At 70.5% G+C, this 48,910-nt stretch carries 52 protein-coding genes and 4 tRNA genes (1 of these 56 cut by a window edge); 39 read left to right on the forward strand and 17 right to left on the reverse strand.

The window, feature by feature from the left end:
* From thiL to VIL76_RS19450, 3 genes are all read left to right on the forward strand, one after another.
* Positions 1 to 578, forward strand: the 3' portion of a protein-coding gene (thiL, locus tag VIL76_RS19440; protein ID WP_414695448.1) for a thiamine-phosphate kinase. 397 nt of this gene lie to the left of the window's left edge; 578 of the gene's 975 nt are visible here — the last part of the coding sequence; its start codon lies beyond the left edge, outside the window; it ends in the stop codon at positions 576 to 578.
* Between the two features lie 64 nt (positions 579 to 642).
* Entirely contained in the window at positions 643 to 1,692 is a 1,050-nt protein-coding gene (locus VIL76_RS19445) for a type III polyketide synthase (RefSeq protein WP_332046730.1), read from the forward strand.
* Positions 1,689 to 2,192, forward strand: a complete 504-nt coding sequence (locus VIL76_RS19450) for an isoprenylcysteine carboxyl methyltransferase family protein (RefSeq protein WP_332046731.1) — start codon at positions 1,689 to 1,691, stop codon at positions 2,190 to 2,192. The genes VIL76_RS19445 and VIL76_RS19450 overlap by 4 nt, the downstream gene beginning before the upstream one ends.
* Here the strand turns inward: VIL76_RS19450 and VIL76_RS19455 are convergent.
* The gene (locus VIL76_RS19455; RefSeq protein WP_332046732.1) at positions 2,189 to 3,124 is read right to left on the reverse strand and encodes a pepsin/retropepsin-like aspartic protease family protein; all 936 of its coding nucleotides are present in this window, start codon (positions 3,122 to 3,124) and stop codon (positions 2,189 to 2,191) included. The genes VIL76_RS19450 and VIL76_RS19455 overlap by 4 nt on opposite strands.
* 136 nt (positions 3,125 to 3,260) lie before the next feature.
* Between VIL76_RS19455 and VIL76_RS19460 the strand changes: the two genes are divergently transcribed.
* Positions 3,261 to 3,707 (forward strand): hypothetical protein, encoded by a 447-nt coding sequence (locus tag VIL76_RS19460; protein ID WP_332046733.1) that lies wholly within the window; start codon positions 3,261 to 3,263, stop codon positions 3,705 to 3,707.
* Between the two features lie 191 nt (positions 3,708 to 3,898).
* Positions 3,899 to 6,040: a sodium-translocating pyrophosphatase gene (locus VIL76_RS19465; RefSeq protein ID WP_332046734.1), complete on the forward strand. Its 2,142-nt coding sequence runs from the start codon at positions 3,899 to 3,901 to the stop codon at positions 6,038 to 6,040.
* Between the two features lie 209 nt (positions 6,041 to 6,249).
* Here VIL76_RS19465 and VIL76_RS19470 read toward each other — a convergent pair whose 3' ends face one another.
* Positions 6,250 to 6,738 carry an outer membrane protein assembly factor BamE gene (locus VIL76_RS19470; protein ID WP_332046779.1) on the reverse strand — a complete coding sequence of 163 codons (489 nt, stop codon included), beginning with the start codon at positions 6,736 to 6,738 and terminating at the stop codon, positions 6,250 to 6,252.
* 105 nt (positions 6,739 to 6,843) lie between these two features.
* Between VIL76_RS19470 and VIL76_RS19475 the strand changes: the two genes are divergently transcribed.
* From VIL76_RS19475 to VIL76_RS19500, 6 genes are all read left to right on the forward strand, one after another.
* The gene (locus VIL76_RS19475; protein WP_332046735.1) at positions 6,844 to 7,368 is read left to right on the forward strand and encodes a ubiquinol-cytochrome C chaperone family protein; all 525 of its coding nucleotides are present in this window, start codon (positions 6,844 to 6,846) and stop codon (positions 7,366 to 7,368) included.
* Entirely contained in the window at positions 7,365 to 7,886 is a 522-nt protein-coding gene (locus VIL76_RS19480) for a DUF177 domain-containing protein (protein ID WP_332046736.1), read from the forward strand. The genes VIL76_RS19475 and VIL76_RS19480 overlap by 4 nt, the downstream gene beginning before the upstream one ends.
* Positions 7,887 to 7,976: 90 nt before the next feature.
* Positions 7,977 to 9,038, forward strand: coding sequence for a phosphate acyltransferase PlsX (gene plsX, locus VIL76_RS19485; RefSeq protein ID WP_332046737.1), 1,062 nt, complete (start codon positions 7,977 to 7,979; stop codon positions 9,036 to 9,038).
* Positions 9,035 to 10,006, forward strand: coding sequence for a beta-ketoacyl-ACP synthase III (locus VIL76_RS19490; RefSeq protein ID WP_332046738.1), 972 nt, complete (start codon positions 9,035 to 9,037; stop codon positions 10,004 to 10,006). Before plsX ends, VIL76_RS19490 begins: the two co-directional genes overlap by 4 nt.
* 102 nt (positions 10,007 to 10,108) lie before the next feature.
* Positions 10,109 to 10,411 carry an integration host factor subunit alpha gene (locus VIL76_RS19495; protein ID WP_332046739.1) on the forward strand — a complete coding sequence of 101 codons (303 nt, stop codon included), beginning with the start codon at positions 10,109 to 10,111 and terminating at the stop codon, positions 10,409 to 10,411.
* A gap of 16 nt (positions 10,412 to 10,427) precedes the next feature.
* On the forward strand, positions 10,428 to 10,844 hold the full coding sequence (locus VIL76_RS19500) for a MerR family transcriptional regulator (RefSeq protein WP_332046740.1): 417 nt from the start codon (positions 10,428 to 10,430) through the stop codon (positions 10,842 to 10,844).
* 23 nt (positions 10,845 to 10,867) lie between these two features.
* Here VIL76_RS19500 and VIL76_RS19505 read toward each other — a convergent pair.
* Positions 10,868 to 10,944: transfer RNA gene (locus VIL76_RS19505), tRNA-Pro, on the reverse strand.
* Positions 10,945 to 11,002: 58 nt separating this feature from the next.
* On the opposite strand from VIL76_RS19505, the gene VIL76_RS19510 reads away from it, so the two are divergent.
* A complete protein-coding gene (locus tag VIL76_RS19510) occupies positions 11,003 to 11,713 on the forward strand; it encodes an energy transducer TonB (protein ID WP_332046741.1) in 711 nt (236 codons plus the stop codon).
* Here VIL76_RS19510 and VIL76_RS19515 read toward each other — a convergent pair.
* Positions 11,710 to 11,916, reverse strand: coding sequence for a DUF2842 domain-containing protein (locus VIL76_RS19515; protein WP_332046742.1), 207 nt, complete (start codon positions 11,914 to 11,916; stop codon positions 11,710 to 11,712). The genes VIL76_RS19510 and VIL76_RS19515 overlap by 4 nt on opposite strands.
* A gap of 95 nt (positions 11,917 to 12,011) precedes the next feature.
* Here VIL76_RS19515 and VIL76_RS19520 point away from each other — a divergent pair, with 95 nt between their 5' ends.
* From VIL76_RS19520 to msrB, 7 genes are all read left to right on the forward strand, one after another.
* Entirely contained in the window at positions 12,012 to 13,043 is a 1,032-nt protein-coding gene (locus VIL76_RS19520; protein ID WP_332046743.1) for a COX15/CtaA family protein, read from the forward strand.
* A gap of 90 nt (positions 13,044 to 13,133) precedes the next feature.
* On the forward strand, positions 13,134 to 13,742 hold the full coding sequence (locus VIL76_RS19525) for a cytochrome P460 family protein (RefSeq protein WP_332046744.1): 609 nt from the start codon (positions 13,134 to 13,136) through the stop codon (positions 13,740 to 13,742).
* A 159-nt stretch (positions 13,743 to 13,901) separates the two neighbouring features.
* A complete protein-coding gene (gene rplM, locus VIL76_RS19530) occupies positions 13,902 to 14,375 on the forward strand; it encodes a 50S ribosomal protein L13 (protein WP_332046780.1) in 474 nt (157 codons plus the stop codon).
* Entirely contained in the window at positions 14,375 to 14,863 is a 489-nt protein-coding gene (rpsI, locus tag VIL76_RS19535) for a 30S ribosomal protein S9 (RefSeq protein ID WP_332046745.1), read from the forward strand. The genes rplM and rpsI overlap by 1 nt, the downstream gene beginning before the upstream one ends.
* 74 nt (positions 14,864 to 14,937) lie before the next feature.
* Positions 14,938 to 15,921, forward strand: a complete 984-nt coding sequence (gene argC, locus VIL76_RS19540; RefSeq protein ID WP_332046781.1) for an N-acetyl-gamma-glutamyl-phosphate reductase — start codon at positions 14,938 to 14,940, stop codon at positions 15,919 to 15,921.
* On the forward strand, positions 15,918 to 16,358 hold the full coding sequence (locus tag VIL76_RS19545) for a GNAT family N-acetyltransferase (protein WP_332046746.1): 441 nt from the start codon (positions 15,918 to 15,920) through the stop codon (positions 16,356 to 16,358). Before argC ends, VIL76_RS19545 begins: the two co-directional genes overlap by 4 nt.
* Before the next feature lie 43 nt (positions 16,359 to 16,401).
* Complete coding sequence (gene msrB / locus VIL76_RS19550; protein ID WP_332046747.1) at positions 16,402 to 16,878, forward strand: peptide-methionine (R)-S-oxide reductase MsrB; 477 nt, start codon at positions 16,402 to 16,404, stop codon at positions 16,876 to 16,878.
* A 60-nt stretch (positions 16,879 to 16,938) separates the two neighbouring features.
* Here msrB and VIL76_RS19555 read toward each other — a convergent pair whose 3' ends face one another.
* The 4 genes from VIL76_RS19555 to phaC form a co-directional block, all read right to left on the reverse strand.
* Positions 16,939 to 17,739 carry a GIN domain-containing protein gene (locus VIL76_RS19555; RefSeq protein WP_332046748.1) on the reverse strand — a complete coding sequence of 267 codons (801 nt, stop codon included), beginning with the start codon at positions 17,737 to 17,739 and terminating at the stop codon, positions 16,939 to 16,941.
* A complete protein-coding gene (locus VIL76_RS19560) occupies positions 17,736 to 18,317 on the reverse strand; it encodes a DUF1700 domain-containing protein (protein WP_332046749.1) in 582 nt (193 codons plus the stop codon). Before VIL76_RS19560 ends, VIL76_RS19555 begins: the two co-directional genes overlap by 4 nt.
* The gene (locus tag VIL76_RS19565; RefSeq protein WP_332046750.1) at positions 18,314 to 18,640 is read right to left on the reverse strand and encodes a PadR family transcriptional regulator; all 327 of its coding nucleotides are present in this window, start codon (positions 18,638 to 18,640) and stop codon (positions 18,314 to 18,316) included. The genes VIL76_RS19560 and VIL76_RS19565 overlap by 4 nt, the downstream gene beginning before the upstream one ends.
* Positions 18,641 to 18,894: 254 nt before the next feature.
* Complete coding sequence (gene phaC / locus VIL76_RS19570; RefSeq protein WP_414695449.1) at positions 18,895 to 20,862, reverse strand: class I poly(R)-hydroxyalkanoic acid synthase; 1,968 nt, start codon at positions 20,860 to 20,862, stop codon at positions 18,895 to 18,897.
* A 71-nt stretch (positions 20,863 to 20,933) separates the two neighbouring features.
* Between phaC and VIL76_RS19575 the strand changes: the two genes are divergently transcribed.
* The 12 genes from VIL76_RS19575 to VIL76_RS19630 all read left to right on the forward strand — a co-directional run bounded on the left by VIL76_RS19575 (position 20,934) and on the right by VIL76_RS19630 (position 29,303).
* On the forward strand, positions 20,934 to 21,392 hold the full coding sequence (locus VIL76_RS19575) for a hypothetical protein (RefSeq protein WP_332046751.1): 459 nt from the start codon (positions 20,934 to 20,936) through the stop codon (positions 21,390 to 21,392).
* Between the two features lie 127 nt (positions 21,393 to 21,519).
* Positions 21,520 to 22,740 carry an LL-diaminopimelate aminotransferase gene (locus VIL76_RS19580; RefSeq protein ID WP_332046752.1) on the forward strand — a complete coding sequence of 407 codons (1,221 nt, stop codon included), beginning with the start codon at positions 21,520 to 21,522 and terminating at the stop codon, positions 22,738 to 22,740.
* Positions 22,737 to 24,026 (forward strand): homoserine dehydrogenase, encoded by a 1,290-nt coding sequence (locus tag VIL76_RS19585; RefSeq protein WP_332046753.1) that lies wholly within the window; start codon positions 22,737 to 22,739, stop codon positions 24,024 to 24,026. Before VIL76_RS19580 ends, VIL76_RS19585 begins: the two co-directional genes overlap by 4 nt.
* A gap of 49 nt (positions 24,027 to 24,075) precedes the next feature.
* Positions 24,076 to 25,029 (forward strand): class II fructose-bisphosphatase, encoded by a 954-nt coding sequence (gene glpX, locus VIL76_RS19590; RefSeq protein WP_332046754.1) that lies wholly within the window; start codon positions 24,076 to 24,078, stop codon positions 25,027 to 25,029.
* Positions 25,030 to 25,103: 74 nt separating this feature from the next.
* The gene (gene recJ / locus VIL76_RS19595) at positions 25,104 to 26,903 is read left to right on the forward strand and encodes a single-stranded-DNA-specific exonuclease RecJ (protein WP_332046755.1); all 1,800 of its coding nucleotides are present in this window, start codon (positions 25,104 to 25,106) and stop codon (positions 26,901 to 26,903) included.
* Positions 26,904 to 26,966: 63 nt separating this feature from the next.
* Positions 26,967 to 27,041, forward strand: a tRNA-Glu gene (locus VIL76_RS19600).
* 147 nt (positions 27,042 to 27,188) lie between these two features.
* Positions 27,189 to 27,779, forward strand: a complete 591-nt coding sequence (locus tag VIL76_RS19605; RefSeq protein ID WP_332046756.1) for a cold-shock protein — start codon at positions 27,189 to 27,191, stop codon at positions 27,777 to 27,779.
* 24 nt (positions 27,780 to 27,803) lie between these two features.
* Positions 27,804 to 28,319, forward strand: a complete 516-nt coding sequence (locus VIL76_RS19610; protein WP_332046757.1) for a DUF192 domain-containing protein — start codon at positions 27,804 to 27,806, stop codon at positions 28,317 to 28,319.
* Positions 28,312 to 28,734, forward strand: coding sequence for a PaaI family thioesterase (locus VIL76_RS19615; protein ID WP_332046758.1), 423 nt, complete (start codon positions 28,312 to 28,314; stop codon positions 28,732 to 28,734). The genes VIL76_RS19610 and VIL76_RS19615 overlap by 8 nt, the downstream gene beginning before the upstream one ends.
* Positions 28,735 to 28,785: 51 nt before the next feature.
* Positions 28,786 to 28,862 (forward strand) — tRNA-Pro (locus VIL76_RS19620).
* 38 nt (positions 28,863 to 28,900) lie between these two features.
* Positions 28,901 to 29,212, forward strand: a complete 312-nt coding sequence (locus VIL76_RS19625) for an ETC complex I subunit (protein ID WP_332046759.1) — start codon at positions 28,901 to 28,903, stop codon at positions 29,210 to 29,212.
* Positions 29,213 to 29,226: 14 nt separating this feature from the next.
* Positions 29,227 to 29,303: transfer RNA gene (locus VIL76_RS19630), tRNA-Arg, on the forward strand.
* Between the two features lie 4 nt (positions 29,304 to 29,307).
* On the opposite strand, the gene VIL76_RS19635 is transcribed toward VIL76_RS19630, so the two are convergent.
* Genes VIL76_RS19635 through metC form a run of 4 tightly spaced genes read right to left on the reverse strand, consistent with a single transcriptional unit; the run spans position 29,308 to position 33,271 of the window.
* Positions 29,308 to 30,183 carry an HAD family hydrolase gene (locus VIL76_RS19635; RefSeq protein ID WP_332046760.1) on the reverse strand — a complete coding sequence of 292 codons (876 nt, stop codon included), beginning with the start codon at positions 30,181 to 30,183 and terminating at the stop codon, positions 29,308 to 29,310.
* Between the two features lie 9 nt (positions 30,184 to 30,192).
* The gene (locus tag VIL76_RS19640; RefSeq protein ID WP_332046761.1) at positions 30,193 to 31,041 is read right to left on the reverse strand and encodes a kinase; all 849 of its coding nucleotides are present in this window, start codon (positions 31,039 to 31,041) and stop codon (positions 30,193 to 30,195) included.
* Positions 31,042 to 31,054: 13 nt separating this feature from the next.
* Entirely contained in the window at positions 31,055 to 32,053 is a 999-nt protein-coding gene (locus VIL76_RS19645; protein WP_332046762.1) for an SDR family oxidoreductase, read from the reverse strand.
* Between the two features lie 48 nt (positions 32,054 to 32,101).
* Positions 32,102 to 33,271 carry a cystathionine beta-lyase gene (gene metC, locus VIL76_RS19650; protein WP_332046783.1) on the reverse strand — a complete coding sequence of 390 codons (1,170 nt, stop codon included), beginning with the start codon at positions 33,269 to 33,271 and terminating at the stop codon, positions 32,102 to 32,104.
* A gap of 84 nt (positions 33,272 to 33,355) precedes the next feature.
* Between metC and VIL76_RS19655 the strand changes: the two genes are divergently transcribed.
* Complete coding sequence (locus VIL76_RS19655) at positions 33,356 to 34,453, forward strand: amino acid ABC transporter substrate-binding protein (protein WP_332046763.1); 1,098 nt, start codon at positions 33,356 to 33,358, stop codon at positions 34,451 to 34,453.
* Between the two features lie 88 nt (positions 34,454 to 34,541).
* Complete coding sequence (locus tag VIL76_RS19660; protein WP_332046764.1) at positions 34,542 to 36,611, forward strand: PQQ-binding-like beta-propeller repeat protein; 2,070 nt, start codon at positions 34,542 to 34,544, stop codon at positions 36,609 to 36,611.
* A gap of 2 nt (positions 36,612 to 36,613) precedes the next feature.
* Here VIL76_RS19660 and VIL76_RS19665 read toward each other — a convergent pair whose 3' ends face one another.
* From VIL76_RS19665 to VIL76_RS19680, 4 genes are all read right to left on the reverse strand, one after another.
* Entirely contained in the window at positions 36,614 to 36,979 is a 366-nt protein-coding gene (locus tag VIL76_RS19665; protein WP_332046765.1) for a GNAT family N-acetyltransferase, read from the reverse strand.
* Between the two features lie 141 nt (positions 36,980 to 37,120).
* Complete coding sequence (sseA, locus tag VIL76_RS19670) at positions 37,121 to 37,954, reverse strand: 3-mercaptopyruvate sulfurtransferase (protein ID WP_332046766.1); 834 nt, start codon at positions 37,952 to 37,954, stop codon at positions 37,121 to 37,123.
* Positions 37,955 to 37,956: 2 nt separating this feature from the next.
* Complete coding sequence (locus tag VIL76_RS19675) at positions 37,957 to 38,955, reverse strand: cysteine synthase A (protein ID WP_332046767.1); 999 nt, start codon at positions 38,953 to 38,955, stop codon at positions 37,957 to 37,959.
* A 43-nt stretch (positions 38,956 to 38,998) separates the two neighbouring features.
* A complete protein-coding gene (locus VIL76_RS19680) occupies positions 38,999 to 40,216 on the reverse strand; it encodes a cyclopropane-fatty-acyl-phospholipid synthase family protein (protein WP_332046784.1) in 1,218 nt (405 codons plus the stop codon).
* Between the two features lie 199 nt (positions 40,217 to 40,415).
* On the opposite strand from VIL76_RS19680, the gene kdsA reads away from it, so the two are divergent.
* From kdsA to VIL76_RS19705, 5 genes are read left to right on the forward strand one after another with little or no spacing between them, the layout of a single operon-like run.
* Positions 40,416 to 41,273, forward strand: coding sequence for a 3-deoxy-8-phosphooctulonate synthase (kdsA, locus tag VIL76_RS19685; RefSeq protein WP_332046768.1), 858 nt, complete (start codon positions 40,416 to 40,418; stop codon positions 41,271 to 41,273).
* Between the two features lie 32 nt (positions 41,274 to 41,305).
* Positions 41,306 to 42,775, forward strand: coding sequence for a D-glycero-beta-D-manno-heptose 1-phosphate adenylyltransferase (gene rfaE2 / locus VIL76_RS19690; RefSeq protein ID WP_332046769.1), 1,470 nt, complete (start codon positions 41,306 to 41,308; stop codon positions 42,773 to 42,775).
* Positions 42,772 to 43,773, forward strand: coding sequence for an ADP-glyceromanno-heptose 6-epimerase (rfaD, locus tag VIL76_RS19695; protein ID WP_332046770.1), 1,002 nt, complete (start codon positions 42,772 to 42,774; stop codon positions 43,771 to 43,773). The genes rfaE2 and rfaD overlap by 4 nt, the downstream gene beginning before the upstream one ends.
* Positions 43,774 to 43,777: 4 nt before the next feature.
* Entirely contained in the window at positions 43,778 to 44,899 is a 1,122-nt protein-coding gene (locus tag VIL76_RS19700) for a DUF3089 domain-containing protein (RefSeq protein ID WP_332046771.1), read from the forward strand.
* A 26-nt stretch (positions 44,900 to 44,925) separates the two neighbouring features.
* On the forward strand, positions 44,926 to 45,924 hold the full coding sequence (locus VIL76_RS19705) for an NADP-dependent oxidoreductase (RefSeq protein ID WP_332046772.1): 999 nt from the start codon (positions 44,926 to 44,928) through the stop codon (positions 45,922 to 45,924).
* A 34-nt stretch (positions 45,925 to 45,958) separates the two neighbouring features.
* Here the strand turns inward: VIL76_RS19705 and recG are convergent, their stop codons facing one another.
* Entirely contained in the window at positions 45,959 to 48,034 is a 2,076-nt protein-coding gene (gene recG / locus VIL76_RS19710; protein ID WP_332046773.1) for an ATP-dependent DNA helicase RecG, read from the reverse strand.
* Positions 48,035 to 48,278: 244 nt separating this feature from the next.
* Between recG and VIL76_RS19715 the strand changes: the two genes are divergently transcribed.
* Entirely contained in the window at positions 48,279 to 48,908 is a 630-nt protein-coding gene (locus VIL76_RS19715) for a hypothetical protein (protein ID WP_332046774.1), read from the forward strand.
* Positions 48,909 to 48,910 lie beyond the last annotated feature (2 nt).

Here is a 48,910-nt window from a genome sequence, read left to right on the forward strand (position 1 = left end):
CGGTCTCCACCGAAGGCCCGTTCGTGACCAGCCTGACGGCGCTGGGCTGGGTGCCAGAGGGCCGCATGATCCGACGGCGCGGCGCCCAGCCGGGCGACCGCGTGGCAGTGAGCGGCACGATCGGCGACGGGGCGCTGGGCCTCTCCGCGGTGCTGGGCGAGATCCCGGACCCCGAGGGCCAGCTGGCCAGCCGCTACCGCCTGCCGTTCCCCAGGCTCGACCTGCGAGAGGCCCTGAGGCGGTTCGCAACGGCGTCCGCCGACGTCTCCGACGGCCTGGTGGCCGATGCGCGCCACGTCGCGGCCGCCAGCGGGGTCCGCATCACCCTGGACCTGGACCAGATCCCGCTCTCCGGCCCCGCCGCCAGCTGGCTGGAGGGCCAGCCCGACCTCATCGAGGCGCTGATCCGGCTGGCCACCGGCGGCGACGATTACGAGGTGGTCTGCACGCTGCGCGCGGACGCGCCCAAGCCCGCGGGCCTCACCATCGTGGGGCAGGTTTCCGAGGGCGAGGGCCTGGTCACCCAGATCGGCGGGCGTGTCGTCGACCCCGGCCACGGCGGCTGGCGCCACGGCTGAACACAACCTGGGGGAACCTCCGTCGCGGCTGCGGATTGGCTGCACGAGGCTTCCGGAGCTCCCCATGCCCACCCCCGTCGGGCTTATCGCGCTGGCGACGGCCTCGCCGCCGCACGAGCTGCCGCAGGCCGAGGTGGCGCAGGCCGCCCGGGAGATCTTCCGCGACCGCTTCCCCCAGTTCGAGCGGATGGCGCCGGTGTTCGACACGGCCGGCATCCGCACGCGGCAGTCGGTGATGCCCATCGAGTGGTTCTTCGAGCCCCGCGGCTGGCCGGAACGCACGCAGGCTTACCTCGCAGGGGCCGTGGACCTCTTCGAGCAGGCCGCCCGCGGCGCCCTCGACGAGGCGGGCCTGACCGGCGCCGACGTCGACGTGATCGTCACCGTCTCCTCCACCGGGATCGCCACGCCCAGCCTGGAGGCCCGCGCCATGGACCGGCTGGGCTTTCGGCCCGATGCGGCCCGCGTGCCGGTGTTCGGCCTGGGCTGCGCCGGCGGGGCCACGGGACTCGCGCTGGCCGCGCGGCTCGCCCGCGCCGAGCCCGGCTGCACGGTCCTCTTCGTCACCGTCGAGCTCTGCACGCTCGCCTTCCGCATGGACCAGCCGTCCAAGGCCGACATCGTCGCCACCGCCCTGTTCGGAGACGGCGCGGCCGCCTGCGTCCTGCGGGCCGGCGAGGACGGCTTCGCCCGCGTACAGGGGGTCGCCGAGCACACCTGGCCCGACACCCTCGACATCATGGGCTGGCGGGTCGATCCGCAGGGACTGGGGGTGATCTTCGCCCGCGCCATCCCGCCCTTCGCCCGCGAGCACCTGCGGCCGGCGATGGACGAGATGCTGTCCTCGAAGGGCCTGGGCGTGGCCGACGTGGACCGCTTCGTCTGCCATCCCGGCGGGATGAAGGTGATCGAAGCCCTGGAAGGCTCCCTGGAGCTGGGGCAGGGCGCCCTCGACCACGAGCGCCAGGTGCTGGCCGACCACGGCAACATGTCGGCGCCCACGGTGCTCTACGTGCTGGACCGCGCCCGGCGTTCGGGCCTGCCGCGCCGCTCGGTGCTGACGGCGCTCGGCCCCGGGTTCACCGCCAGCACGGTGACGCTCTCCGCGGCATGATCCTCTCCGTCGTGATCCTTGCGATCGTGACCCTCCAACGCCTGGGCGAGCTGGTCCTGGCGCGGCGCAACACCAAGCGGCTGCTGGCGCAGGGCGCGGTGGAGGCCGGCGAGGCGCACTATCCGATGATCGTGGGGCTGCACGCCGCCTGGCTGGTGGGGCTCTGGGCCCTGGCCTGGGACCGGCCGCCCGACCTCGTGCTGGTGGCGTGCTATGTCCTGCTGGAGGCCTTCCGGATCTGGACCATGGCAAGCCTCGGCCCGCGCTGGACCACCCGGATCATCATCCTGCCGGGCGCGCCCCTGGTGCGGCGCGGACCCTACCGGTTCATGCCGCATCCGAACTACGCCGTGGTGGTGGTGGAGATCGCGCTCCTGCCGCTGGTGTTCGGCCTGACGAGCTACGCCGTGGTGTTCTCGCTGCTCAACGCCTCGGCGCTGTGGGTCCGCATCCGCGCCGAGAACGCCGCCCTGCGCGGGGCGGCCCCCGAGGAGCGCTAGACGTCGGCGAAGTCGAAGCGGACCTGGCTGCGGCCGAAGTCCAGGGCCACCGACTTGAACTCGGTGAGCAGGTCCATCCCCAGCACGATGGCCGGCTTGTCCTTCAGCCCCCAGATGTCGAACACGTGCATGTCGGCGTAGAACACCGAGACGTTGCCCAGGTGCAGGCCGCCGAGCCGCAGGAACGGCAGGAACAGCATCTCGGCGGTGAACTTCTCGCCGGCCACCGTCTCGAGCCTGACCTTGCGGGGCTCGAACACCGGCTGCTTCTTACCGCGCTCGGCCTCGGCGATCAGCTGCCGGAGCGGCGTGTTGCACATGGTCACCTGCGAGCCGCTATCGATCATCGCGCTGATGTTGCGGCCGTTCAGGTCGGCGTCGACGATGGTCAGCTGCCCCAGCCGCTTGCGGGCGGGGACGACCACGCGCCCCTGGCCGGAGTGCTCGGCCCGGGTCTGGGTGATCTCGATCTTCTTCTTCTCGAAGTCGAGCACCAGGCGCTGCCCCTTCAGCCAGTCCACGCCCAGGACGCCGTCGACCCCCACGCCGCTGATCGGCAGCCCCGGCGCGCGCACCTCGCGCCGCTTGCGCGAGCCCACCACCAGGTGGTCGATGATGAAGCTGGGGCGCGTCCTGACGCCGACGACGGTGTGCACCGGCGCGGCCGGGCCCGAGGCCAGCATCAGCTTGCTGGCCAGGTCGTTGGACACGCACGAGACGTTGGCCCCGGTGTCCATGAGGAAGTTGAACGGCCCCTGCGCGTTGATGGTGACCGGCGCCACCATGTGCTCCCAGCGGCCCTTGGTGGTGTCGACCTCGGTGGGATCCTCCGCGAGGGGCGCCTCCTGCGCCCACGCGCTCTTAAGCGGCAGGGCGCCTGCGCCCGCAAGGGACATGAAGCCCGCGCCGGCCTGGCGCCGCGTGAGGAACATGGCCTGGAATCCTCCCTCCGATGGGCTCCCAGCATACCATTGTTGTCAGATATGGTCACGTTTGCGGCAGGCGGTCGGAAAGCATCTGCGAACGGTCTAAACCTTGCGGAAACCATGTCGCGGCAAAGCTTTAGCCATGCTCCGCCGCCCGCTCATCCTCGCCGCCGCCGCCCTGCTGGCGGCCACGTCCGCCGCCGCCTCCGGCGCGCCCGAGAAGCCCAGCAAGGAGGTCGGCCAGTACGTCGACGTCTCGCCCGTAGGCCTGCCGATCGTCGTGAACGGCCAGCTGGTGAACTACGTCTTCGTCTACGTGCGCATCAACCTGACCAGCGGCGCCAACCCGTCGAAGTGGCGGGAGAGGGAGCCCTACTTCCGCGACGCCCTGGTGCGGGCCGGCCACCGCACCCCCTTCACCCTCGCCGACGACTACCAGCACATCGACGCCGCCAGGCTCAGCGCCACCCTGTCGCGCGACGCCGCCGCGATCACCGGGCCGGGCGTGGTGAAGTCGGTCGTGGTCAGCTCCCAGGCGCCGCGCTGGCGCGCCCGCTCGCCCCGCCAGCAGGCCGCTGCGAAGCGCTGAAAAACCCTCGCCGCATCAGGCGTTGCGCCGACCGGCGTTCCTTGGCACTTTCCCGCCGGTCTGTTCAGGAGCGCCCGAGGGAAAGTCGCTCCATTTCATAGGGAAACCCGGGGTTGGGAGAGCACCGGCGGCCGCATTTCTGAGTCGGCGGCAGGTCCCCCTCCGCGCAATCGCAAAGGGGTGCGCTACACATGAGTACGCTTACGCTGGTGATCATCGCCGGCCTGCTCGCGGTCGTATACGCCGCGGTGCAAACCAGCTCGCTGCTCCGGCTCTCCGCCGGCTCGGCGCGCATGCAGGAGATCGCCGCCGCCATCCAGGAGGGCGCCCAGGCGTACCTGAAGCGGCAATACACCACCATCGCCATCGTCGGCGTCGTCATCTTCATCGCCCTGTGGCTGCTGCTGGGCGTCCTGCCGGCAATCGGCTTCCTGATCGGCGCGGTGCTCTCGGGCCTCGCCGGCTTCGCGGGCATGCTGATCTCGGTGCGGGCCAACGTCCGGACCGCCCAGGCGGCCTCCGAAAGCCTCGAGCGCGGTCTGTCCACGGCGTTCCGCGCCGGCGCGGTCACCGGCATGCTGGTGGCGGGCCTGGCTCTGCTGGGCGTGGCGGTCTACTTCGCCATCCTGACCAACGTGGTCACCGGGGAGGACGGCCAGCGGCTCGACCCCACCAGCCGCGAGGTGATCGACAGCCTCGTGGCGCTGGGCTTCGGCGCCTCGCTGATCTCCATCTTCGCCCGTCTCGGCGGCGGCATCTTCACCAAGGGCGCCGACGTGGGCGGCGACATGGTGGGCAAGGTCGAGGCTGGCATCCCCGAGGACGACCCCCGCAACGCGGCGACCATCGCCGACAACGTGGGCGACAACGTCGGCGACTGCGCCGGCATGGCCGCCGACCTGTTCGAGACCTATGCGGTGACCACGGTCGCCACCATGGTCCTGGCGGCGATCTTCTTCCGCGGGACGGACTACGTGGGCCCGATGATGCTCCTGCCGCTGGCCATCTGCGGCATCTGCATCCTGACCTCGATCCTGGGCACCTTCTTCGTCCGCCTGGGCAAGAGCCGCAACATCATGGGCGCCCTCTACCAGGGCCTCATCGTCACCGGCGTCACCTCGCTGATCGCCCTCTACTTCGTGATCGACGCCGTCGCGCCCGACGCGGTGGACACCGGGACCATGGCCTTCACCTCCATGGACCTCTTCTGGTGCTCGGTCGTCGGCCTCGGCGTCACCGCGGCCATCGTGGTGATCACCGAGTACTACACCGGCACGGGCTTCCGGCCGGTGAAGTCGGTGGCCAAGGCCTCCGTCTCCGGCCACGGCACCAACGTGATCCAGGGCCTGGCCATGTCGCTGGAGTCGACCGCGCTTCCGGCGCTGACGATCATCGTCGGCATCATCGCGGCCTACAACCTGGCCGGCCTGTTCGGCATCGCCATCGCCACCACCGCCATGCTCTCGCTGGCGGGCGTGATCGTGGCGCTCGACGCCTTCGGCCCGGTGACCGACAACGCGGGCGGCATCGCCGAGATGGCGGGGCTTCCGCCGGAAGTCCGCGTCTCCACCGACGCCCTCGACGCCGTCGGCAACACCACCAAGGCGGTGACCAAGGGCTATGCGATCGGTTCGGCGGGCCTCGGCGCGCTGGTGCTGTTCGCGGCCTACACCTCGGACCTGCGGTACTTCTCCGCCAACGCCGAGCCGGGCTCGTTCTTCGAGGGCCTCGGCGACGTCGCCTTCGACCTGTCGAATCCCTACGTCGTGGTCGGCCTGCTGTTCGGGGGCCTGCTGCCCTTCCTGTTCGGCGGCATGTCCATGACCGCCGTCGGCCGGGCCGCTGAAGCGGTGGTGGCCGAGGTGCGCCGACAGTTCAAGGAAAACCCCGGCATCATGACCGGCGAGGTCAAGCCGGAGTACGGCCGCGCGGTGGACATCCTCACCAAGGCCGCGATCCGCGAGATGATCGTGCCGTCCCTGCTGCCGGTGGTCACCCCGGTGCTGCTGTTCTTCGTCATCAACGCGATCTCGACCAAGAACGACGCCTTTGCGGCCCTGGGCGCCATGCTGATGGGCGTCATCGTGACCGGCCTCTTCGTGGCCATCTCGATGACCTCCGGCGGCGGCGCCTGGGACAACGCCAAGAAGCTGATCGAGGAAGGTCACTTCGGCGGCAAGGGGTCCGACGCCCACAAGGCGGCGGTCACCGGCGACACCGTCGGCGACCCCTACAAGGACACGGCGGGCCCCGCCGTGAACCCGATGATCAAGATCACCAACATCGTGGCCCTGCTGCTCCTCGCGGTCCTGGCCAACGGCGTGATCGGCTAACCTTCAGCCCCGGCTGAAAAGGAAGCCCCGGAGAGCGATCTCCGGGGCTTTTCTTTTGCGCATTTCCCTCCCCTGCAGGGGAGGGACAGCTCGCCGAAGGCGAGCCGGGTGAGGAAGTGTGGGTCAGGGGGGAGGCAGGCGCTTGAACGCGACTCCCTCACCCTGGCCGCTACGCGGCCTATCCCTCCCCGGGGGGGAGGGAAAATCGCTTACCGCCGGTCGCCCGGCCGGTTGCCGGGAATGCCCTCGTCCTGGTCGCGCGGCAGCATGCCGCCGCGGCCGACGGTGCCGAGCAGCTGCTCGAGGATGGTCAGCTCGCGGCCGCGGGTGGGCGTCTCGCGGCCGTTGAAGGCGATCACCTTGCCGTCCTTCAGCGTGTAGTTGTTCACGCTCTTCACGGCTTCCGAGTCCTTGTCGAACTCGATGGCCGTGATGTTGCGGGCCACGACCTTGGGCCGGCGGAAGGCGATCCGCTCCTTCACCTGGTTCATGTAGAACCAGACGTTGGGGTCGAACGTCGAGGTGGCCGAGGGCGAGCCCAGCTTGCCGCGCACGGTGGACTTGGTGTCGGCGCCCACCTTCACGTCCTTCGGGTCAGATTCGATGGCCTGGAAGCCCGAATAGGTGGTGATCGGCGCGCATCCCGCGGTCCCGAGGATCGCAGCGGCGAGGGCGGCATAGGCGGCGCGTCGAAGCATCATGGGATGGAGCCTGTTGGTTCTCTGGGGCTTTGACCTATCGTCCGCCGCCCCTTAGTTCAACGCGTCCTTTAGCCAGCGTCTCTGGCGAAATCGAGGCCGCAGATGCTCAACCGCCTGTTCCGACCCAGGCCCGCGCAGGTCGCCGGACGCGCGCTGTACGCCCGAGCGGTGGACCAGGCCCGCGCGCCCGCCTTCTACGAGCGCTACGCCGCTCCCGACACCACCGAGGGCCGCTTCGAGCTCTACAGCCTGCACGTCCTGCTGCTGATCGACCGGCTGCAGGGCGAGGGCGACGCGGCGGCCGAGGTGAACCAGGCGCTGTTCGACGCCTTCGTGAAGTCGCTCGACGACGCCCTGCGCGAGATGGGAGTGGGCGACCTCTCGGTAGGTAAGAAGATGCGCAAGCTGGGCGAGGCCTTCTTCGGCCGGGCGAAGAACTACCGCGCCGCCTTTGAGGCCCTGCCGGACCGCGAGCCCCTGGAGGCGCTGCTGGCGCGCACGGTCTACGCCGGCGCCGATTCGCGCGCGGCCGAGCTCGCCGACTACGTGCTGGCCCAGCGGGAGGCTCTGGCTGGCCAGCCCGCGGCCGCCATCCTGGAAGGCCATGTGGAGTGGAGGGCGCCATGAGCGGCGAATGGGCGAAACCGATCCGTCTGCACGAGATCGCCCGCGGCCCCCTGCGCCTGCAGGTCGAGGCCGACGCCGGCCAGCGTTCGAAGATCGCCGCCGACCTGGGCCTGGAGAGCCTGCCGGCGCTCACCGCCGAGGTGACCCTGAAGCCTTGGCTGGACGGGGTCGAGATGACCGGCCGCTTCCGCGCGATCGTCGAGCAGGTCTGCTCGGTCACCCTCGATCCCTTCGAGCAGCCGCTGGAGGGCGACATCGAAGTCCGTGCGGTGCCGCCCGGCAGCCCGCATGCGCCCACCCTCGACGGCCGCGAGATGGAGCTCGACCCCGACGCCCCGGATCCGCCGGACGTGCTGGAGGGCGACGCCCTCGACGTGGGGGCCTATGTGGTGGAGCACCTGGCGCTCGAGATCGACCCGTTCCCGCGCAAGCCGGGCGTCGAATTCCAGTTCACGCGCCCCGAGCCGGAGGAGGGCCCGTTCGCGGCGTTGAAGAAGCTTAAAGACCCTGAGGGCTAGCCAAGCCCTTAAGTTTGCATGTGAACGCCCGCGGGCGGTATCGTCGAGACACGGCGATTCTTGCGGGCCGAGGGACGAGAAGCGGCCGTTTTGACCCAGGCTCTGGCCATTTCCATCGACGCCATGGGCGGGGACCACGGGCCGTCCGTGGTGATCCCGGCTGTCTCGCGCGCCCTGGGCGAGCTGCCGCCGAACGTCCGCTTCCTGCTGCACGGCGACGAAGCGCAGATCCGCGCCGAGCTGGCCCGCTGCAAGACCGCCTCCGATCGCGTCGAGGTCCGCCACGCCGACAAGGTGGTGGCCATGGACGAGAAGCCGGCCCAGGCGCTTCGCCGTTCCAAGGGCAGCTCCATGTGGAACGCCGTCGAGGCGATCCGCGAGGGCGAGGCGGCCGCGGCCGTGTCCTCGGGCAACACCGGCGCCCTGATGGCGATCTCCAAGCTGATCCTGCGCATGGCAGCCGACCTCGACCGGCCGGCGCTGGTGGCGGGCATTCCGCATCCGAAGGGGATCACCACCTTCCTGGACGTGGGCGCCAACGTCGACTGCGACGCCGAGCGACTGGTCGAGTTCGCGATCATGGGCGAGGCCTTCCATCGCGCCGCCCACGGCGTGGCCCACCCCACGGTCGGCCTGCTCAACGTGGGCTCCGAGGACATGAAGGGCCACGAGGAGGTCCGCCAGGCGCACGCCGTGCTGCGCGAAGGCAAGATCGACCTGGACTACCGCGGCTTCGTCGAGGGCGACGACATCACCCGCGGCAAGGTGGACGTGATCGTCACCGATGGCTTCACCGGCAATGTGGCGCTCAAGGCCATGGAGGGCGCGGCGAAGTTCATCACCGGTGAGCTGAAGTCGGCGCTCAAGGCCAACCTCCTGACCACGTTCGGCGCGGGCCTCGCCCGCGGCGGCCTGATGAAGTTCCGCGACCGCATGAATCCGCCGCCGGCCGCGCCGCTGCTCGGCCTGAACGGCATCGTGCTGAAATGCCACGGCGGCGCCACTGATCGCGACTTCGCCCAGGCGCTCCGTGTCGCAGCCGACCTGGCGCAAAGCGGCTTCGCCGCCGAGATCGAACGCAATATGAGAAGGCTCCCGGCCGCGCTCGCAGATGCGGGTCCGGCCGCCGCCGATGTGGAGCTTCCCCAGTGACCTTGCGCAGCGTCGTGACCGGCGTCGGCGGACACCTGCCGGACCAGATCGTCACGAACCACGATCTGGCGAAGTTCGTCGACACCTCCGACGAGTGGATCACCGAGCGCACCGGCATCCGCCAGCGCCGCAAGGCGAAGGACGGCGAGTTCACCTCCGACATCGCGGTCGAGGCGGCCAGGAAGGCGCTGGCGGCCGCCGGCCGCACGCCGGACGACGTGGACCTGATCGTGGTGGCGACCACCACCGGCGATCTGACCTTCCCGGCCTGCGCCACCATCGTCCAGCGCAAGCTGGGCTGCCCCGTGGGCGTCGCCTTCGACGTCCAGGCGGTCTGCTCGGGCTTCGTCTACGCCCTGTCGGTCGCCGACGGCTTCGTGGCGCGCAACCGCTCCAAGTGCTGCCTGGTCATCGGCGCCGAGACCATGACCCGCCTGATGGACTGGGAGGACCGCGGCACCTGCGTGCTGTTCGGCGACGGCGCCGGCGCCGTGGTGCTGGAGCCCATGGAAGGGGCGGGGACCACGGCCGACCGCGGCCTGCTGGGCTTCGCCCTGCGCGCGGACGGGACCAAGCAGGACCTGCTCTACGTCGACGGCGGCGTCTCCACCGGCAAGACCGGCTACCTGCGGATGCAGGGCAACCAGGTCTTCCGCCACGCCGTGGTGAACATCTCCGAGGCCATCAACATGGCCGCCGCCGACGCTGGCATCGAAGTGTCCGAGGTGGACTGGTTCATCCCCCACCAGGCCAACCTGCGCATCCTGCAGGGCGTGGCCCACCGCTGCGGCATCGCCGAGGAGAAGGTGATCACAACCGTAGCGGAGCACGCCAACACCTCGGCCGCCTCGATCCCGCTGGCGCTCGACGCCGCGGTGCAGGACGGCCGGATCAAGAAGGGCGACCTGCTTCTGCTGGAAGCCATGGGCGGCGGACTGACCTGGGGCGCCTGCGTTGTGCGGCTTTAGGGCGACGCCTTAACCGCCTTCGCCAAACTGGCCCTTGAAGTCTTTGACGCCATAGGACAATCAGTCCAGCTTAGGTGACAGCCGCTACGGGGACGGGCGACAATGAAGGGCGCGACGGTGACGCGGGCCGATCTTTGCGAGGCGGTCCACGAGGAAGTGGGCCTCACACGCCAGGATTGCAGCGAGCTGGTCGAGCGTGTGCTCGAGCTGATGTGCGTGGCGCTGGAGCGCGGCGAGCAGGTGAAGCTGTCCGGCTTCGGCGTCTTCCAGGTGCGCGCCAAGCGGGCCCGCATGGGCCGCAATCCCAAGACCGGCGAGCCGGCCGCGATCGAGCCCCGGCGGGTGATCGGCTTCCGCGCCAGCCAGGTGATGAAGGCGCGGGTCGACCGCGCGCTGTCGCGGTGAGGACCGCTTAGGGGCCATGGCCAAGGGCCCGGAAGCCTTTCGGACGATCTCCGAGGCGGCCGAGGAGCTTCATGTGCCGCAGCACGTGCTGCGGTTCTGGGAAACCAAGTTCTCCTTCATCCGCCCCATGAAGCGGGCGGGCGGGCGCCGGTTCTACCGGCCGCAGGACATCGCCGTGCTGCGCGGGGTGCGCCGCCTGCTGCACGACGAGGGCTACACCATCAAGGGCGTCCAGCGCCTGCACCGCGAGCAGGGCGTCCGCCGCCTGGTCGCGGCCGGGGAGGGGGAGGGCGTGCCGCCGCCGGCCGCCGCCGACCTGCCGGACCTGGCCGGGGCCGAGCTCACCGCCGGCGCGCGCCACCTGCTGGTCAAGACGCTCGGCGACCTGGAGGCGGCCAAGGGACGGCTCGATGGCCTGCTCAAGCAGAAATGAAGTGAATCTCGCCGCCCGGACGCTGGTCGGAGCGACAGGATTCGAACCTGCGACCCCTTGACCCCCAGTCAAGTGCGCTACCAGGCTGCGCTACGCTCCGGCGCCCGCGCGGCGAGGGGGGTCTTCTAACGGCTTTAGGCATGAGGGCAAACGACAAAATGGCAGCTTCGAAGCTCCGCCGCCGCGCCGCATTGATCGCGGCCGCCGCAACCGCTCTTCCGATCCTGGTGGCCGCGCCCGCCGGGGCCCAGCAGGCGCTCGACTGGGTGGAGAAGCCCTCGCCGCTCGACCTGCGCGCCGCCTATCCCGCCAAGGCGCTGACCGACGGCGTCGACGCCCGCGTGACCCTGAAGTGCGACGTCCGCGGGGACGGGCGCGTCGAGGCGTGCGGCGTGGCCGGCGAGGAGCCGGCCGGCTACGGATTCGGCGCCTCGGCCCTGATGCTGGCCCCGAAGTTCAGGCTGGCGCTGAACCAGGAGGTGAAGCCCGGCGGCGAGGTGAACATCCCGATCCGCTTCGCCCGCATCGGCGATCCGCCCCTGCGCGAGGCGGTGTTCAAGAAGCCCACCGGCGACTACCGCAAGCTGGTCCCCGCCGGACCGTTCTGGCCGGAGAAGGCGCTCAGGCAAGGCAAGGGCGGCGAGGCCGTGGTGGACTGCGTCGTCGAGGCCGACGGCCGGCTCTCGGCCTGCGCCCACGTGTCCGGCGAGCCCCACTTCGGCGGCTCCACCCTGCGCATGGCCGCCGCCGGCTGGATGATGGCCGCCCCGCTGCCCGCGGGCGCCGCCGCGGCCCCGGAAAACGTCTACCGCTTCAAGGTGGTCTTCCCCGCCAGGCGCATCGCCGACACCTCGCCTCCCGGCGGCTAACGGCCGCGGTTCATCCAGCTGATCAGGGGGAGGATGGGGATTCCCCATCCGATGCCGGCAATCAGGTAGAACGCCAGCTGCGCGGCCCAGTGGCGCGGTACGCGCTCGCCGATCATGCCGGCGACGACGGCGTAGGCGGTGAGGAACGCGAGGATCGCGAACAGGCCGATCAGCTTGCGGACGCGAGCGCTTTGGAGGTCCATCGGCGGCCTCTTAGGCGCCTTGCGTGGACGTAGGAAGCGTTTCCGGCTTAAAGCGCCGCCAAAGTTCAGCCTGAAAGCGGCGCAATTCCACTTCCATGACCTCGTTCCTGCGTTCCGACCGATCGACGCCGGTGGCCATCTGGCTGCTGGTCGTGGCGGCGCTCGTGCTGGCCATGGTCGTGGTCGGCGGGGCGACGCGCCTGACCGACTCAGGGCTCTCGATCACCGAATGGAAGCCGCTGCACGGCGCGCTCCCGCCGCTGTCGCAGGCCGACTGGCAGGCCGAGTTCGCCGCCTACCGGAAGATCCCGCAGTACCAGCAGCTCAACCGGGGCATGAGCCTCGATGAATTCAAGACCATCTTCTGGTGGGAGTGGTCGCACCGCCTGCTGGGCCGCATCGTGGGCCTTGTCTTCCTGGTCCCCTTCGTCTGGTTCGCCGTGCGCCGCCAGATCCCGCAGCGGCTGTTCCTGCGGCTGGGCGGTCTCTTCATCCTTGGCGGGCTGCAGGGCGCGGTCGGCTGGTGGATGGTGGCCAGCGGCCTCTCCGAGCGGGTCTCCGTCGCGCCCGAGCGGCTGACGGTGCACCTGGGCCTGGCCTTCGCGCTGCTGGGCGCGCTGGTCTGGACGGCGCTCGACGCCTTCGCCGGGTGGGCGCGGCAGACCCTGCCCAGCCCCTGGGGCCGGCGAGCGCTTTGGCTCACCGCCCTCATCTACCTGCAGATCCTGCTGGGCGCCCTGGTGGCCGGCAACGACGCGGGCCTGATCTACAACGACTTCCCCCTGATGGGCGGCCGGCTCGTCCCGGACGACTACTGGGGCGGGAGCCTCTGGGCGACCATCGCCCACAGCCAGGGCGCCGTGCAGCTGCACCACCGCCTGGTCGCCTACCTGCTGCTGGCCGTGGCCCTGGCCATGGGCGCGGCGGCCTGGCGCTCGCGGTACCTGGCCCGCGACTCCAAGGTGCTGGCGCTGGCCGTGGCCCTGGCCGTGGTGGCGCAGGCGGGGCTGGGGATCGCCACCCTTATGGCCCGCGTGCCGATCGGGCTCGGCATCGCCCACCAGCTCATGGCGGCGCTCACCCTGGCGCTCGCCGTGGTCTTCGCTTGGCGCGTGCGGCGCATCTGAGCCGCTGGCCGGAATTGACCGGCCTTGGTCCCTGACACCTTCGCGATGACGGCGTTATCGCAACCCACGGGCGCAAGTCAGGGGGATGTCATGAACTTCAGGATCGGGATGATCGCCGCGGTCGCGGCCATTGCGGCGGCCGGCGGCCTGATGGCCGCTGCGCCCTCGGACGCCCGTGCGCCGAAGCCGGCGGCCGCCTACACGCAGGACGGCAAGCTGGAGTTCCCGAAGGATTACCGAACCTGGGTCTACCTCACCTCCGGCTTCGACATGTCGTACGCCGAAGGCGCGACGCCAACCGCCGACCGGCACGTCTTCGACAACGTCTTCGTCGACCGCGCCGCCTACGCCGCCTTCCAGCAGACTGGCCGCTGGCCCGAAGGCTCGGTGTTCGCCCTGGAGATCCGGCGCGCCGCCAACAAGGGCTCGATCAACAAGCAGGGCCAGTTCCAGACCGAGCGCGCGGCGCTGGAGCTGCACGTGAAGGACAGGCGCTTCCCCAGCGGCTGGGCCTTCTTCAACTTCCGCGGCGAGGCGCCGGCCACCGCGCTCCCGCAGACCTCGGCCTGCAACGCCTGCCACGAGAAGCACGGGGCGGTGGACACCACCTTCGTGCAGTTCTACCCCACGCTCCTGCCGCTCGCCCGCGAGAAGAAGTCGCTGTCGGAGGCGTTCCTGGCCGAGGAAAATGCGCGGTAATATGGTACCGCAACAAGAATCCTGAGCAAAATCAGCAACGTGGATGTAGAAGGCCGCATCTGCCGCCGTTGACACGGAGCGGGCTTTCCGCCATATGCCGCGGCTCACGTCGGGGCGGGTCAACGCCTCGCGCATTCTCTGACGGACCCTAACCCCATGTTGAAGACCACCACGGCTTCTCTGAAGCCGGCCGAGGTCGAGAAGAAGTGGATCGTGGTCGACGCCCAGGACGCCGTTGTCGGCCGCCTCGCGTCGTTCATCGCGATGCGCCTTCGCGGCAAGCACCGCCCTGACTACACCCCGCACGTGGACTGCGGCGACGTCGTCGTCGTCGTCAACGCCGACAAGGTGAAGTTCACCGGCAAGAAGCTCACCGATAAGGTGTTCTACTGGCACACCGGCCACCCGGGCGGCGTGAAGCAGCGCACCGCCGGCCAGATCCTCGGCGGCAAGTACCCCGAGCGCGTGCTGGAGAAGGCGGTCGAGCGCATGCTGCCGAAGGAAAGCCCGCTGGCCCGCAAGCAGCTGACGCACCTGCGCATCTACACCGGCGCGGAGCATCCGCACGAAGCCCAGAACCCTGAGACCATCGCGTTCGGCGACCTGAACGCCAAGAACGTGCGGAGCGCCTGATGAGCGAAGCTGTCACCACCGAAGCCACCGGCTTCGACGCCCTGAAGGGCATGGGCACCGCCGCGGAAGACACCGTCGTCCGCGAGCCCAAGATCGACGCCCAGGGCCGCTCCTACGCCACCGGCAAGCGCAAGAACGCCATCGCGCGCGTCTGGATCAAGCCGGGCAAGGGCCAGATCACCATCAACGACCGCGACCAGGAGGTGTACTTCGCCCGCCCGGTCCTGCGGATGATGATCGCCCAGCCGCTGCAGCTCACCGACCGGCTCGGCCAGTTCGACGTCATCGCCACGGTGGAAGGCTCCGGCCTCTCCGGCCAGGCCGGCGCGATCCGCCACGCCATCTCCAAGGCGCTGACCTACTACGAGCCCGGCCTGCGCGCCGTGCTCAAGCCGCACGGCCTGCTCACCCGCGACCCCCGCGTCGTGGAGCGCAAGAAGTACGGCAAGGCCAAGGCCCGACGCAGCTTCCAGTTCTCGAAGCGCTAAACCGCGCGCGAAAACTCGCGTTACGGACAGGGCGCTTCGGGAAACCGGAGCGCCCTTTCTCTTTGTCGGGATACCTGGCCATGGCCCACACAGTGTTCATCGACGGCGAAGCCGGCACCACCGGGCTGCAGATCCGCGACCGGCTCGCCGAGCGCAGGGACCTGGAGGTCCTCTCCATCGATCCCGCCCGCCGGAAGGACCCGGCCGCCCGGGCCGAGCTGCTCAACGCCGCCGACGCCGTGGTGCTGTGCCTGCCGGACGACGCCAGCCGCGAGGCGGTGTCGATGATCAGCTCCAACTCCACCCGCGTGGTGGACGCCTCCACCGCCTTCCGCACCGCCCCGGGCTGGGCCTACGGCTTCCCGGAGATGGACCGGGAACAGCGGCAGACGATCCGCGACGCCACCCGCGTCGCCAACCCGGGCTGCTATCCCACCGGCTTCATCGCCCTGGTGCGTCCGCTGGTGGCCGGCGGGCTGATCCCCGCCGACTTTCCGATCACCGTAAACGCGGTCTCCGGCTACTCCGGCGGCGGCAAGGGCCTGATCGCCGAGTTCGAGGCCCCGGCGCCGCAGGGCTCCAACGACGCCTTCCGCATCTACGGCCTGACGCTCGCCCACAAGCACCTGCCGGAGATGCAGATCCACTCAGGGCTCGCCCATCCGCCGGTCTTCGCCCCCTCCGTCGGCCGCTACGCCCAAGGCATGATCGTCGAGGTCCCCCTGCAGCTCTGGGCGCTGCCCGGCAAGCCGTCCCCGAACGACCTGCGCGCCGCGCTCGAGGCCTGGTACGGCGGCGAGACCTTCGTCGAGGTCGCGTCCGAAGCGGAGATCGCCGAGCTGCAGGGCCGCCGCGCCGGCGCCGCCGGCTTCGTGGCCGAGCTCGACCCCGAGGCGCTCAACGGCGCCAACCGAATGCGCCTGTTCGTCTTCGGCAGCGCCGACGGCTCGCAGGCGCGCCTCGTCGCCCTGCTGGACAACCTCGGCAAGGGCGCCTCGGGCGCCGCGGTGCAGAACCTCAACCTGATGCTCGGCCTCGACGAGGCCGCCGGCCTGTGAACCTGCGGCGCGCAGGTCCGACGGACGCCCAGGCGATCGCCGCCCTGCTGCGCCACACCTTCCGCGTCTCCCTGCCGTTCCTGCCCGAGCTGCACACGCCGGAGCAGGACCTCTGGTTCGTGCGCGAGCAGATGCTGGTGAAGGACGAGGTCTGGCTCGCCGAGGATGACGAGCAGGCGCTGCTCGGCTTCGTCGCTTTCCGGGAAGGCTGGATCGACCACCTCTACGTCCACCCCGACCACCAGGGGCAGGGGATTGGCGAGCTCCTGCTGCGCAAGCCGCTCCGCTATCGCCAGGCCCGGCGCCTGTGGACGTTCCAGAAGAACGCCCGCGCCCGGGCCTTCTACGAGAAGCACGGCTTCCAGCTCGTCGAGCTCACCGACGGTCAGTCCAACGAGGAGAAGGAGCCCGACGCCCTCTACGAGTGGCGGCCGTAGGCCACGCTTGCATCTTTGCCGGGCTCGCTACGTAATCTCCATCATGCACACCACCGACCTTTCCCGCCGCGGGTTCCTGATGGCGACGGCGTTCGGCCTCGCGGCGCCCGGCGCAGCCTTCGCGCAGGCCACCGACTGGAAGAAGCTGCCCGACGCGGAGTGGCGCAAGCGCCTGTCGCAGGCCAGCTACATGGTCCTGCGCCACGAGGCGACCGAGCCGCCCGGCTCCAGCCCGCTGAACAAGGAGAAGCGCAAGGGGGTCTTCGCCTGCGCCGGCTGCGGCCTGGAGCTCTTCAAGTCGGACTGGAAGTACGAGAGCGGCACCGGCTGGCCCAGCTTCTGGACCGTCAACAAGGGTGCGGTAGGGACCAAGACCGACTTCAAGATCGGCGTGCCGCGCAAGGAATACCACTGCGCGCGCTGCGGCGGCCACCAGGGCCACATCTTCGACGACGGGCCGAAGCCCACCGGCCTGCGCTACTGCAACAACGGCCTGGCCCTGAAGTTCATCCCGGCCTGATCCTCTCCCGCGCCAACGGGAGAGGGGGACCGCCGCCGGCTGCCCGGGCCTTCCGTGACGTCAGATCGTCTTCTTGGGCGAAGGCGAAGGCGACGGCGACGGCGACGAAGGGGAGGCGCTGGCGCTCCCCTGCCGGATGCTGCCGGACCCGGACACGTCCGACTCCAGCCGCTCCGGCCGCGTCATCAGCGTGATCTCGCCCGAGCCCGACACGTTCAGCCGCGCGCTCTTGGTGGGCGCGATCACAGCCTCGCCCGAGCCCGAGATCTCCACCTCGGCGTCCTCGGCCGACAGCTGCCCCAGCTCGGCCTCGCCGGAGCCGGAGATGTCCACGTCCAGCTCGCGCGCCTGGCCGCGGGCGGTGACCTCCGCGTTGCCGGACATGTCGAGGACCAGCCGGTCCTGCCGATAGCCCTCGATGGTCAGCCGGTCGTTGCCGTTCAGGGCGAAGGACGTGACGTTCGGCGCCGTCATGACGATCCTCAGGCGGCTGTAGGACGTGCGGCCCCGGAAGTGCACGCGGCCATCCTCGATCTCCACCCGATCGACGAGGCCCTGCGGTCCCGTCACCACCAGCTTCGCCGGCCCCGGGGCCTGGGTGTAGGTCACGTCGGCGCGCACGTCGAACTCCACGCGCTCCTCGCCGGTCCAGGCGAGCTCGCGCGTCACCTCCGGTCCGCTGGCGTAATCGCGACGATCCCGGTCCTCGTCGTGGTCCCAGTCCCAGTTGGCGCCCTGATTGCCCCAGGTCCAGGCGCTGCGGGTGAGGAGGTCGTCGCCGCCGATGGCCAGCGCCGCCGAGATCGAGGCTATGCACAGGACGAAGCCGGCCACTGCGATCATGAGCAGGGAGCGGATCATTGGACGCCTCCGGAAGCTTGCGGTTCGAGGGCGGGCTTGAGCACGCGGTAGTGCAGCCGGCCGTACCAGACGAGCGCGTTGACCAGGCCGATGGTGACGATGGTGACCAGCGCCCCCAGGGAGGCCGAGCCGCCCATGATGCCCAGGCCGAAGAAGATCGCCGCCATCGGCCCGCCGGGCGGGTCGGTGAACGGCCCGGCGGCGAACACCATGCCGCCGGCGAAGAAGCCGACGACCGCGGCGACCCCGAACCCGAAGATGGTCATGGCCACGCCCATCAGGATCGGCAGCAGGAAGAGGATGTCGATCGCCCCCAGGCCCAGGATGGCCAGCACGGCCGCCCCCGCCGACGACGGGTTCCGCTGCTCTTCCCAGCGCCGCAGCCCGTGCTCGGCGCGCAGCTCGCGGGCCAGCCGGTCGGGGTCGCCGAGCGCGGCGGTCACCTCGGCCTCGCTGCGGCCCGCCGCCTCGCCCTCGGTGAAGTGGGTCTCGTAGTCGGCCATGATCTCGGCGATGGTGTGGGCGGGCAAGCCCGCCAGCCCCTCGCGCAATCGGGCCAGGAACGCCTGCCGCGTCATCGCGCCTCTCCCAGGATGTTCTCGACGGCGCCTGAGAACGACTTCCAGGACGCCTTCTGCGAGCCGAAGCTCTTCTTCCCGGCCTCGGTGAGCCGGTAGTACTTGCGCGACGGGCCGGCGCTGGATTCGACCAGGTAGGTCTCCACCAGGCCATCGGCCTGCAGCCGGCGCATGAGCGGGTAGATGGTGCCTTCGCCCATGCCGATCGCGTCGGCCAGGCGGCTGGCGATCTCATAGGCGTAGCTGTCGTGCTGCGATAGCAGCGCGAGCACGCACAGCTCGAGGGCGCCCTTCTTCAGCTGGATCTCGATGGCTTCGGGCACGAGCGCCTCCTTGCGACTCCCAAGCTAGTGCAAGGTATTGGGCATCGCAAGGTAGCCAGCATTAAACGTTAGTAACCTGCGGCGTCACTCCGTCACCGAGGGTTGGCGCGCGCCGCAGGCCCTGTTGGATTCAACCACGGAAGACACGGAAAACACGGAAAGCGCGGACCCAGCCGCGCACGCGCGGGTCAGCGCCAGCTGTCCGTGTCTTCCGTGGTCATGTTGCGGCTTCGCCGCGGCCACAGCGGTTAGGACTAGCTCTTCACCTTCACGTACTCGCCCGGCGCGTCGCCAAGGGCCGGCAGCTTGCCGTTCGCCGGGTCGCGGGCCGGGACGAGGGGGCCGGACTTCTCCTTCAGCCACTCGATCCAGTGCGGCCACCAGGACCCCGGGGTCTCCTTCGCCGCGGCCTGCCATTCCTCCAGGCTGGCGGGCAGACCCTCCGCGGTCCAGTGCTGGTACTTGTTGGCCGCAGGCGCGTTGATCACGCCGGCGATGTGGCCGCTGCCTGCCATGGTGAAGGTGACCGGCCCGCCGAACAGCCGCGCGCCCTTGTAGACCGAGCGGGCGGGCGCAATGTGGTCCTCCTTCGAGGACTGGACGTAGACGGGGACCTTCACGATCCCAAGGTCGAGCTTCACCCCGTCCAGCTCCAGCTTGCCCTCGGCCAGGGCGTTGTCGCCGTAGAAGCGCCGCAGGTAGAACATGTGCAGCGTCTTGGGCATCCGCGTCTGGTCGGAGTTCCAGAACAGCAGGTCGAAGGGCTTCGGCTCCTTGCCCAGCAGGTAGTTGTTCACGAAGAACGACCAGATCAGGTCATTGCCGCGCAGCATGTTGAAGGTGTCGGCCATCGCCTGGCCGGAGAGGACGCCGCCGCCCTCGTCCATCTTCCGCTCGAGGTCTGCGAGCCACTCCTCGTTGGTGAAGAGCAGCAGGTCGCCGGCCTCGGAGAAGTCCTGCTGGGAGGCGAAGAAGGTCGCCGAGCTGATCGGCTGCACCCCCTTGGCCGCCATGTGCGCCAGGGTGCAGGAGAGCAGGGTGCCGCCGATGCAGTAGCCCACCGTGTTCACGTGCGGGACCTCGGCCTGCTCCATGGCCGCGGCGACGCCCGCGTAGATGCCTTCGCGCATGTAGTCTTCGAAGGTCCGGGTGGAGAGCCGCTGGTCGGGGTTCACCCAGGAGGCGAGGAACACCGTGATCCCCTGGCCCACCAGCCAGCGGATCATCGAGTTCTCGGGCCTCAGGTCCAGGATGTAGAACTTGTTGATCCACGGCGGGAAGATCACCAGCGGGATCTGGTGGACCTGCTCGGTCGCCGGCGCATACTGGATCAGCTCGATGATCTCGTTGCGGAAAACGACCTTGCCGGGGGCGGTGGCCACGTTCCGCCCGATCTCGAACATCTCGTAGTCGGTCTGGGCGATGGCCAGCTGGCCGCCGCCGCGCTCCAGGTCGGCGGCGAAGTTGTCCATGCCCTTCACCAGGCTTTCGCCGCCCGAGGCCATCAGCTCGCGCAGGGCCGTGGGGTTGGAGGCCAGGAAGTTCGACGGGGAAAACGCGTCCGTCAGCATCTTCATGAAGAACTCGGCGCGCCGCTTCTCCATCTCGTCCACGCCCTCGACCCCGGCCACCAGTTCGTTCAGCCAGTTGGAGGTCAGCAGGTAGGACTGCTTGATGGAGTCGAAGACCGGGTTCTCGGTCCATTCGGGGTCGTTGAAGCGCTTGTCGCCCTTCGGCGGCTTCACCACGGCCTCGGCGGTGCCATCCTGCAGCCGCCGGGACATGGACTGCCAGAGTTCCAGGTAGCGGCCGAGCAGGTCGGCGTGCGCGCGCATGAGCCGGTCCGGCTGGGCGGTGAGCTTGCCCATCACCTCGGTCAGGGCAGGACCCACGTGGAACGGGTCCGGCGACAGCGCGGCCGGACGGTCGGCCTGGCGCAGCGCCATCTCGGCGATCGCGCCCTGCGCCTTGATGGCCGCCCGGGCGAGGTTCATCGACAGGGTCTCGAGCTGGGCCCGCTGCTCGCTCGTCAGCTGCGCCATGGCCGCGTGCGACGACGGCGGGGGCGCGGCCGGCTTCGAGCCCGGCTCACCCTCCATATGGATCAGCGGGTCCTCGGGCAGCGGCGGCTTCTGGAAGGTCGCCGTCTCGCCGTCGGCCTTGCGCCCGTCACCGTCCGGCTTGGGGGCCGAAGGGGTGGACTCTGCGGTCTGCTCGCTCATGGCTGCGCTTCCTTGCCGGTGGAGGCCGGGCCTTCCACCTTCTCCCATCATCGCATAAGACCTTAGCGGAGATGAATCCGCTGGCCCGTCATTATCTGAACGCCCGCCCAAGCGCTGCGGCTGCGCGGACTCTTGCGGCCCTGGCTGCCGGCGCCCTGGTTTCGGGCTGCGTCAGCAATCCCTTCGAGGACGCCAAGGTCGATCCGGCCTCGCCGATCGCGGCCGAGGTGGCGAACGCCGCCCGCGTCAACACCGACTTCCCGAGCTTCGCCGAAATCCCCGCCGTGCCGCGCGACCTGCGCCCGCCGCGGATGTTCGGCGACGCGGCGCACGAGATCGAGCTCGCCCGAGCCGAGCTGGAGCGGGCCACCGCGCCCGAGACCTGGACCCTGCAGAACACCGAGGCGTTCGCCGCCCGCGCCCGCCGCGACGTCGGCCCCGAACTCGCGCCGGTCGACCCGCGGGCCACCGAGGCCTATGCCGACGAGCTGCGCAGGCGAGCTACCCCGCCTCCGCCGCCCAAGAGATAGGGCCAGCGGAGGCTGAAATTCTCCGAACCACGGCTTGGCGGACTCCGGCCCGGAGTCTATCCAGGTCCCTGACCTCAGCTCCCTGAAAGCCGCAAACCGGGCAGCCTTGGCGGCGCAAGAGCTTCAAATGACTCCCGAGTTCCACCGTATCCGTCGCCTCCCGCCCTACGTCCTCGAGGAGGTGAACCGCATCAAGGCCCGGCTTCGGGCCCAGGGCGTGGACATCATCGACTTCGGCATGGGCAACCCCGACATGCCGACCCCCAAGCACATCGTCGACAAGCTGGTCGAGACCGCCCGCGACCCGAAGGCCGGGCGCTATTCCGCCTCCAAGGGCATCCTGGGGCTGCGCAAGGCGATGGCGGGCTACTACAACCGGCGCTTCGGGGTGAAGCTGGACCCTGAGACCGAGGTGATCGCCACCCTGGGCTCCAAGGAAGGCTTCGCCAACCTCGCCCAGGCGCTCACCGCCCCCGGCGACGTCATCGTCTGCCCGAACCCCGCCTATCCCATCCACGCCTACGGCTTCATCATGGCCGGCGGCGTGATCCGTCACGTGCCGGCCCACTCGCCGGAGGAGTACCTCTCGGGCGTCTCCAAGGCGGTGAAGCACTCCGCGCCGCCGCCCACCGTGCTGATCCTGTCCTACCCGTCGAACCCGACCGCCCAGTGCGTGGACCTCGACTTCTATCGCGACGCCATCCAGCTGGCGAAGAAGCACGAGATGCTGGTGATCTCCGACATCGCCTATTCGGAGATCTACTTCGACGACAACCCGCCGCCCTCCGTGCTCCAGATCGAGGGCGCCAAGGACATCGCCGTCGAGGTGAATTCGCTGTCCAAGACCTACGCCATGGCCGGCTGGCGGGTGGGCATGGTGGTCGGCAACGCCCGCATCTGCGCGGCGCTGGCCCGGGTGAAGTCGTACCTGGACTACGGGGCCTACACTCCGATCCAGGTCGCCGCCGCCGCCGCGCTCAACGGCCCGCAGGACTGCGTCGCCGAGATCCGCGCCATCTACAAATCGCGCCGGGACTGCCTGGTGGAGTCCATGAAGCGCGCCGGCTGGGACATCCCCGCGCCGCCCGCCTCCATGTTCGCCTGGGCGCCGGTGCCGGAGAAGTTCAGGGAGGCCGGCAGCCTGGTGTTCTCCAAGCTGCTGGTGGAAGAAGCCGGCGTGGCCGTCGCGCCCGGGACGGGCTTCGGCGAATACGGGGAGGGCTATGTGCGCGTGGGCCTGGTCGAGAACGAGCACCGCATCCGGCAGGCGGCGCGCAACGTGAAGAAGTTCCTCGGCAAGTCCGACGAGATCCTCGCCCGCCACCACAACACCCTGGCGGCCCAGTGATGGCGAAGACCTGGCGCATTGGGGTCGCGGGGCTGGGCACCGTCGGGGCCGGCCTGCTGACCTTCCTGTCCGAGCATCCGCGGTTCGCGCCGGCCGGCGGCATGGTCACGGTCACCGGCGTCTCCGCGCGCTCGCGCTCGCGGCCCCGGCCGTTCGACATCTCCAACCTGCCCTGGTTCGACGATCCCGTGGCGCTCGCCACCGCGGAGACCACCGACGTCTTCGTCGAGCTGATCGGCGGCTCGGACGGCCCGGCCAAGGCCGCGGTCGAAGCCGCGCTCAACGCCGGCAAACCCGTCGTCACCGCCAACAAGGCGCTGATCGCCGAGCACGGCTCCGAGCTCGCCGCGCTCGCCGAGGCCAAGGGCGTCCCGCTGCTCTTCGAGGCCGCCGTCATGGGCGGGGTCCCGGCCGTGAAGATGGTGCGCGAGGCCCTGGTCGGCGACGACATCAAGTCCGTCGCCGGCATCCTCAACGGCACCTGCAACTACATCCTCACCGAGATGGAGGCGACGGGCCGCTCCTTCGCCGACGTGCTCGCCGAGGCCCAGCGGCTCGGCTACGCAGAGGCCGACCCGACCATGGACGTCGGCGGCTTCGACGCCGCCCACAAGATATCCATCCTGGCGGCGCTCGCCTTCGGCTGCGCGCCGAACTACGCCGCCGCCGAAGTGGAGGGCATCGATCAGGTCGACCTGCTCGACATCCGCATGGCCCGCGACCTGGGCTACCGCATCAAGCTGGTGGCCTCCGCCGACCGCTCGCCCGATGGGGTGCTGGTCCGCGTGCACCCGAGCCTGGCGCCCATCTCGCACCCGCTGGCCCAGGCGGGCGGGGCGCTCAACGCGCTCTTCATCGAAGGCGCCCGCATCGGCCGGATCTTCGTCCAGGGGCCAGGCGCGGGGGCGGGGCCCACCGCGGCCGCGGTCGCCGCAGACATCGCCGACGTCATGACGGGCGCAACCCGGCCGGTCTTCCAGGCCCCCTCGCAATCGCTGCAGCCCTTCGTGCCGGTCGACCCCTCGAAGATGATGGGCCGCGCCTACCTGCGCTTCCTGGTGAAGGACGAGCCCGGCGTCATCGCCGCCGTCTCGGAGACGCTTGCCGAGGCCGGGGTCTCCATCGAGAGCTTCCTGCAGAAGCCGGTGGAGAACGCCGACGGGGTGCCCATCGTGCTCACCACCCACGCCGTGGCCGAATCCGTCCTCACCGACGCCGTGGAGCGGATCGCCCGCCTGCCGGCCGTTCTCGACCGGCCCAGGCTGTTGCGCATCGCGCGCATCTGAGCCAGACAACCGCGCGCGCCGACGAGGCGCTGGGGAGTAGACAAAAGACATGAGTGCCGAAGTTCTGGACCGCAACCTGATCCTGGACGCGGTCCGGGTGACCGAGATCGCCGCCATCGCCGCCTGGAGCCTGGCCGGCCGGGGCGACGAAAAGGCCGCCGACCAGGCCGCCGTCGACGCGATGCGCACGGCGCTCAACGACCTCGACATCGAAGGCGAGATCGTCATCGGCGAGGGCGAGCGCGACGAGGCGCCGATGCTCTACATCGGCGAAAAGGTGGGCAAGGGCGGCAAGACCAAGATCGACATCGCCCTCGACCCCCTGGAAGGCACCACGCTCACGGCCAAGGCCATGCCGAACGCGCTGGCCGTCATGGCCTGGGCGCCCAAGGGCACCCTGCTGAACGCCCCCGACACCTACATGGACAAGATCGCCTGCGGGCCGGGCTATCCGCAGGGCGTCATCGACCTCGACCGCACCCCTGCCGACAACGTCAAGGCGCTCGCCGCCGCCAAGGGCGTCGACCCGACGGAGATCACCGTCTGCGTCCTGGACCGCCCGCGCCACGCCGAGATCATCGCCTCGATCCGCTCGGTGGGCGCACGCGTCTACCTGATCACGGACGGCGACGTGGCCGGGGTGATCAACACCTCCGATCCCGAGACCGGCGTTGACATGTACGTGGGCTCCGGCGGCGCGCCCGAGGGCGTGCTGGCGTGCGCGGCGCTGAAGTGCGTCGGCGGCCAGTTCCAGGGCCGCCTGGTGTTCCGCAACGCCGACGAGCGGGCGCGGGCCGCCCGGGTCGGCATCACCGAGCTGGACAAGAAGTACGACCTCCACGAGATGGTCCGCGCCGACGCGATCTTCGCCGCCACGGGCGTGACCAGCGGCGCGCTGCTGGACGGCGTCACCTTCAAGGACGGCTTCGTCCACACCCACACCCTGGTGATGAACTCCGCCACCCGCACCGTCCGCGAAGTCCGCCTGAAGCGGCCGGTCTAGGCGTCCGCATCTGACGTAGGGCTGCGGTCTAACGCCCGCTGGCGACTCGCGTGTCGTCGGCGGATAACAGGCGCATGGCGGACGGCAGCGGCCCTCTCGGATACCTCGGCGTCACCCGCTCGCTCTCGGGCCGGATCTGGCGCGAGCGCGCCGCCGACGCCGACCTGGTCCGCCGCCATCAGCTGTCCCTGGGCCTCGCCGAGCCGCTCGCCCGCGCCCTGGCCTCCCGCGGCATCGGCGACGGGCAGGGGCCCGACTACCTGAACCCCACCCTCAAGGCGCTATTCCCCGACCCGTCCTGCTTCACCGACATGGACAAGGCCGCCGCCATCCTGGTGGACGCGCTAGAGCGACAAAAACCGATGGTGGTGTTCGCCGACTACGACGTCGACGGCGCCAGCTCCGCCGCCCAATTGGTGAGGTGGTTCAGGGCCTGGGGCCAGGAACTTCCCATCTACGTTCCGGACCGGATGACAGAAGGTTACGGCCCGTCGCCTGCCGCCTTCCGTCGCTTGAAGGCCGAGGGCGCCGAGCTGGTGGTCACGGTCGACTGCGGCGCCGCCGCCCACGACGCGCTCGCCTGCGCCGCCGAGATCGGCCTCGAGGTCGTGGTCATCGACCACCACCTGATGCGCGGCGACGAGATTCCACCCGTCGCCGCCCTGGTGAACCCGAACCGTCCCGACTGCGTCTCCGGGCAGGGGCACCTGGCCGCCGCCGGGGTCACCTTCGTCCTCCTGGCCGCCCTCAACCGCGAGGCCCGCCGCCGCGGCCTGTTCGGCGACCGGCCCGAGCCGGACCTCCGCCAGTGGCTCGACCTCGCCGCCATGGGCGCCATCTGCGACGTCACCCACCTCGTGGGCTTCAACCGCGCCCTGGCGGCCCAGGGCCTGAAGGTGATGAGCGGCTGGAAGAACCCCGGCCTCAAGGCGCTGCTCGAGATCGCCAAGAGCCAGGGCCCGGCGTCGGTCTTCCACGTCGGCTTCATCCTGGGCCCCAGGATCAACGCCGGCGGCCGCATCGGCCGCTCCGACCTGGGCGCGCGCCTGCTCGCCACCGACGATCCGGAGGAGGCCAGCGCCCTCGCCGAGGAGCTCGACGCCCTCAACGCCTCTCGCAAGGAGGCGGAGCGCGAGGTGACCGAGGCCGCCGTGGCCGTCATCGAGCGCGAGATGAACCAGCCGGACCAGGCCTGCCTGCTGGTCGCCGCCGACGGCTGGCATCCCGGCGTGATCGGCATCGTCGCCGGCCGCCTGCGCGAGCGCTACCGCAAGCCCTGCGTGGTCGTCGGCGTCGACCGCGCCGCCAACGTGGGCAAGGGCTCCGGCCGGTCGCAGCCCGGGGTGAACCTCGGCCGCGCCGTGCAGGCCGCGTTCGAGGAGGGCCTGCTGCTGGCCGGCGGGGGACACGCCATGGCGGCGGGGCTGTCGGTGCGCCCCGACACGATCCCTGAGCTGCGCGCCTTCCTCAACGAGCGGCTGGCCGCCGAGGCCGAGGTGGCCGCGGCCGAGGACGGCCTCGACATCGACGCCCTGGTCACCACCCGCGGCTGCGACCGCGCCATGTGGAGCGACTTCCAGAGGCTCGCCCCCTTCGGCCCCGGCAATCCGGAACCCCTGTTCGCCGCCGCCGACGTCCGCGTCGAGCGGCCGATGGCGCTGCGCGGCGGCCACGTCCGCTGCACCCTGGTCGACCGGTCCGGCGGCAAGCTGAAGGCCGTCGCCTGGCGCGCCGAGGACACCGAGATGGGCCGGCGGCTGCTGCAGGAGGGCGGCGCGATCCACGTCGCCGGCCGCCTGAAGCCCGACGACTGGCAGGGCCGCGAGAGCGTCCAGTTCGAGATCGAGGATGCGGCCGATCCGCGCAGGGCTTGAGCGCTGGACGGGGGTCTTGATCCCCTGAGGGAAGGCTTATATAGAGCCCGCTCTCCGCGCCGCGGTCCCTTCGTCTATCGGTTAGGACGTCAGGTTTTCAACCTGAAAAGAGGGGTTCGACTCCCCTAGGGACTGCCACGCGCGTGAGCCTCTCCCCACATCCCTGACCCGCCGGCGCATTCATTTGCGCCGTAAATCCGTAGTTGACGCGGCGTGAGTTCCGCGAACAGTGTTACACTTGGCTCCAATCCGTGTGGATAGGGGGTAGCGGGGCCGAGGGGCGAGATGTCTAGTTTGGAATTGGATCAGGTGGAGGCGCAGGCTGCGGCCGTGCTGATCACCGGGCGCGTAAAGTGGTTCGATGCGGGCAAGGGGTACGGATTCATCGTCCCCGACGACCCCAGCCAGACGGACCTGAAGGACGTCCTGCTTCATGTGACCTCCCTGCGCAGCTCCGGGCGCGAGAACTGCCTGGAAGGCTCGGCGATCACCTGCAACGTCGTGCGCCGGCCCAAGGGGTGGCAGGTGGCCGAGGTCGTGGAGATCGACGAGACAGCGGCCGCCCCGCCGGCCGAGCGCCGCAGCCGTGAGGGTCCGCGAGACGGCTTCGTGGCCGGCAGCCTGTCACGACCGCCCAGGTCGCGTCCCGTGCAGGCCTCCGGGCCGCTGGAGCGCGCCAAGGTCAAGTGGTTCAACCGCACCAAGGGCTATGGCTTCGTGGTCCGTGAGACCGAGGCCGGAGACATCTTCGTCCACATCGAAACCCTGCGCCGCGCCGGCATGGACGACCTGCAGCCGGGCGAGGACGTCATGGTCCGCTTCGCCGAAGGGCCGAAGGGCCTTGTTGTCGCCGAGATCGAGTCCACAGTGGACTGACGAGTCGACCGGAGACTGCTTCACGTGACCACCAGCTTGATCGCCCGGCGCGGCCTGATCGCGGCGGGGATGGCGCTTGCGCTGGCCGGCCCCGCCTGCGCCCAGGACATTCCGCGCATGGACCCCAAGGCCTGCAAGGGCCAGCCGGAGATCAAGCCGCTACAGCCTCTCACCCTCCGCACCGCCCGCGGCGCCGTGCCCTTCCAGGTCGAGTACGCCGGCACGGAGCGCCAGCGCACCTACGGCCTGATGTGCCGCCGGAGCCTCGCCGCCGACCGCGGCATGCTGTTCGACTTCCACGCGCCGATGGAGGGCGTCGCCTTCTGGATGCGCAACACGCTCATCCCGCTCGACATCATCTACATCCGGCCCGAGGGCACCGTCGTCTCCATCGCCCGCAACGTGCAGCCGCTGAACGAGCGGCCGGTGCCGTCCGGCGGCACGGTGCGCTGGGTGCTGGAGCTGCGGGCCGGCCGCGCGGCCGAGCTCGGCCTGCTGCCCGGCGACCGGGTGCTGCACAGGACCATGCCGCGTGGCTGACGAGGTCCCGGCCCCGCCGGAAGGCTTCATCCGCGCCGAGGGCAGGGGGCTGTTCTCCACCCACAACGGCCCCTACTTCCACCGGCCGTCAGAAGAAGCCCTGGTGGAGCAGGCCTTCTATGCCCTCGACCGCCACTGCAACGGCGTCGGCATCGTCCACGGCGGCATGCTCTCGGCCTTCATGGACGGGGTGCTGGCCGGCGCCGTCTGGCGCGGCTGCCGGGCGCGTGCGGTGACCATCCACCTGTCCGTCGACTTCCTGCACATGGCCCGCGCCGGCGAGTGGGTGATCGGCGAGGCGCGGATGACTAGGGCCACACGCGATGTGGCCTTCGCCGAGGGCCGCGCCTATGTCGGCGGCCGCGACGTGGTTCGCGCAAGCGGCATATTCAAGCTGATGGGCAAGCCCCGCTAAGGTTTGCGGAAAGGCCGAAACACCCATATTGCTTGCGCCCGCCGGCGCCCTCGGGGCGTAGCGCAGCCTGGTAGCGCATCTGCTTTGGGAGCAGAGGGTCGTGTGTTCGAATCACACCGCCCCGACCAGCCGGCGGTGTAAGACGTCGAAGGCTTAAGAGACCTCCATGCCGCTCGCCCGCATCTTCCGTCCCTCCAAGACCGCCATGCAGTCCGGCAAGGCGAAGACCAAGGACTGGGTGCTGGAGTTCGAGCCCAGAGAGGCCAAGCGGCCGGACCCGCTGATGGGCTGGACCCAGACCGGCGACACGGCCTCCACTCAGGTTCGGCTGATGTTCGACAGCAAGGAGCAGGCGGTCCGCTATGCCGAGGAGCACGGCATCGCCTTTCAGCTGATCGACCCCAAGCCCGCCAAGAAGATCATCAAGGCCTACGCCGACAACTTCGCGTTTCAGCGCAAGGTCCCCTGGACGCACTGAGGACACCTGAGCACGCGCCCGTAGCTCAACCGGATAGAGCACCTGCCTTCTAAGCTGGTGGTTGCAGGTTCGAGTCCTGCCGGGCGCGCCAACCTCTAAAGCGGCAGCTCCGGCTGGGTGATGTCGTCGGGCCAGCGGACGAGGCCGGGGATGTGCGCCCGGGCGGAGATCTCGGCCAGGATCTTGTCCATCAGCCTGTCCAGGTGCGCGCCTTGCGAATAGTCGGCCGGGCCCGCGAACCGCGCACGGCCCTCCCGGCGCAGGTTGACGGCGGCGGCTTCGCTGGCAGGCCTGCCGGGCTCCCAGACCGCCACCGCATAGCCGCCCTGGTCGGTGACCGTGCGCATCACGGGCACATCGGTGAAGCCGTCGCCGAAGAACACGATCCTGTCGAAGGGGACGGTCCGCTCCTCCCGAGCCTGGGCGCGGTTGACGGCGACGTTGTCCCACTCGTCCAGCGTCCACTTGTTGATGCGGAACAGGTACTGGGTCTTCGAGGTGTAGTTGACCGCCAGCGAGATCCCCATGGCGTCGTTCTGCTCGTCGAACATGAAGGCCGAGGCGTAGATCCGCTCGAAGTGCTTGGCGATCGGCGAACCCTCGATCAGCTCGCGATTGCCAGACGAAATGATGAAGTGGCGCAGATCCAGGTCGAGGGCGGCAGCCCGGGCGTTCTGCCGCTCGAACCAGCCTTCGACGCCGGGAAACAGGGGCAGGGTGGCGCCGCGCTTGCGCCAGCTCTCCAGGTTGAGCTCCAGGCCCTTCTCGCGCGCCTTGGCCAGCATCATGTGCATGTAGGCCAGGATCTCGTCGCCGCGCTGCTGCTTCGCGAGCTCGTTCACCTCGGTCCAGAACGCTGCGCGGTCCATGCCCAACTCGTCCGGGATGAAGGCATGGTTCTGCATGTAGCCGGGGGCGAGCGTGCCGTCGAAATCGTAGGCGAAGACGACGCGGGGGCGTTCGGCAGTCATGCGGGCTCTCTAGCCGGGCGCACGGTCGGCCGCCAGCGGCACGACCCAGGGGGCGCGGGCCGGCATCTCAGAGAGGATCCAGCGGGTCAGGCGCTCGTAGTGGGCCACGAACCGGGCGATCTGCGCCTCGTCCATCCCCTTGCCGGTGCGCTCGCGCAGCTTCGCCTCCTGCTCGGCCCGCCAGCCCGCCACCACCTCGAAGCCCGGCGGCTGCAGCAGCACCAGGTCGTGCAACTTGCCGAACAGGGTCTGGTAGGGCCCGTCCAGCTGGTCGTTGACGTAGGTGCGCCAGGTCCCCTCTGGGTCCTCCTCCCGCTCCAGGTCGTTGACAGGCGTGGCCAGCGCCGCCGAGCCCTGGGCGCGGGCGCCGACGCACCAGCCCTCGAAGATCACCACGTCCACCGGCGAGGCCACCGTCGGCCAGCGCCCGCGCGGCAGGCGGGTGTCGGCGGCCTTCTCGAACACCGGCAGGGTCACCTTGCCGGCGGCCCGAAGCGCGTCGAGCGCGAAGCCGGCCATGGCCGGATCGTGCGTCCCCGGCGGCCCGCGGGTAGCCAGCAGAGGATGCACCTCGCGCGCCAGCCGCTGCCGCGCCTCGTGGGTCAGGTAGAAGTCGTCGAGCGACACCGCAACGGCGCTGCGGCCGCGCGCTTCCAGCAGCTTGACGGTCGCCGCCGCGATGGTCGACTTGCCCGACCCCTGCGGCCCGCACAGCCCGATCACCGCGGTGCGCCTCCGCACCTGGCGCAGCCGCCCGGCCCGGTCGGCCAACGGGCGGCACACGGACTCGAAGGTGTCCCGGAAGCTTCCCGGCAGGTCGTGCTCGGCGACGAACGCCTCGTATCCCTCGTCCGCCACCTAAACTCCGCCGTCAGTATCCGCCGATCACCGGCAGGATCTCACCGGTGATGTAGCTCGCCGTGTGCGCAGAGGCGAGGAAGACGAACGCGGGCGCGATCTCCTCCGGCTGGGCCGGGCGCTTCATCGGCGTCTGCTTGCCGAATTCCACGATCTCCTCGGCGGTCTTGTCGGCGGGGTTCAGAGGCGTCCAGACCGGGCCCGGCGCCACCGCGTTCACCCGGATCCCTTTCGGGACAAGGCTGCCGGCCAGGGCGCGGGTGAAGGCGTGGATGCCGCCCTTGGTCATCGAATAGTCGAGCAGCTGCTTCGACCCGTCGATCCCGGTGATCGAGCCGCAGTTCACGATGGCGCCGCCCTTCGGCATGTGCGGGATCGCCGCCTTGGCCATGAGGAAATAGCCGTAGAGGTTGGTCTTCAGCGTCCGGTCGAAGTGCTCCAGCGTCAGGTCGGCGATGTCGTGGACGTGCTGCTGGAACGCGGCGTTGTTGACCAGGATGTCCAGCTTGCCGAGCTGGCCCACCGTCTCGCCCACCGCGTGCTCGGCATAGGCCGGATTGGCCACGTCGCCGGGCAGCAGGATGGCGCGCCGGCCCTCCTTCTCCACGGCCTGCTTGGTCAGCTCGGCATCCTCGTGCTCGTCGAGATAGGCGATGGCGACGTCCGCGCCCTCGCGGGCGAACAGCACCGCCACGGCCCGGCCGATGCCCGAGTCGGCGCCGGTGATCAGGGCCACCTTGTCCTTCAGCTTCTCGGAGCCCTTGTAGTAGGGCGCGTCCCAGAGCGGCTTCAGCTCCAGGTCGGCCTCCAGGCCCGGCTTGTCGAGCCGCTGCTTGGGGATCTCGGTCGGGTATTCTCGGGCGCCGGCCTGCATGGCCTCGTCCTCGCCGCCGCCGCCACCTCCGTCGAAGGACCGCTCCTCCTTGGCGATGAGGGGCTGCTGGATGTCGCGCTCTTCCTGCGCCGCGCGCTCGGCCTGCTGCTCGAAGCGGCCTTCCTCGGACGTGCTCATGCTCATCCCTCGTGCTGGTGGGGTCAGCGCGCCAATCCGCGGGAGGAGCTAGGGTTCCCCTGCGAGCTTTCGATAGGCGGCCAGCCCCTGCTCGAGGTCGGCGATCAGGTCGTCCGGACACTCCAGCCCGATGTGCAGGCGCATCATCGGCCCACCGTAGTCGCGCTTCACGCTGCGCTGGCGCAGTTGCCGGTCGGACGGGATCGCCAGGCTCTCGAACCCGCCCCACGAGAACCCCAGCCCGAATAGGGTCAGGGTGTCGAGGAAGGCGTTCACCGCCGCATCCGGCGCAGGCCTGAAGGCAAAGGCGAACAGGCCGCACGCGCCACGGTAGTCGCGCTTCCACAGCTCATGGTCCGGCGCGTCGGGCAGGGCAGGGTGGTAGACCCGCGCCACCTCCGGACGCCCCGCGAGCCAGGCGGCGACCTTGATCCCGCTCGCGCCGTGCCGCGCCAGCCGGGTGGGCAAGGTCCGCAGGCCGCGGAGCATCTGGTAGGCGTCCTCGCCGGAGACCGAGGAGCCTACGTCCTTCACCGCCTCGTCGAGCAGCCTGACGAGCGCCGGGTCCCGCGCCGCCGCCGAGCCCATGAATACGTCGGAGTGGCCACCGACGTACTTGGTGAGCGCCTGGATCGAGATGTCGACCCCGTGCTCCAGCGGGCGGTAAAGGAACCCAGCGCCCCAGGTGTTGTCGAGGGCCGTCAGGATCCCGCGTGCCCGCGCCAGCTCGGCCACCCTGGACACGTCCTGCATCTCGAAGGTCAGGGACCCGGGGCTCTCCATGAGGATCAACCGGGTCTTCTCCGAGGCTCCTGCCACCAGGGCCTCCGGCGCCTCGTAGGGATCGTAGTAGCGGACGCCCACGCCGAAGCGCTTCAGCACCCGGTCGCAGAACCGCCGCGTCGGCTTATAGGCGGCGTCGGCGACCAGCACCTCGTCGCCGGTCCTCAGCACCGCCAGCAGCACCCCGCACACCGCCGCCAGGCCCGACGGATAGAGCGAGACGCCGACCGCGGCCTCCATCTCCGCCAGCGCCTCCTTCAGCGCCTCGTGCGCGGCCAGGCCCTGGCGGCCATAGGTAACCTGCCGGTCGTCGTCGTAGAGCGCCTCGGCGGACGGCAGGAGGACGGTCGAGCCCTTCTGGATCGGCGGCCCCACCGTCTTCACCAGCGCCTTCGGCGAGTTGCCGGCGCGGATCAGGCGGGTCTCGTCGTCCATGCGGGGGTTGCGGGTCTGGGTCACGCTGGCGAAAGTGCCTGCCGCACTTAGAGCCTTCGGGCTGGCCCTAATCAAGGAGCAGGGATGATCCGGCGCGTCCTGGCGATGGCGGCGCTCGGCCTGTGCCTGGCGGCGTGCGACCGTCCCGAGCGACCCGCCGCGGCCCCGAGCCGGCCCGCCGCCAAGGCCCCGGCGGCGCCGATCGCCTACACGCCCGCCGACAGCCCGACCCTGAAGGCGGTGCGCCAGCGCGGCTACGTCAGCTGCGGCGTCCACCCCGGCCTGCCCGGCTTCGGCTTCCCGGATGTGCGGGGCGAGTGGCAGGGCCTCGACGCCGACGTCTGCCGCGCTGTCGCCGCCGCCACGCTGGGCGACGCCAAGAAGGTGCGGTTCGTTCCCGTCCCGGCGCAGGACCGCTTCGGCCCGCTGCAGAGCGGCCGGGTCGACCTCCTGGCGCGCAACACCTCCTGGACCTTCGCCCGCGACGCGGGGCTGGGCCTCGAATTCACCGCCGTCACCTACTACGACGGCCAGGGCTTCCTGGCGCCACGGGCGCTCGGCCTCACCAGCGCCGAAGAGCTCTCCGGCGCCCGCGTCTGCGTGCAGGCCGACACCGCCAGCGAAGGCAATCTCGCCGACTTCTTCAACGCCCGCGGCCTCCGCTACCGCGCCGTCACGGCGGCCTCCGAGGAGGAGGCGCGCCGCCTCTACGAGGACGAAGCCTGCGACGTCTTCACCGCCGACATCTCCGCGCTGGCCGCGTCGCGCTCGCTGATGCGCGCCCCCAACGCCCACGTGATCCTGCCCAACGTAATCTCCAAGGAGCCGCTCGGACCCGTCGTGCGCCAGGGCGACCCCGCCTGGACCGACATCGTCCGCTGGGCGATCTACGCCCTGGTCCTGGGCGAGGAACTGGGGCTCACCTCCCGGACCGTGGAGCAGGCGCGCGAGACGGCCGTCGATCCCGAGACCCGCCGGCTGCTGGGGCTGGAGGGCGACCTCGGCCCGCTCCTGGGGCTGCAGAAGGATTGGGCCTACCAGGTGATCCGCCAGGTCGGCGCCTATCACGAAATCTTCCGGCGCGACGTCGGCGCCGACTCCGCCCTCAAGCTCGACCGTGGCCTCAACGCGCTGTGGAACGCCCCCAAGCCCGGCCTGATGTACGCCCCGCCGATGCGGTAGGGGGCGCCGTAGCGGCGCCCTTGCAATCCGCGGCCAACATTCCACTGTTCGGTTGAGCTAAGGGCGGGGGCGGCCTGGGGGACTGACAATGGATTTGCGCAACCGGGCTGTCTGCGGCCTCGCGGGCCTTCTGCTGGCGTGCGGGATCCCCGCCGCCGCCCTGTCACAGCCGGCCGCGGGCGCCAGCGAGGCGCTGTTCGCGGCGCGCTGCAGGACCTGCCATGAGCCGCCCATCCCCCGCGCGCCGGGCCGGGAGCAGTTCCGGGCCATGCCCAACGAACGGATCGTCGAGGCCCTGACAGTCGGCACGATGAAGCCGATGGCCGAGGGCCTGAGCGGGACGCAGATCTCAGGCTTGGCCGCCTACCTCACGGGCCGGGCGGCGCCGGCGGAGCAGCGCGGCCCGCGCACGGCCACGGCCGCGCCTGCGCCTGCGGACCTGAAGCCGGACGCGGCGGCGGCCGCCATCCTCGGCAAGGTTCGTCCGGTGTCGTCCGCCATGCTGAAGGCGCCGGCGCCCGGCGACTGGCTGCAGTGGGGCCGCACCTACGACGGGCAGAACTTCAGCCCGCTGACGCGCATCGACCGGCGCAACGTGACGTCCCTGAAACCGGCCTGGCGCCACGCGATCCAGCCCGGTCCGAGCATGCCGACGCCGCTGGTCCACGACGGCGTGATGTTCCTGCAGACGACGCCCGACACAGTCCTGGCTCTGGACGCGACGAGCGGGAAGGTCCTTTGGCGGCGCAGCTACAAGCCGCGGGGCCCGTCGAGCCAGAAGATGGGGCTTTCGCTGTCCGGCGGCCGGGTCTTCGTGCCCACCTCGGACCTGCACGTGATCGCGCTCGACGCGCGGACCGGCGAGACGCTCTGGGACCAGGACATCAAGCCCAGCCCGCCGGCGATGGGCAAGATGGCCTTTAACCTGCGCAGCGCGCCCCTGGTGGTCGGCGACAAGGTGATCCAGGCGGTCACCGGCAGCGCCGCGCCCGGCGGCAACTTCATCGTCGGCCTCGATGCGGCGACGGGCCGGGAGCTGTGGCGGTTCCACACCATCGCCCGGCCGGGCGAGCCCGGCGGCGACAGCTGGAACGGCCTGCCGCTGGAGAAGCGCAGCGGCGGCTCGGTCTGGCACCAGGGCACCTACGAGCCCGCTCTGAACCTGGTCTACTACGGCGTCGGCCAGACCTACGACACCGGCCCGCTCCTGAAGCCTTCGGGCGTGGCGGGAACGACGAGCGAGGCGCTCTACACCGACTCCACAATCGCCCTGGACCCGGACACCGGAAAGCTTGTCTGGCACTACCAGCACCTGCCCAACGACCAGTGGGACCTGGACTGGGCGTTCGAGCGCTCGCTGGCGACGGTCGAGGTCGGCGGCCGGCCGCGCCGCGTCGTGATGAACATCGGCAAGATGGGCATCCTCGACGCCCTGGACGCGCGGACCGGCGCCTATCTCTTTTCCATCGACGCGGGGACGCAGAACGTCATCTCCGCCATCGATCCGAAGACCGGCGCCAAGACGATCGACCTGGCGCGCTGGCCGGACAAGACCAAGTCCACCCTGATCTGCCCGAGCGCGTCGGGCGCGCGGTCCTGGCCGTGGACCAGCATCAATCCCCGCAGTGGACAGCTCTATGTGCCGCTGACGGATTGGTGCCTGACGTTCGGGCCGCCCGCGGGGCCGGGCTTCCAGCTCCTGAGCTCCGGGGTGGGGATGGGCCCGGGCGAGCACCCGCGCGCCGCGGCGAGCGGGAAGATGGGCGTCCTGCAGGCGATGGACCTGAAGGGCCGCAAGCTCGGCTGGCGTCAGGACCTGGTGGCGCCGATCTCCACCTCGGTGCTGGCGACCGCCGGCGGCGTGCTCTTCGCCGGCGACGTCGAGCCGGCGCTGACCGCGATTGACGACCGCGACGGGAAGGTCTTGTGGCGCGCGCCGCTCGACAACTATCCGAGCTCCAGCGTCATCACCTACAGCGTTGGCGGCGCCCAGTACGTGGCGGTCGTCACCGGCATGCGGAACTACCACATCGACGCGCTGGCGCGGGGCTACCGGGACTTCCGGCGGGCGCGGGGCGCCACGCTCGAGGCGCCGAAGGGCGAGCCCTCAGTGACGGTGTTCTCGCTGGGCGCGGGAGCCCGTTCCGCGCGGCGGTGATCCTAGAGCGGCAGGCGCATGGCGCAGCGGGCGTTCATGTCGAGGCCGAGGCGGCGCTCGCGCATCAGGATGGCCGTCAGGCGGCCATTGAGCTCCTCGGGCTTCAGCGCCCGAAAGCCCAGGCTCGCGTAGAACGGGCCGTTCCAGGGCAGGTCGCGGAAGGTGGTCAGGGTCACGGCGCCGGCCTTGCGGGCGCGCGCCTCGTCGGTCACCGCGGCCATAAGCGCGCGGCCCGCGCCCTTGCCTTGTCGGTCGTGGCGGACGGCGATCTCCCACAGGTGCAGCGCGTCCATGAAGTGCTGGCAGGCGGCAAACCCGATCAGCTCGCCCGCGTCCTCGGCCACCCAGACCAGGCCCTCGGCCAGCATCGGCGGGTAGAAATCGGCCGGAGAGGGCGGGTCGTCCGCGATGGCCGCCTGGCTGGAGCCCCGGAACGCCTCCGCCGCCGACCGCTCGATGTCGGGCAGACGTTCCAGCTCCGGATGCTCGGCGAGGCGGATCTCGATGGGTCAGGCTCCGGTGACGACCTCGGTGTCGGCGCGTCCGCCCCACTCCGCCCACGAGCCGTCGTAGATGGCGACGTCCTCGCGGCCGAGTCGGGCCAGCGCCAGCGCCAGGATGGCCGCCGTCACCCCGGACCCGCAAGTCGTCACGATCGGGGCCGTGATGTCGACATCGGCCGCCGCGAACGCCGCCCGCAGCTCGTCCGCGCTCTTCAGCGTTCCGTCGGGGTTCACCAGCCCGCCGGCCGGCACGTTGCAAGCCCCCGGCATATGTCCCGCCCGCAGGCCGGGCCGCGGTTCCGGCGCCTCGCCGCGGAAGCGGGCGGCGGGGCGGGCGTCCACCAGTTGCGCCTCGCGCCGCGCCAGCAGGTTCCTCACCGCGTCGAGGTCGCGCACCAGGAACGGGTCGAATACCGTCTCCAGCAGGGTCGAGGCGGGCGTCGCGCCGCCGGTCTCCACCGGCCGGCCCTCCGCGCGCCACTTCTTCAGGCCGCCGTCCAGCACGAACACCTGCGGGAACCCCATGGTCCGCAGCGTCCACCAGACCCGCGGCGCCGAAAAGATGCCGTGCGCGTCATAGACGAGAACCGTCCGACCCCGGTCGAGGCCGAGCTTCCCGGCGGCTTGTGCGAAGGCCTGCGGGGAGGGGAGCATGTGCGGCAGGCCGGTCGACCTGTCGGCGACCTCGTCGATGTCGAAGAACACCGCGCCCGGGATGTGGCCCGCCTCGTAGGTCTCGCGTCCAACGCCCTCGCCCGGCATGTGCCAGGTCGCGTCCACCAGCTGGACCTCGTCGAGGCGCCCGGCCAGCCATTCCGTCGAGACGAGGGGGTCCGCCATCGCTAGAGCCAGGCGGGGGCGGGCAGCCCCTTCTCCTCCAGGAAGGACGGGTTGTAGATCTTCGAGTGGTAGCGCTGGCCGTGGTCGCAGAGCACCGTGACGATGGTGTGCCCCGGGCCCATGTCCTGCGCCATCCGGATGGCCCCCGCCACGTTCACCCCCGTAGAGCCGCCCATCACCAGGCCCTCGTGCTCGACCATGTCGTAGATGGCGTGCAGCATCTCCTCGTCGGAGATGCGGTAGGCGTGGTCGATCCTAAGGCCCTCCAGGTTCGCCGTGATGCGCCCCTGGCCGATGCCTTCGGAGATCGAGGTCCCCTCGGCCTTCAGCTCGCCGTCGGTGTACCAGGCGTGGATCGCCGACCCGTGGGGGTCGGCCAGTCCGATGCGCACGTCGGCCCGGCGTTCGCGAAGCGCCTGCGCGACCCCGCCCAGGGTCCCGCCGGACCCCACTGCACAGATGAAGCCGTCGATCTTGCCGCCGGTCTGCTCCCAGATTTCCGGCCCGGTGCCGCAGACGTGGGCTTCCCGGTTGGCGACGTTGTCGAACTGGTTGGCCCAGACGGCGCCGGCCGGCTCCTTCGCATCAAGTTCCGCCGCCAGCCGGCCGGAATACTTCACGTAATTCATCTCATTGGAGTACGGGACCGCGTCCACCTCCACGAGTTCGGCGCCGTACAGCCGGATCGCGTCCTTCTTCTCCTGGCTCTGGGTGCGGGGGATCACGATGGTGGCGCGGTAGCCCAGCGCCTTGCCCACCATGGCCAGGCCGATGCCGGTGTTGCCCGCCGTACCCTCGACGATCCGTCCCCCCGGCCTCAGCTTTCCGGCGCGCTCGGCGTCGCGGATGATGTACAGCGCCGCCCGGTCCTTCACGGACTGGCCGGGGTTCATGAACTCGGCCTTGCCGAGGATCTCGCAGCCGGTCATCTCGCTGGCGCGCTTCAACCGGATGAGCGGCGTGTTCCCGATGGCGTCCAGGACGCTTCTGGCGATCGTCATGGCCGCTACTTAAGGGGCGGAGGCCCGCAGGAACAGGGGTGGCTCAGACCCGGGCGAGCGTAAGCTGCACCACATTGGTCCGCTGGGTGCGGAAGCCGGCCTCGCAGTAGCTCAGGTAGAACCGCCACAGTCGCCGGAAGCGCTCGTCGAAGCCCAGCGTCCGGATGTCATCCCAGGCCGCCTCGAAACGCTCGGCCCACTCCGCAAGGGTGTGGGCGTAGTCCTTGCCGAAGCGGGTGACGCCCTCCCAGGCCAGCCCCGCCCTCTCGGTGACCTCGCGCAGCTTCGCTTCGGACGGCAGCATGCCGCCTGGGAAGATGTACTGCTGGATGAAGTCCGCCCGCTGGCGGTAGGTGGCGAACATGTCGTCGCGCATGGTGATGATCTGCAGCCCGGCGCGGCCGCCCGGCTGCAGGCTTTCGCGAATCTTGCCGAAGTAGGCCGGCCAGTAACGCTCGCCAACCGCCTCGAACATCTCGATGGAGGCCACCCGGTCGAACCGGCCGTCGACGTCGCGGTAGTCCACCAGGCGGATGTCGGCGCGCTCGCCAAGGCCGTTGTCGAACATCCGCTTCCTCGCGAACTCATACTGGGCCTGGGAGATGGTGATCGCCGTGACCTTGGCCTTCACCTCCTTGGCCGCGAACTCGGCGAAGCCGCCCCAGCCGCAGCCGATCTCCAGGACGTGATGGCCTTCCTCCAGCCCCATGCGGCGCGCGAGGCTGGCGTACTTGGCCCGCTGGGCGGCCTCCAGCGGCTGGCCGGCCCGCTCGTAGCGGGCGGACGAATAGGTCATCGTCGCGTCGAGCCAGCGCGAATAGAAGGCATTCCCCAAGTCGTAGTGGGCGTGGATGTTCTTCTTCGAGCCGGTGCGCGTGTTGCCGCGCAGGCCGTGCCGGACCAGGTTCAGCGTCCAGCTGATGGGACCGCCGCGGCTCACCCGGGTGAAGCGGTTGAAGTTGAGCGCCAGCACCTCCAGCAGCTTCGAGAGGTCGGGCGTCTCCCACTCGCCGGCCATGTAGCCCTCGGCGAAGCCGATGTCGCCAGAGGCCAGCACCCGGCGCATGAAGCGATAGTCGTGGACCACCAGCCGCGCATGCGGGCCGGGCTGCTCGCCCACCAGGGGCAACTCGACGCCGGCCGGGGTCACGAAGGTGAGGGACCCTTCGCCCCAGTTCTTGGCCATCAGGCGAAGGGCGAAGCGGAAGGCGCTCGGCGCGCCGGCCAGGGCCGGCAGCCGGCCGAACGCGCGGGCGTTCATGGCCAGGACGGACAGCGACCGTTCATCGGCAAGGCTCACGGGAACACTCCCCAGACACCCTTTGTCCTATCATAACAACGATCTTCCGTTGCGTATGGCAAGGCTTTCCACCGGAGGTTCTATCGGGGAGGGCGCTTGGCGCTTGTGAACCGCGGCGGCTCGCGCCACTTACCCGGCCGGGAAAAGACCTGAGGACCCCATGGCCGTCTTGAAGCTGGATCGCTGGAACCTCGCCATCGGCGAGGGCCAGCCGCTCGTCGTGATCGCCGGGCTCAACGTGCTGGAGAACCTCGACCTGGCGCTCAGGGTCGGCCGCCACCTGCAGGCGGTCACCGCCGAGCTCGGCCTGCCGTACGTCTTCAAGGCGAGCTACGACAAGGCCAACCGCTCCTCGATCAAGAGCTACCGCGGCCCCGGTCTCGAGGAAGGCCTGAAAATGCTGGCCGAGGTGAAGCGCCAGCTGAACGTCCCCATCGCCACCGACATCCACACCCCCGAGGAGGCCGAGGCCGTGGCCCCCGTCGCCGACCTCGTCCAAATCCCCGCCTTCCTCTGCCGCCAGACCGACCTGGTGGTCGCTGCCGCCCGCGCCACGCGCGCCGCCGGGGGCCTGCTGCACGTCAAGAAGGGCCAGTTCCTCGCCCCGTGGGACGCGAAGAACATCGTGTCCAAGATCAAGGAGGCGGCGGAGGGCGCCGACATGACCATCCTGTGCGAGCGCGGGAATTCCTTCGGCTACAACAACCTGATCGTCGACATGCTGGGCATCGGCGAGATGAAGAAGCTGGGGGTCCCGGTCACCATCGACGCCACCCACGCCGTCCAGCTTCCCGGCGCCGACCCGCGCACCGGCGGCGCCTCCACCGGCGGCCGGCGCGAGGGCGTCGCGGTGATCGCCAAGGCGGCGGTGGCCTCCGGCGCCGACGGGGTGTTCCTGGAGTTCCATCCGGACCCGGACAAGGCGCTCTGCGACGGCCCGAGCTGCCTGCCGCTCGACGGCGCGCGCGACCTGCTCGCCGCCTGCAAGGCCATCCACGAGGCGGTCCGCCCCGCTTGACCCCTAGAGCGGCGCGCTCCACACCCTCGCTCATGGACCTTTCCGCCCTGCAGCACCTCCTGGAGCAGGTTCCCGGCAAGCGCGTGCTGTGCGTCGGCGACCTGATGGTCGACCGGTTCGTCTACGGCGAGGTCTCCCGCGTGTCTCCGGAGGCGCCGATCCCGGTCCTGGCGCGCAAGCGCGAGCTCGTGATGCTGGGCGGGGCGGGCAACGTCGCGCGCAACGTCGCCGCCCTCGGCGGCTCTGTCGCCCTCGTCGGCCTGATCGGCGGCGACGCCGAGGGCAACGAGGCCCAGCGCCTGGTGGGCGAGGAGGCCGGCGTCGAAGGCTACCTGGTCACCGACTCGAGCCGACCCACGACCCTGAAGACCCGCTTCGTGTCCTCCGGCCAGCAGCTGCTGCGCGTGGACACCGAGGAGAGCCGGCCGGTCACCGCCGACTGCGAGCAGCGCCTGGTCCGCACCATCCGTGACGCCGCCGACGGCGCAGGGGTCATCCTGCTCTCCGACTACGGCAAGGGCGTCGTCACCGATGCGGTCATCGCCGCCTGCCACGACGCCGCAAAGGCTGGCGCCAAGGTCGTCGTCGACAGCAAGGCGCGCTCCTTCGCCCGCTATGGCGAGATCGACCTCGTCAAGCCCAACGACCTGGAACTCGCCCACGCCACCGACCTGCCCACCGGCACCGACGAGGAGGTCGAGGCCGCCGCCGCCCGCGCCCTGGAGCTCTGGGCGACCAAGGCCGTGATGGTCACCCGCGGCGCAAAGGGCGTCTCGCTGGCGGTCCGCGGCCAGCCGGTGCGCCACGTCCCCACCGTCGCGCGGGAGGTGTTCGACGTCTCCGGCGCCGGCGACACGACGCTTGCCGCCCTCGGCCTGGCGCTCGCCGCCGACTCGGGCCTCGAAGAGGCCATCGCCTTCGCCCAGCTCGCCGCCGGCGTCGCCGTGGGCAAGGCCGGCACCGCCACGGTCTCCCCCGAAGAACTGGTGGAAGCCGCCATTTCCGCCCACATCGCCCCGGCCGAGGCCAAGGTCGCCACCCTGCAGCGGCTCGTCGACGAGGTCGCCCGGTGGCGCGCCAAGGGCCTGCGCGTGGGCTTCACCAACGGCTGCTTCGACATCCTCCACAAGGGCCACGTGGCCTACCTCGGCCAGGCCCGCGCCTGGTGCGACCGCCTGATCGTCGGCCTCAACTCCGACGCCTCCGTCCGCGCTCTGAAAGGCGAGGGCCGCCCGGTCAACGACCTGGAGAGCCGCGCCCTGGTGCTTGCCGGCCTCGGCAGCGTCGACCTGGTGGTCCCCTTCGAGGACCCCACCCCCGTGAAGCTCATCGAGGCCGCCCGGCCCGACGTCCTGATCAAGGGCGCGGACTACGCGGAGAGCGAAGTGGTCGGCGGCGACCTGGTGAAGTCCTGGGGCGGGGAGGTGAAGCTCGCCCCCATCGTCGAGGGCTATTCCACCACGGCCGCCATCCAGCGCATGTCGAAGAAGGAACAGGCATGACCCGCCGCATCGCCTTCGTCACCGGCGGCGCCGGCTTCATCGGCTCCAACATCGTCGCCCGCCTGGCCGAGGACCGCGACCTCGACGTGGTCGTCTGCGACCGCCTGCGCGAGGCCGAGCTGGGCAAGTGGAAGAACATCGCCAAGCACCCGATCGGCGACTTCGTGGCGCCCGAGGACATGTTCGACTGGCTGGAGAAGCGCTGGCGCGACGTCGAGCTCGTGGTCCACATGGCCGCCGTGTCGTCCACCACGGAGCCGGACGCCGACAAGATCATCCACTCCAACTTCACGCTCAGCCGCGACCTCTTCCGCTGGTGCGCCGACCGCCAGCGCCGGTTCGTCTACGCCTCCTCGGCCGCCACCTACGGCGCGGGCGAGCACGGGTTCGACGACGACAACGACTACGAGCACCTGGCGGCCTTGCGGCCCCTGAACACCTACGGCTGGTCCAAGGCCCTGTTCGACATCTTCGCCGTGCGCCAGGCGGCCCGCGACTACGCGCCCCCGCAGTGGGTCGGCCTGAAGTTCTTCAACGTCTACGGGCCCAACGAGGAGCACAAGCACTCGATGAAGTCGGTGGCCTCGCAGATCTGGCCGCACGTGCGCGAGGGCCACTCCGTCCAGCTCTTCAAGAGCTACCGCCCCGACGTGCCCGACGGCGGCCAGAAGCGCGATTTCGTCTACGTCCGCGACGCCGCCGACGTCACCCGCTGGCTGTACGAGAACCCGCAGGTGAACGGCGTCTACAACCTCGGCTCCGGCCAGGCCCGCACCTTCGAGGAGATGGCCCGGCAGGTGTTCGAGGCGGCCGGCAAGAACGCCCAGATCGACTACACCCCCATGCCGCCGGCCATCCGCGACAAGTACCAGTACTTCACCGAGGCGCGCATGGACCGGCTCTTCCAGGCCGGCTACCCGAAGCCCATGACCTCGCTGGAGGAGGGGATCGGCGAATACGTCGGCCGCTACCTCTCCCAGCCCGACCCCTACCGCTGAGGCAATGGGCGAGCCGGCCGCCCCCCGCCGCACCCGCTGGTGGGCGCTGGCCATCGTGGGCCTCGCCCTGGTCCTGGGTCTGGCCACCGGGGTCTTCTGGGGCGACCTGAGGCGCACGGCCCTCGATCCCAAGGTGCCGTTCCAGACCTACCGTCCGCCGCCGGCGCCCGACTACACGAGCCGCGCCGCCTGGGCCCTCATGCCCACCCGGCCCGACCAGCCCGCGCGCGGCGACCCGCCGGTCGACGTGTTCTTCGTGGGCCCCACCACCTACGACGGCGGCCGGCACTGGAACGCGCCCATCGACGACGGCCGCTCCGACGAGCTGTTCCGGGAGATCATCGCGCCCAACTACGCCGGCCCCTTCGTCCGCGTCGGCCGCATCTTCGCACCGCGCTACCGCCAGGCCAGCCTCTACACCCTGCTCACCCTGCGCGAGGACGCCCGCGAGGCCCGCGCCTTCGCCTACCGCGACGTGGCGGCGGCCTTCCGCACCTACCTTTCCCGCTACAACCGAGGCCGGCCGTTCATCGTCGTGGGGGTGGAGCAGGGGGGCACGCTCGCCACCCGCCTGCTGGCGGAGGAGGTCCCCGGCATGACCGACACGCGCCGCCGCCTGGTCGCGGCCTACCTGATGGGCGCGGTCGTTCCGGCCGACGCCCCGCCCCTGCCGCCTTGCACCAGCCGCCCCGCCAGCGGCTGTCTCGCCGCCTGGGCCGGCGTGCCATTTGGCGAGCGCGAGCGCGGCCGCATCATCCTGCAGCGCGCGCTGGTGTGGGGACCGGGCGGCGAGCTGGTCAACCTGGGCGCCCGGCCGGCCCTCTGCTTCAACCCGATCCTGGGCGCCGTCACCGAGGAGCCCGCGCCGCCCCGCCTGCACCAGGGCGCGGCGAACGCCACCGGCCTGGAATGGGGCGCGCGCCCGGCCTTCATGGCGCGCCAGGTCTCCGCCCGCTGCGAGGCCGGCGTGCTGCACGTCAGCAAACCCAAGTCCGCCTCCCTGCAGCCGACCGGCTCCTGGGAGGACCGCCGCAAGATGCCTGGCTACAACCTGTTCTACGCCGACCTCGAGGCCGACGCGCAGCGGCGCGTGGAGGCTTGGCGGAAGGCCGGCCGCGGGTCTTAACTCGCGCCTCACCAGGGGAGGCCGCCATGCCGCAAGCCAATCGCCAGATCGTCCTCGACCAGCTCCCGCAGGGGAAGCTCGCGGCCGACCACTTCCGGCTCATCGAAGGCGAGATCCCCCAGCCGGCCGAGGGCGAGGCGCTGATCCGCACCCGCTACGTCTCCCTCGACGCCGCCAACCGCGCCTGGATGCAGGGCGCCACCTACCGCTCGGCGCTCGACGCCGGGCAGGTGATGGCGGGCGGCGCGCTGGGCGAGGTGGTGGACAGCCGCGACCCTTCACTGAAGCCCGGCGACCTGGTCTGGGGTGACGTGGGCTGGCAGGAGTACGCCAGCCTGCCGGCCAGGCGGCTTTCGAAGCTCCCGGCCATGGAGCCGCTCACCCACCTGCTCAGCGTCTATGGGGTTGCGGGCCTGACCGCCTACTTCGGCCTGCTGGAATGCGGCCGGCCGAAGCCCGGCGAGACCGTCGTGGTCTCGGCCGCCGCCGGCGCGGTGGGCTCGATCGTGGGGCAGATCGCGAAGATCAGGGGCTGCCGCGCCATCGGCATCGCCGGCGGCGAGGAGAAGGGCCGCTGGCTCACCGACGAGCTCGGCTTCGACGCGGCCGTCGACTACAAGGCCGGCGACTTCAAGAAGCGCCTGCGCGAGGCCGTACCGAACGGCATCGACGTCTACTTCGACAACGTCGGCGGCGCCGTCTTCGAGGCCTGCCTGTTCGGCATGAACACCTTCGGCCGCATCGCCTGCTGCGGCGCCGTCTCCCAGTACGACCAGGCCGCGCCCCAGCACGGCCCCCGCGGCGTCCCGGGCCTCATCGTCACCAAGCGCCTCAGCGTCCGCGGCTTCATCGTCTCCGACTTCGCCGATCGCAACGACCAGGCGCTGGCCGACCTCCAGTCCTGGGTCCAGTCCGGCCAGCTCAAGGTCCAGGAAGACGTCATCGACGGCCTCGAGAACCTGCCGTCGGCCCTCGTCGGCCTCCTCGCCGGCGAAAACCGCGGCAAGCGCATGGTGAAGGTCTGAAGGTGCGATTTCCCTCCCCATCAAGGGAGGGAAACTACCCCGCGTCCCTGAGCGCCAGGCCCGCCTTCCAGTCGAACAGCTCCTGAAGCACGCGCAGCGCCTTGCCGCGTTCGCTCTTGAGCTCCGGGTCCCGGCCCACGATCAGCCGCGCGTCGTCTCCCGCAACCCCGATCAGGTCGCGGTGCACGAAGGGATCGGCGAACACATAGTCAGGAAACCCCGACTGCCTCAGGCCCAGCGCATCGCCGCCGCCGCGCAGCTCAAGGTCCGTCTCTGCGATCAGGAACCCGTCGTCGGTGCGCCGCAGGATGTCGAGCCGCTTCTGCGCCGTCTCCGACAGCGGCGGGTCGTACAGCAGCACGCAGGCGCTCTCACGGCTCCCGCGGCCCACCCGGCCCCTCAGCTGGTGCAGCTGGGCCAGGCCGAACCGCTCCGCCTGCTCGATGACCATGATCGTGGCGTTGGGCACGTTCACCCCCACCTCGACCACCGTCGTGGCCACCAGCACCGAGAGCTTGCCGTCAGCGAACTCCGCCATCACCGCGTCCTTGGCGGCCGGGGCCATCTTCCCGTGCACCAGGCCCACGCTCGGCCCGATCCGCGCCCGCAGCTCCTCGGCCCGCTGCTCCGCCGCCTTCAGGTCGCTGACCTCGCTCTCCGAGACCAGCGGGCAGATCCAGAACGCCTGCGCGCCGGCCTCAACCACCTGCCGCAGCCTGGCCTCCACCTCCCCGACCCGGCCCATGGGGACGGCGCGCGTCGCCACCGGCGTGCGCCCCGGCGGCTTCTCGTCGATGCGGCTCACGTCCAGGTCGCCATAGACCGTCAGCTCCAGGGTCCGCGGAATCGGCGTCGCGGACATGGCCAACAGGTGCACCGCCTCGCCCTTGGCCTGCAGCCGCTGGCGCTCGGCCACCCCGAACCGGTGCTGCTCGTCGATCACCGCCAGCTGCAGGCGCTGGAACCCGACGTCGTCCTGGAACAGGGCGTGGGTCCCCACCGCCACCTTCGCAGCCCCCGACGCCAGCGCCCGCAGCTTCTCCGCCCGCGCCGCGCCCTTGTCGCGGCCGGTCAGCAGCACCACCGCGATCCCGTGGTCGGCCAGGGGGCCGGAGATCGTCTCGAAGTGCTGCCGCGCGAGGATCTCGGTGGGAGCCATCAGCGCGCTCTGGCCGCCGCCCGCCGCCACGTCGGCCATTGCGCACATGGCCACGACCGTCTTGCCCGAGCCCACGTCCCCCTGGATCAGCCGGCTCATCCGCTCGCCCGCGGAGAGGTCGCTGCGGATCTCGGCCAGGGAGCGCTCCTGCGCCCCGGTGAAGGCGAACGGCAGGTCCGCCTGGATCTTGCGGGCCACATCGCTGGCGGCGATCTTCGCCGCCGGCTCCCGCCGCCGTTCGGCCTTCCGCTGCGCCATGGCCAGCTGGTGCGCCAGCAGCTCGTCGTAGGCGAGCCGTCGCAGGTGCGGACTCAGCGGCGCGAGGTCGGCGTCGCTCTCCGGCGCGTGCAGCCGGTCCATCGCCTCGCGCCAGGCCGGGAACCGCTCCTGCTTCAGCCAGGCGGCGTCCTGCCATTCGGGGAGCTCCGGCGCCCGCTCCAGCGCCTCCAGCACGAACGTCCGCACGCGTCGCGCCGGCAGCCCCTCGGTCGCTGGGTAGATCGGCTCGATCTGCGGGATCTCGGCCCCGTTTTCGGGCGCGAGCATGTAGTCGGGATGCACCATCTGGCGGCCGAACTTGTCGTCGCCGACCTTGCCCGAGACGATCCGCCTGGCGCCCACCGGATGGCGCTTCTCCAACTGGTCGGCGAAGCGGCCGAAGAACACCAGGGTCATCCAGCCGGTGGGATCCGACACCCGCACCCGCCACGGCTGCTGCTGCGCGCGCGGCTTCTGGTGCTCCTCGACGACCACCTCGAAGGTCATCACCTCGCCGTCCACCGCCGCCGACAGCACCGCCGGCGTCCGGCGCACCACCGAGTGCGGTTTCAGCCACAGCACGTCGCGGACGATCGGCCCCGCCACCTTCTCCAGCAAGGGCGCCACGCGCGGCCCCACCCCCTTCAGCGAGGTGATCGACGCAAAGAGCGGGAAAAGAATCTCCGGCCGCATGGGCTGAGCATAGCCGCAATTTCTCCTCTCCCTCTCCCGTCACAGGCGGGAGAGGGCCGGGTGAGGGCCGGCTCGTGCATAGGGATCACGCCGGATGCCGGCCCGAGGGCCCTCGGTCTGGCCGCCGGAGTCAGCCGAGCCGGGGCTCACTCCAACTCTCCTGGCCGCTGCCGCGGTCAGGAGAGGGAGGCGGAAAAAAGACTCATCGAAAATTTGGCGCTGGGCGGCGCCTCATGTTCTCTTTATGTTCATGTCCGAGTTCGGCCACATCTCCGAGACCCGCCAGGGCAAGAGCCTGGCGAAGCTCGCCGCCATCGGCGAGCGGCTGGCCGAGGTCATGGCCGAGCGGGCGGCGGAGGCCGAGACCGCCCAGGACGCGAAAATCTACGTCGACTGCTTCCACAAGCTCGCCCGCGGCGTGCGCATGACCTACGCCCTGGAGATGAAGCTGCAGCGCGACGAGCAGGCGTTCCTGCGCGAGTACGCCCCGCAGATGGACAAGCAGCGGAAGGAGGCGGTCGCCGCCCGCCGGAACCAGCTCTACATCCGCCTGGAGCGCGAGGTCTGGGAGGAATTCCCCGACAACGAGACCTTCCACGAGTTCACGGCCGACATCCGCGAGCACCTCGAGGAGGAAGCCTGCCTCGACACCTTCCTGGACGAGACCCTCGAGCACCAGTTGGCGCGCCTGAAGACCCGCCTGGGCCTCGGCCAGGCGCACGACGATGACGACGCGCCTACCTCCCCCGATGCGGCAGCATCGGCGGGAGGGGGACCGGTCGCCGAAGAGCGACCGGTGGAGGGGGCAGGCGACCACGCGGCGCTCGCCACCGCCGACGGCGCGACCGCTGCCGAACCCCCGGACAGCTCGTAGGC

The organism is Phenylobacterium sp. (assembly GCF_036563285.1).
Lineage (GTDB): Bacteria > Pseudomonadota > Alphaproteobacteria > Caulobacterales > Caulobacteraceae > Phenylobacterium.

Excerpts from the sequence above, each read along its gene's own strand:
- VIL76_RS19555 (WP_332046748.1), bottom strand. The coding sequence starts at position 17,739 with ATGATCCGCTCCCTGCTCATGATCGCAGTGGCCGGCTTCGTCCTGTGC.
- VIL76_RS19475 (WP_332046735.1), top strand. The coding sequence starts at position 6,844 with ATGCTCAACCGCCTGTTCCGACCCAGGCCCGCGCAGGTCGCCGGACGC.
- rpsI (WP_332046745.1), top strand. The coding sequence starts at position 14,375 with ATGAGCGAAGCTGTCACCACCGAAGCCACCGGCTTCGACGCCCTGAAG.
- VIL76_RS19605 (WP_332046756.1), top strand. The coding sequence starts at position 27,189 with ATGTCTAGTTTGGAATTGGATCAGGTGGAGGCGCAGGCTGCGGCCGTG.
- VIL76_RS19715 (WP_332046774.1), top strand. The coding sequence starts at position 48,279 with ATGTTCATGTCCGAGTTCGGCCACATCTCCGAGACCCGCCAGGGCAAG.
- VIL76_RS19700 (WP_332046771.1), top strand. The coding sequence starts at position 43,778 with ATGGGCGAGCCGGCCGCCCCCCGCCGCACCCGCTGGTGGGCGCTGGCC.
- VIL76_RS19575 (WP_332046751.1), top strand. The coding sequence starts at position 20,934 with ATGAATCCGCTGGCCCGTCATTATCTGAACGCCCGCCCAAGCGCTGCG.
- VIL76_RS19500 (WP_332046740.1), top strand. The coding sequence starts at position 10,428 with ATGGCCAAGGGCCCGGAAGCCTTTCGGACGATCTCCGAGGCGGCCGAG.
- VIL76_RS19470 (WP_332046779.1), bottom strand. The coding sequence starts at position 6,738 with ATGCTTCGACGCGCCGCCTATGCCGCCCTCGCCGCTGCGATCCTCGGG.
- VIL76_RS19680 (WP_332046784.1), bottom strand. The coding sequence starts at position 40,216 with ATGAACGCCCGCGCGTTCGGCCGGCTGCCGGCCCTGGCCGGCGCGCCG.
- VIL76_RS19580 (WP_332046752.1), top strand. The coding sequence starts at position 21,520 with ATGACTCCCGAGTTCCACCGTATCCGTCGCCTCCCGCCCTACGTCCTC.
- VIL76_RS19675 (WP_332046767.1), bottom strand. The coding sequence starts at position 38,955 with ATGACGATCGCCAGAAGCGTCCTGGACGCCATCGGGAACACGCCGCTC.
- glpX (WP_332046754.1), top strand. The coding sequence starts at position 24,076 with ATGAGTGCCGAAGTTCTGGACCGCAACCTGATCCTGGACGCGGTCCGG.
- msrB (WP_332046747.1), top strand. The coding sequence starts at position 16,402 with ATGCACACCACCGACCTTTCCCGCCGCGGGTTCCTGATGGCGACGGCG.
- VIL76_RS19645 (WP_332046762.1), bottom strand. The coding sequence starts at position 32,053 with ATGAGCACGTCCGAGGAAGGCCGCTTCGAGCAGCAGGCCGAGCGCGCG.
- VIL76_RS19560 (WP_332046749.1), bottom strand. The coding sequence starts at position 18,317 with ATGACGCGGCAGGCGTTCCTGGCCCGATTGCGCGAGGGGCTGGCGGGC.
- VIL76_RS19705 (WP_332046772.1), top strand. The coding sequence starts at position 44,926 with ATGCCGCAAGCCAATCGCCAGATCGTCCTCGACCAGCTCCCGCAGGGG.
- metC (WP_332046783.1), bottom strand. The coding sequence starts at position 33,271 with ATGGACGACGAGACCCGCCTGATCCGCGCCGGCAACTCGCCGAAGGCG.
- sseA (WP_332046766.1), bottom strand. The coding sequence starts at position 37,954 with ATGGCGGACCCCCTCGTCTCGACGGAATGGCTGGCCGGGCGCCTCGAC.
- rfaD (WP_332046770.1), top strand. The coding sequence starts at position 42,772 with ATGACCCGCCGCATCGCCTTCGTCACCGGCGGCGCCGGCTTCATCGGC.
- kdsA (WP_332046768.1), top strand. The coding sequence starts at position 40,416 with ATGGCCGTCTTGAAGCTGGATCGCTGGAACCTCGCCATCGGCGAGGGC.
- VIL76_RS19450 (WP_332046731.1), top strand. The coding sequence starts at position 1,689 with ATGATCCTCTCCGTCGTGATCCTTGCGATCGTGACCCTCCAACGCCTG.
- VIL76_RS19515 (WP_332046742.1), bottom strand. The coding sequence starts at position 11,916 with ATGGACCTCCAAAGCGCTCGCGTCCGCAAGCTGATCGGCCTGTTCGCG.
- VIL76_RS19480 (WP_332046736.1), top strand. The coding sequence starts at position 7,365 with ATGAGCGGCGAATGGGCGAAACCGATCCGTCTGCACGAGATCGCCCGC.
- VIL76_RS19455 (WP_332046732.1), bottom strand. The coding sequence starts at position 3,124 with ATGTTCCTCACGCGGCGCCAGGCCGGCGCGGGCTTCATGTCCCTTGCG.
- phaC (WP_414695449.1), bottom strand. The coding sequence starts at position 20,862 with ATGAGCGAGCAGACCGCAGAGTCCACCCCTTCGGCCCCCAAGCCGGAC.
- VIL76_RS19460 (WP_332046733.1), top strand. The coding sequence starts at position 3,261 with ATGCTCCGCCGCCCGCTCATCCTCGCCGCCGCCGCCCTGCTGGCGGCC.
- VIL76_RS19525 (WP_332046744.1), top strand. The coding sequence starts at position 13,134 with ATGAACTTCAGGATCGGGATGATCGCCGCGGTCGCGGCCATTGCGGCG.
- rfaE2 (WP_332046769.1), top strand. The coding sequence starts at position 41,306 with ATGGACCTTTCCGCCCTGCAGCACCTCCTGGAGCAGGTTCCCGGCAAG.
- VIL76_RS19660 (WP_332046764.1), top strand. The coding sequence starts at position 34,542 with ATGGATTTGCGCAACCGGGCTGTCTGCGGCCTCGCGGGCCTTCTGCTG.
- VIL76_RS19520 (WP_332046743.1), top strand. The coding sequence starts at position 12,012 with ATGACCTCGTTCCTGCGTTCCGACCGATCGACGCCGGTGGCCATCTGG.
- recG (WP_332046773.1), bottom strand. The coding sequence starts at position 48,034 with ATGCGGCCGGAGATTCTTTTCCCGCTCTTTGCGTCGATCACCTCGCTG.
- VIL76_RS19445 (WP_332046730.1), top strand. The coding sequence starts at position 643 with ATGCCCACCCCCGTCGGGCTTATCGCGCTGGCGACGGCCTCGCCGCCG.
- VIL76_RS19655 (WP_332046763.1), top strand. The coding sequence starts at position 33,356 with ATGATCCGGCGCGTCCTGGCGATGGCGGCGCTCGGCCTGTGCCTGGCG.
- VIL76_RS19495 (WP_332046739.1), top strand. The coding sequence starts at position 10,109 with ATGAAGGGCGCGACGGTGACGCGGGCCGATCTTTGCGAGGCGGTCCAC.
- VIL76_RS19465 (WP_332046734.1), top strand. The coding sequence starts at position 3,899 with ATGAGTACGCTTACGCTGGTGATCATCGCCGGCCTGCTCGCGGTCGTA.
- VIL76_RS19665 (WP_332046765.1), bottom strand. The coding sequence starts at position 36,979 with ATGCTGGCCGAGGGCCTGGTCTGGGTGGCCGAGGACGCGGGCGAGCTG.
- VIL76_RS19510 (WP_332046741.1), top strand. The coding sequence starts at position 11,003 with ATGGCAGCTTCGAAGCTCCGCCGCCGCGCCGCATTGATCGCGGCCGCC.
- VIL76_RS19625 (WP_332046759.1), top strand. The coding sequence starts at position 28,901 with ATGCCGCTCGCCCGCATCTTCCGTCCCTCCAAGACCGCCATGCAGTCC.
- VIL76_RS19635 (WP_332046760.1), bottom strand. The coding sequence starts at position 30,183 with ATGACTGCCGAACGCCCCCGCGTCGTCTTCGCCTACGATTTCGACGGC.
- recJ (WP_332046755.1), top strand. The coding sequence starts at position 25,104 with ATGGCGGACGGCAGCGGCCCTCTCGGATACCTCGGCGTCACCCGCTCG.